This is a genomic window from Dorea longicatena, from assembly GCF_025150085.1.
Lineage (GTDB): Bacteria > Bacillota > Clostridia > Lachnospirales > Lachnospiraceae > Dorea_A > Dorea_A longicatena.
On sequence record NZ_CP102280.1, the window covers coordinates 1699385 to 1757055 of the forward strand.

A 57671-nucleotide genomic window follows, 5' to 3' on the forward strand; every position below is an offset into this window, starting at 1 on the left:
TACTCTTGGCACTTCCTCAAGTACATCGTAGAACTTGTCTTCAGCACCCTGCTCTTTTAACTGTGATGTCAGGTTAGAAAGCATTCCGCCTGGTACCTGATACAGAAGAGTCTTGATGTTAACACCAAGGTTCTTTGGATTTAAGAGTCCGCTGTCAAGAGCTTCGTCACGGATTGGACGGAAATAGTCAGCGATCTCTGCCAGAAGTTTCTGGTCTAATCCTGTATCATAAGGTGTTCCCTTGAATGTCTCAACCATAACTTCTGTTGCAGGCTGAGATGTTCCAAGTGCGAATGGTGAGATTGCGGTATCAATGACATCTACACCGGCCTCTACTGCTTTCATGTAAGTCATAGAAGCAACACCTGATGTGTAGTGTGTATGAAGCTGGATTGGAAGATCTACAGCTTCTTTCATTGCTCCGATCAGCTCTGTTGCCTTATACGGTGTCAGAAGACCAGCCATATCTTTGATACAGATAGAGTTTGCACCCATCTCTTCAATCTTCTTGGCAATGTCTACCCAGTAATCTAGTGTATAAGCATCACCCAAAGTGTAAGATAATGCGATCTGAGCTTCTACTTTTTCTTTGTTTGCAGCCTTAACTGCTGTCTTCAGGTTACGAAGATCATTTAAGCAGTCAAAGATACGGATGATGTCGATTCCATTGGCAGCAGATTTCTGTACGAAATATTCTACCACATCATCTGCGTATGGACGATATCCTAAGATGTTCTGTCCACGGAATAACATCTGAAGTTTTGTATTTTTGAATCCATCACGGAATTTACGAAGTCTTTCCCATGGATCTTCTTTTAAGAAACGAAGAGATGCATCGAATGTAGCTCCACCCCAGCACTCTACGGAATGATACCCAACCTTGTCCATTTTATCAACGATCGGGAGCATCTGCTCTGTTGTCATACGGGTTGCGATCAGAGACTGATGCGCATCACGCAGGATCGTTTCTGTAATCTCTACAGGTTTTTTTACTATATCTGCCATTTTCTTTCCTCCTAATTATATATCGCTTAAATTCCTACGCCAAAGATTGCCATGAATGTTCCGGCAGCTACGGCTGTACCAATAACACCCGCAACGTTTGGTCCCATAGCATGCATCAGAAGGAAGTTTGTCGGGTCTGCTTCAGCTCCGACCTTCTGTGATACTCTGGCTGCCATTGGAACTGCAGATACACCGGCAGAACCAATCAGTGGATTAACCTTACCATGTGTTGCAACACACATCAGTTTACCGAACAGTACACCTGCTGCTGTACCGAATGCGAATGCGATCAAACCAAGAATTACGATCTTGATCGTATCCATATTAAGGAATGCCTCAGCACTTGTTGTTGCTCCTACGGATGTTCCAAGCAGGATAACTACGATGTACATCATTGCATTGGAAGCTGTCTCTGTTAACTGTCTTACAACTCCAGACTCACGGAACAGGTTACCAAGCATTAACATACCAACCAGTGGTGCTGTTGTAGGAAGAATTACACACACAACGATCGTAACGATGATTGGGAATAAGATCTTCTCAAGCCTGGAAACAGGTCTTAACTGTTCCATCTTAATCTTACGTTCTTTTTCTGTTGTCAGAAGCTTCATGATCGGTGGCTGGATAATCGGTACCAGTGACATATAAGAATATGCTGCTACTGCGATTGGTCCAAGTAAAGCTGTCTGCTGTAACTTACCTGCAAGGAAGATAGAGGTAGGTCCATCAGCTCCACCAATGATTGAGATCGCTGCTGCCGCTTTGTCAGAGAATCCCATAGCCATCGCTCCAAGGTATGCTGCAAAGATACCGAACTGAGCAGAGGCACCAAGAAGGAAGCTCTTAGGGTTAGCGATCAGTGGTCCGAAGTCTGTCATCGCTCCTACACCCATGAAGATCAGGGAAGGGAGGATTGACCACTCATCCAGTTTATAGAAGTAGTAAAGCAGTCCGCCTGTTCCATTTGCCGCATCTTCTGCATGAAGCATGATGTCCGGATAAATGTTAACCAGTAACATACCGAATGCGATTGGAACAAGAAGCAGAGGCTCGAATCCGTGTCTGATTGCAAGATAAAGGAAAACACATGCAACCGCGATCATGACTACATTGCCCCATGTAAGACTGAAAAACGCCGTCTGATGCACGAGGTTTCCTAATGTTGTCGTTATATATTCCATTTTTTAACCTCCAGTCGTGTTAGATAAACACCATATAAATGATGTTAGTTCAATGTAGCAAGAACAGCGCCTGAATCAATTGCATCGCCTACTGCTACATCAATGCTTGCAACGGTTCCGTCTTCCGGTGCTACAACTGGGATTTCCATCTTCATAGCCTCGATGATGACAACTGCATCACCTTTCTTTACAGCCTGACCTACATTTGCTTCGATCTTGAATACTTTTCCGGCTGCTCCGGCTTTTACTTCGATGGATCCTGCTCCACCTGCAGGTGCTGCCTTTGGTGCTGCTGGTGCTGCCGCAGGAGCTGCCTTCGGTGCTGCTGCAGGTCTTGCAACTGGTGCTGCACCTGCTCCGTTTTCTTCTACTGTTACATCATATACATTGCCATTCACTGTGATTGTATAATTTTTCATTGAATTCATCCTCCTAATTAATTATGCGTGCCACTTATTTGATGGACGACGCTTGATGCTTCTTACTACGAAGCCGTCTGTGCTTCCACCAGCTTCTGCTTCATAAGCTGCGATCGCTGCGGAAATAACTGCTGCCAGTTCATCATCGTTAGATGCTTCTTCTACTACAGGTGCTGCAACTGCTGCCGGAGCCGGTGCCGCTTCCTGTGTGCTTTCTGCTTTTCCTTTGTTCTTGAATTTTGCTTCAAGAGCAGGGATATATTTGAACAGAGAGATCAGAATAGAGATAAAGATCAGGATTACGAATACAGTTCCCATACCAAGGATTGTATTAAGTCCTGCTTTTTCCATGATCTCGCCGATGCTGTAATGTGCATCGATCGTTGTACTGTCCAGATAAAGGTTCTCATCAAAAACAAATGTAATGTCTGCATCACGGTCTTTGAATTTTGCACTGGTCGTTACTTTCAGTTCATCAGAGGATGGCTCGAATTTGTAATCACCATGACTTACATATTCTCCACACTCTTTTGTTCCCTGCTGCCATGCATCCAGAGCTGCAAGGAAACTATCCTGCGTAAATGGAACTCCTGCCTGATTCAACTGAGACTCGATTTGGAAATCTGTCATCTTGTTCCACTGTTCGATAGTATCTGCATCTGCACTGTTGCAATACTCGATCAGAAAATCCGTTGCCTGTGTGATGGTTGATTTATCATACTGAAGATTTTCTTTCTTACTTCCGCAAGCGGTAAAGCAGAGCATTGCGACAAGCACACAAAGTAATACGCTTAATTTTTTCTTCACTTTGCCTCACCTCTCTAAACCGTACCGTGTTTCTTTACCGGACGATCCTCTCTTTTTGTGAATAACATCTCGAATGCGCCGATCACATATTTTCTTGTATCTGCTGCTTCGATGATTGTATCCACATATCCTCTTTTCGCTGCTGATAATGGGCTTGACTGCAGATTCTTATATTCTGCTGCTTTTTCTCTGATTGTTGCTGCATCAGCGTCTGCATACATGATCTTGGCTGCCTGGTTTGCGTCCATCATTCCAATCTCTGCTTCCGGCCATGCATATACCATATCTGCTCCGACTGCTTTGCTGTTCATTGTCACATAAGCACTTCCGAATGCTTTACCGATCACAACATTTACCTTCGGTACTGTTGCATCTGCAAATGCATAAGTAAGTTTTGCTGCTGATTTTGCAATACGTTTCTCATCGTATTCGCTTGCTGTAAATCCGCTTACATTTGTAAGTGTCAGTACAGGGATGTTGAATGCATCACAGAACTGTACGAATTCTGCAGCCTTTTCAGCTCCGTCAGCAGAAAGAGAGCCGTCAAATTCAGCCTCTACTTCAGCTTCTTCGTTATATACTTTTGAACGGTTTGCAACTGCACCTACAGTCATACCATTCAGTTTGATGAATCCTGCCACCATATCTTTTGCATATGCTTTCTTCACTTCGCAGAAGATGTTGTCATCAGAGATCATTGTAAGAGCAATCGCTGTGTCTTCTTTTGCATTAGCAAGGTCTGCACATACACGGTTCAGATCATCGTTACATTCTTCATAAGAAGAATCCTCTTCGTTGTTGCTTGGTAACATGCATACGAGAGAACGGATATCTGCAAGAATCTCTTCTTCAGATCCGATTCCGTCTACAAGACCGGTTGTCTCACTCTGGAATTTTGCGGAAGATGTATCACATTTAGAAATGTCATTTCCCGGAATTGCATTTGGAGTATTGGTAAATAATTTACCATTCTTTGTCTCCATGAATGTGAAATCTGTCAGAGCAGGTACGATAGAAAGTCCACCGCCACATGTTCCGAAGATTGCTGTGATCTGAGGGATCACTCCGGAAGCCATTGACTGTTTCTGATAAAGTTTTCCAAATGCCTCTAAAGCATCTGTAGCTTCCTGCAGTCTGAATCCGGCGCAGTCAACCAATCCGATGACCGGTGCTCCCATCTTCATTGCCATATCGTAGATATTAGAAATCTTCTTTGCATGCATCTCACCGATCGCACCATTTAAAACAGTAGCGTCCTGGCTGTATACGTATACCAGATTTCCATCGATCACTCCATATCCGGTGATAACACCGTCTGCTGGAGTTTCTTTTTCCTGCATGTTAAAATCAGTTGTTCTTGCTGTTACAGCTCCACCGATCTCAACAAAACTGCCTGCATCAAGTAAACTGTTGATTCTCTTACCTGCTGCATTGTCTGCTGCCATGTTGCCCATAGTCTAGCCCTCCATTTTCATTATTTTAAATTGGGTTTTTCCTGATTCTTGTATCAAAAGTAAAACCAAATTTTTTCCAATTATATTATACTGTTTTTGACACTTTAGTGCAATACCTTTATATTGTTTTTTGTTAAATACTTGACGAGTCGTTTCTTCCTATTAAAATGGCATTAAAATCTTACATTTCCGTGTCAAAAGTCAACCTTTTTGGCATCTATGGTTAACTTTTAAATATGCATTTTTCTGAAATAATATACTGTATTTCAGTATCTGCAGAACCTGCCACTGGCAGCTTCTTCCGAACGCCTGGCGATTGAAAAGGCCATGTGTATATCCGTACATCTATGTACACACATGACCTTTTTGTCTGTTTTATTTCTGTTCTATGTTCAAAAATCCGCTTTAAAACTTCTTTACTTTCTTCCGTTTCATATTCTTGCATCTCGTCAGAAGGAACTCCGCCAGCTCGTCTGTATTATTTCCTTCCAGCGCCGTCTTCGGAAATCCGATCATCGCTCTTGCCGAACCCATTGTCTCCGGATCTGCCTTTACAACTACACCAAACGCTTCTTTCGTCTCCAGAATCTTGGTTACATCCTCATATGAGAATGATCTTGTCTTCTTCGCAGTTACACTGTCAAAATGATCATCCAAGAAATGAATCTCAGAACTGACCGGTCCCCCATTCAGCTTGCATCGTCTGTCAAACTGATCTTTCGCATCTCCGACTGCCGTTGTTGCCAGTACCTTTCTCCAGATCGTTCTGTTCACCAGTATCGCAACAACGAACGCCAGTGCCCATCCGGCAATAAACTTAATAATGAAAAATGTCATCCCGCCCGGTGTGTTCCCGCCATGACTTCCATATTTCCACATATAATAGAACACCAACGGTCCCATCACTGTTACTACAAACTTAATCGTAATATCGCTGCTGTCCACACGGAAAAGTTCACATATCTGCTTCAACGTATTCTGTGACTCTTTATATGCCACACGGTAATAATTCGCCATATTGTTTTCCCCTTTACAAAATCTGAATCCTATTATATCCTTATATAGTTGATTATTCAAGAAAATCCGTTATAATTGTTTATAAATTATCCATAAACTTTTCTATATATCGTAAGATTTATTTTTGATTTCTATTATCATTTAGTTACTTTTACTCTTTTACTTTCCATTTGTTCTACCAATTTATTACATTTCCACATATGAATTTCTAAAAAAATAAGAAAAGCCTTAACTTTTTCTTAAACAATTGGTTGTACTTTGGTCTAGTTTGTGATAAGATTAACTGCGTTGAGAGTTTTAATCATAAGAGGGGATTTTCCTCGTATCGTTAAAACCAAAGAAAAATTTCATATTGGAGGGTGAATCTCATGGAGAACACTAAGAAAAAATTACCATTTGGTTTCTATGTGTGCTGTCTGACTTTCTCTTTTGAAAGACTTGCATACTATGCAGCTAAATGGGGGCTTTCGATCTTTATCGTAGCCACAGCAGCTCACGGTGGTCTTGGACTTGACAAATCCGTTGGTGCTGCAATGAGTTCTAACCTGGTAGCATTTACTTATATCACACCTATCATCGGTGGATATATCGCTGACCGTTGGATTAGTCCGCGTATCCTTGTTCCTGTTGGTGAGATCCTTATGGGTCTTGGTTATCTGTGTGCTTGGAGAGCAACAGAAGCCAATGGTATCGCAATGATGTGGGCAATGATTATCCTCGTTTCTATCGGTACTGGTTTCTTCAAAGGAAACGTATCCGGTATCAACGGACGTCTCTTCCCATTAGCTGACCAGGATGAACTTGATACTGTATTCAATTTACAGTACATGTTCGTTAACATCGGATCATTCTGTGGTACTACATTCCTTTCACTGATTGGTACAAACGCTGGATACCGTACAATGTTCCTTGTTTGCGGAATCTTCCTGTTTATCGACTGTGTATGGTGGTTCGTTGGAATGAAATCTTTCGGCGATGCCGGAAAGAAACCATTCCTTGTTGATAACCGTTCTGAGAATGTTGAAAAAGCAGACAAAGAAAAGGACAATGCACCACTTACGAAGCTTGAGAAAAACCGTGTTATCGCAATCCTGATCGTAACCGTATTCTCTGGTATCTTCTGGCTGATCTGGTACATGGCTTACATGCCTGTTTACTATGAATTCGGTCCAGTATCTCAGGGAGGATCTGGATGGGCTAACTGGAACATCGGTTCCTTCGAGATGCCTACTGCCTGGTTCGACTCAATGAACGGACTTCTTTGTATCATTCTTTGCCCTATCTTCGCAGGTATCTGGGCTAAGATGAGACAGCGTCCACAGGGTGACTGGGGAATGTTCACAAAGACTGCTATCGGAATTATCATCCTTGGTCTTTGTACAGGATCTATGGTTCTTGCCGCTGCACTTTCAGGACAGGGAACAAAAGATCCAGTTGGTATCTGGGTAATCATCCTGGCATCTGTATGTATGTCACTTGGAGAGGTTATCTTCTCACCACTTGGAAATGCTTTCATCAGCAAATATGCTCCAAAGAAACTTCTTGGAACAATGCTTGGTGTATGGCCACTGATCATCTTCTTCTCTGGTAAAGCTTACGGACCACTTTATAACTGGCTCGGAAACTTCGACTTCGTCAAAGCATATGGTGTTGTTACAATCATCATCGTTGCCTGCGGAGTTATCATGTTAGCATTTACTAAGAAGTTCGACAAGATGGTTGAAGGTAAATAATTCGTGAATTAAATACCGTACATAAAAAGAAGACTTGCTTATGCAGGTCTTCTTTTTTTATTATCTACATAACTCACATGCCAATGGTAACGAGGTTTCCTTTTTATGTTGTCTACATGAATTATGAACACACGACAACAAAAAAGGAAATCTGCTCCCACAGATTTCCCCTTACACGTTATATATTTCTTTTATTTTTTACGATACTTTTTATTCCCCGTACTGTAACTTCTTTTAATCTGATTATTATTCTTTGTCTTCTTTTTAGTGTTTTCTTTCTTATTCGCCTTGGCGCTGAACGAATCTCCGGATCCACGTGGTGTAATATTCTTCTTTGTTCCGATCTCTTTCTGGTCTTCAAATGCAGGCTTCAGAAGTAATTCCGCACCAATTACAAAGCAGGCAACTTCTACTGCAAGCTGAACCATCTCACCGTTATCCCCGATACTTTCAAAGAACGGATCCAGAACTCTTGCCCCGGAAAGGATCACCAGTGTCAGTCCGGCATAAGTAAACAACGAATAGAACATCATCGTCTTCCCCCTGCCTTCATTCTGCTGCATGAAGTAGTATCCTGCGATAAAAATCACACCGCCAAGGATCATCAATATGTACTTTAACATTTCTATCTCTTCCTCCCAATCATGTTTTCTGTAAAGTCTATTATTTATTATACATGAAATCCATCTCGATTCCTATCTTTTTATATGTATATTTTTATTTTTCCGTTTACGCACTTTTAAAAGGGATGCACTTTCCGGCACATCCCTCGCAACTTTTCACTACTTATTTTATTTCTGATTTCTAAACTGCATCGGAGTCATATCATAAGCTTTCTTGAACAATCTGTTGAAATGCTCAACATTCTGATATCCGACTGACATTGCAATGTTCTCGACTGTCATATTACTGCTTTTGAGCAGTGCTTTCGCTTTCTTCATGCGGATTTTCTTCACCAGATCCCCAAATGTCATTCCGGATTTTTCCTTAATGTATTTTGACAGATAAGGTTTGGACAGGAAGAATTTTTCTGCCAGGTCATCTAATGTAATGTCAATATAATTTGCCTGTACATAATTCATGATCTCGATCATTCTTGCATCCGTACATGCATCAGCACTCCCGAGTTCTTCAATCTTATTTACCGCAACGATCAAGGCTTCAATGGAAGCTCTGATAATATCCGGATCGATTCCTACACCCCAAAATGTCTTTCCGTTGCAGATAATTCCCACATAAGCAACAGCCTTAGAAGAAGATCCCTTTGTAAGCGAATGTTCTTCGTAGAAGGATAATTCATAGCTGATATTGAAATACTGCTTAATTGCATTACTTACTGCGTCCAGACGTCCATTTCCGTTCGAAGTGATCACTTTACTCTCTCCTGCATGATTGATCGTCACTTCTGCGGTAATTCCGTCTACCTGTTTAAAATGGCACTCATCAATATGGAAGATGGATTTGGTATTAATATAGTGATCAGAGAAGATCTGGTATACCCAGTCTGGTGTCAGCTCTTTGTGTGCTTTATCCGATACATCTTTTACCATATATCCTACTTCTTCACGCATCGCCTTTGGAAGATTGATTCCGTGGCTGTGCATTAAGATGTAGTTTACGCCTCCCTTACCAGACTGACTGTTGATACGGATAACGTCCGAATCATACTCTCTTCCGACATCTTTTGGATCGATCGGCAGATACGGAACTGTCCATTTATCACATTTCTTCTCATCTCTCCATGCCATACCCTTGGCAATCGCATCCTGATGTGATCCGGAAAATGCAGTAAATACCAGGTCTCCGGAATATGGCTGACGGTCATATACCTGCATTCTGGTCAGACGCTCATATGTCGCGCGGATCTTTCTCATATTAGAGAAATCCAGTCCCGGATCTACACCCTGGGAATACATATTCATTCCAAGTGTGATGATATCAACGTTACCGGTACGTTCTCCGTTTCCAAACAATGTACCCTCGATACGATCAGCTCCTGCAAGAATACCCAGTTCTGCAGTTGCCACTCCGCATCCTCTGTCATTATGTGGATGAAGTGAAAGTACCACATTCTCTCTGTGTTTCAAATGCTTATGTACATACTCTAACTGGCATGCAAATGTATGAGGCATTGCATTTTCTACAGTTGTAGGAATATTGATGATTGCTTTATTATCAGCTGTCGGCTGCCATACATCCAGAACAGCGTTACAAACTTCTACGGCATAGTCCACTTCTGTTCCGTGGAAACTTTCCGGACTGTATTCAAATGTGAAGTTACCATCTGTCTCATTAGCCAGCTTCAGAAGTAATTTTGCCCCGTCGATCGCAAGTTGTTTTACCTGTTCTTTATCTTTTCTGAACACCTGCTCTCTCTGTGCAACAGAGGTAGAATTGTATAAATGGATCACTGCGTGAGGTGCTCCTTTTACAGCTTCAAATGTTCTCTTGATGATGTGTTCTCTTGCCTGTGTCAGGACCTGAACGGTTACATCATCCGGAATCATATCTTTCTCAATCAAAGTTCTCATGAACTGATACTCTGTCTCGGAAGCAGCCGGGAATCCAACCTCAATCTCCTTAAATCCGATATCAACCAGCATCTGGAAGAACTCCAGCTTTTCATCCAGACTCATTGGTTCGATCAATGCCTGGTTACCATCTCTTAAGTCTACGCTACACCACTTCGGAGGCTGTTCTACCGCATCTTTTTTCGCCCAGTCATATGTAACCTCCGGCGGCATAAAATAACTTTTCTCATATTTCTGATAATTCTTCATAATTAAAAGCCTCTCCTTTTACTCAATATTTCAAATCTTATCATCTTGCAATAATAATCATCAATTTTGTTGTTCATTTTTAATACTTTTATATCCTAACATATCCCTACGCAAAAGGGAAGTGATAAATTTAATCACTTCCATTGATGTTTTTTAATATGTTCGATTTTTCAGATTATTTCGATTAATTCTGTTCCAGAGAACGTTTCTTGGTGATTGTAACCTTCTCATCATAGCAGGCAAATATCTCATCCACCCTGTCTTTCTTAAGTTTTGGTGTAAGTACACTCACTACCGGCACTACGATCAGTCCTGCTACCATCGCAATTGCTCCTGCATTAATCGGAGATGCAATAAAGTGGAAGAAGAGGTTCAAAACCGTAATTCCGACACCTGCCGCAAAACTTGCCCAGACCGCGGCTCTTGTCACACCTTTCCAGTACAATCCATACATGAACGGTGCAAGGAATGCTCCGGCCAGTGCACCCCAGGAAATTCCCATAAGCTGTGCAATGAATGTAGGTGGATCCATTGCAATCACTACTGATAATACAATGAAGAATACTACCATCACCTGCATGGTTCGTACCTGTTTCTTCTCACTCATATCTTTCATCACATTGTCTTTTAAGAAATCCAAAGTCAATGTCGAGCTGGATGTCAGTACCAGCGAAGCCAGGGTTGACATGGAAGCCGATAATACCAGCACTACTACGATACCGATCAGGATATCCGGAAGTGTTGATAACATATGTGGAATGATTCCGTCGAAGATCATATTGCCCGCCTCATCATGTAATTCCGGTGCATCAAACAATCTTCCGAATCCTCCGAGGAAGTAACATCCTCCGGAGATCACGCTCGCAAATAACGTAGAGATCACAGTTCCTGTATTAATTGATTTTTCATCTTTAATCGCATAGAACTTACCAACCATCTGTGGAAGTCCCCATGTTCCAAGAGAAGTTAAGATAACAACCCCCAGAAGATTTAACGGATCCGGCCCAAAGAATGAAGTAAATGCGCCCGGCTGTCCCATTGTCACCGGCACATCACTTGGAATCTCTGCCATTGTCTTAATTGCCTGAATAAATCCGCCCTGACCATTTAATACCGCCAGGATAACTGCCACGATACCACCCAGCATGATAATCCCCTGAATGAAGTCATTGATCGCCGTAGCCATGTATCCGCCAAGAATAACATAAATTCCCGTAAACACTGCCATTCCGATCACACAATATTTATAAGGAATATTAAATGCCATTCCGAATAACCTTGACAATCCGTTATATACAGAAGCCGTATACGGAACCAGGAATATAAATACGATTGCAGAAGCTGTAATCTTAAGCGCCTTGCTTTCGTATCTCTCACCAAAGAAATCCGGCATCGTCTTAGAATTCAAATGCTGTGTCATAACCTTGGTACGTCTTCCGAGCACAACCCATGCCAGCAAACTTCCGATAATCGCATTTCCAAGACCGATCCATGTAGATGCGAGACCATATTTCCATCCAAACTGTCCTGCATATCCTACGAATACAACTGCGGAGAAATATGACGTTCCATACGCAAATGCCGTAAGCCAGGGGCCTACCGATCTTCCTCCCAATACATAGCCGTCTACACTTGTCGCATGCTTTCTTGCATAGATGCCGACCGATACCATAATCGCAAAAAATATCACCAGCATCAATAATTTCATCGCCATAACTTTTCTCCTCTACTTTCCTCATTTCTTTTTACTTGTTTTCGCTAATTCACTTTAAAGTGTTGCGCTTTAAAGCATTAAAGTTTACGGTGTAAGAATAACACAGATGATACGGTATGTCAATCTTATTTTGCAGAAATATAAAAGGCAAAAAAACAGCTGCGATTCCTTTTTTTGCGGAATGCGCAGCTGCTCTTTAGCTTCTATTTCATCTTCTCCACTCTGTCCTGAATGGTCTTGTTAAAGTTCTCTACCTTTCTTTCATATGTAGAATTCATAAATTCAGACTTCAGCATGAAATCTGCTGTTGCAAGATTGTTAGCTGTAGGAATATCGTAAAGTACGGCAATACGGGATAATGCTCTTACATCCGGATCGTGCGGCTGTGCCTCTAACGGATCCCACAGGAAGATCATAAAGTCGATCTGTCCTTCTACGATCTTCGCTCCGACCTGCTGATCTCCTCCGAGCGGGCCGCTGTTATATCCCTTTACCGGAAGCCCGGTCTTCTCTGCGATCAGACGTGCGGTTGTACCTGTACCGCATAAGAAATGACCTTTTAAGATTTCCTTATTCTTGTCGCACCATTCGATCAGTTCTTTTTTCTTACCATCATGGGCAACGAGTGCGATATGCTTTGCTTTTCCAATTTCAAATGTTACAAAATTATCGTTTAACATCTGTTGAATTCTCCTTCCGTTTTAACTCTCTTCGTTATCTTTATATATCAAACTTATATTTATAATAAAATGTATTTTATTATCTGTCAACTTTAAACTGGAAATTAAATTGTATTTTAGTTACAACAATTTGCCCATCACTTTCAGAACGTCTCAACGATTTCCTGCATCTGATCAAACTGTTCTTCCATCTCTTTTACAAGCCTGAACTGTGTTCTTGCCCGAACAAGATTGTGTTCTGGATAAGTTGTTTTGAAATATACATCGCCCTGGAGGAAGTCAGCAAGAAAACGCATACCGCATTCCAGCGTCATAAGTCTCGCTCCCCACGGAAGACTGGCGTTCTCCGCCGGTGTCAGTACATCCTTCGCCATCTCCAGATACCCTTTCACGTAGATGCGGTAAAGCTCTATATCAAAGTGCACCTTGTTCAGATCCTTCTCATCTTCTTCCGCTGTCGATGCCCCGAACCGGATGGAATCACCAAAGTCATTTGCCGCAAGTCCCGGCATGATCGTGTCCAGATCGATGATGCACAGTCCCTCTCCTGTATTCTTATCAAACAAAATGTTATTCAGCTTGGTATCGTTGTGCGTCACACGGAGCGGAAGTATTCCTTCCTCAAGCTGCTTCATAAGGACACCGCAGTCATCCTCGCGTGCCAGTACAAACTCTATTTCTTCACGGCAAAGTCTTGCCCTGTTCTTCACATCTTTCCGCAGTGCATCTTTGAAATCACGGAAACGCTTCACCGTATCGTGGAACTTCGGAATCGTCTCATAGAGACTCTCGGCCGGATAATCCCCCAGCTGCTTCAGAAAATGGCCAAAGCTGAGTGCCGACTGATAGAACTGTTCCGGTCTCTCCACCATCTGATAGCACACAGAATCCGGTACATAATGCAGGCAGCGCCATGGCTGTCCGTCCGCATCTTCAAAATAGCTCTCTCCTGATTTTGTCTTAATATAAGACAATGCCTCTCTGTCCAGATCTCCGCCTTCCTCACGGATCATACTGCGCAGATACTCCGTAACGCCGAATATATTCGCCATTACCTGATCCGGGTTCTTGAATACATTAATATTGATGCGCTGCAAAACATAGAGCGGCGTATCCTTTCCATCTGCGCCCGGCATATAGACTGCATAAGTCTCATTGATGTGGCCTTCTCCGAACGGCTTCACATAACTGCACTGCTGCCCGAAACCAAATGCGTACACGGCATCTTCCAGACTCCGGCTGTCCACGCCCTCGATCTTCCTTCTGGTTGAGAAGATCACTTCTCCTGCCTCCACTTTACATCCGCTCTCGATCGTACAGTCTGACTTTACAACACTCCCCAGTCCGACATGCGCTCCGGCACATACTACTGAATTGTGATCTACGATCGCCCCGCTGTTCACCAGCACCGCACGTCCGATCCGGGTATTGGTATTTACCACCGCTCTCTGCATCACAAAGCAGCCCGGTTCCAGCACCGCACTCGGACTTACAACTGCAGACGGATGCACGATTGCCGGTACCTCATACCCCGCTTCCAGCAATTTGTCCGTCCAGTACAGACGCATCTTGTTATTTCCAAATGCTGCTACTGCCACCGGATACTCCTTATGTCTGATCTCATAATCACAGCACATTCCGATGACCGGTTCATCCTTCACCGCATCATCCAAAAATACAACCTTTTCATACCCCAGTGCCTGCGCAGTCTCCGCTACCATCCGGCCGAATCCGCCTGCACCGAGAATCAGCAAACTTTTCATTACGTATTTCCCCAAATTGTTTTTTTATTTTATTTTGAAATATTTTGTTTTAAAATATTATTTCTTACATTCATCAGTTATATCATATCATAGAAGTAGAACCGGAGATAGTTATTTTCATAAAAAGCTTCGGAGAATCACAGGTAACAGGATTCTCCGAAGCTTCTTTGTATTTATATTTATATTGGAAAGGGGTTCCCTTTTAGGGACATATTTTAAAGATAGTTCAATCTTTCAAGGGTATTCAATACCATATGGCGTCCGGCATCCGTTCCGTCAATGATACGTCTCGCACGTACAGAAGCCCTGTGCCGCCACGTGCACGCAGCTCATAATATTTGATATGTTCGTCGCTCAGTTCCCCATCATGTCCGGCGAAATCACTTCCCATAGGCATCATTACAACACGGTTTTTGAGTGTCATACCTCTGGCTGAATACGTGTGGAAGATAGATTTTGTCTATGAATTATCAATCTTATTTTTTCTGATTTTTTTCAGGTATTAATTTCCCGGCGATCAGACACAGGACGATCGTGATCACCATATCCGGCAATGTATTCCCCACCGGCATATCTACATTCATAAGAATTCTGTACACAACGAATCCAATCACCCAGATGATCATATTCGGCACATATACTGCCCGACTGCTCTTGTCTTGTTTTAACAGGAAAAAATCAGCAATCTGAATAGCGATCATCGGTGCAAATACAGAACCGATCAGATACAGGAAATCTGTTATATTATCCATCGGATATACAATTGCTGCGGCCGTTCCAATCACTGTCACAACGATAGCAACATGCTTTCCGTTCCATCTGCTTACAACCGTCTCGCTGGAGATTCCAGCAGAGTATGCATCCAGGAAAGTGGTTGTAACTGTTGAAAATACAATGATCAGAAGTCCCAGGATGCCAAGACCTGCCTTTAACATGATCTGTGCAATGTCATACTCTCCGGTAATGATAGCAGCTCCCATTCCGATCACATACATCCAGCAGCTTACGATTCCATATGTAACCGCACTGACTGCAGTTGCTTTCACCGGCTCCTTCGCCTCTCTTGTGTAATCACTGATCAGTGGCAGCCACGATAATGGCATCGCAACCGCAAGCTCTACTGCTGCTCCAAATGTCATACTGTCGTCAGACGGTGTTCCCGCCCCGCTTCCTGTAAATATCACCTTACACAGAATCAGTGTCAGGATAAATAATGCTGCCATCGCAACAGTATTGATCTTGCCCAGATTCGTAATTCCGATCACAATCCACAGAATGATCAACGCTCCGATCACCAGGCACCAGATCCATCTACCGGTATGCATCACACCGTCTGCTGCCAGTGCCCCGTCATAGATCATGATCGCAGTCCAGCCGACAAGCTGCAACACATTCAGGACCGCAAACAGAACACTTCCTTTCTGTCCAAAGCTCATCTTTACAGTCTCCATTGCACTCTTTCTGACTTTTCCACCGATCACTCCTGCCAGGAAAAGCATCAGACAGCCAATGATATGTCCTACTATGATTGCTGCCAGTCCTTTTCCCATGCCAAGCGGGGCCAGATATGTTCCGGTCAGGATCTCTGCGATCGAAACCCCTGCGCCGAACCAGATCAGACCATTTTCAAATAAGCCGGTACGCTTCTCTTCCATAATGTTTATTCCTCCTCGTCTTCCTTTGTAGTCTTATATAATAGTCTTTTTCAAAGCCTGTTCCAGCAGCTGCATCTCATCATCGCTTAATTTCCACTCAAATACCTTGCAGTTCTCCTCAATTTTATCGCGGCTCTGCGCTCCTATAATACAAGAAGAAATAAAAGGTCTCTGCAAGGTCCAGTTCAATGCAATCTGCGACAATGGAACATTTCGTTCCTCACTGATCTGATCCATTGTTCTTAAAAGAAGCATTACTTTTGAAAACAACGGTTCTTTAAAATATGGGTAAAACCGGTTTCGGTTATCATCCACACCATATTCCTTGAGTTCTCTGTATTTTCCGGTTAAAATGCCTCCTCCGAGCGTTCCATAAGTCATAACTCCCATTTTCTGAGCACAGGCCCACCGGATCAGCTGCTCCCATTTCCGATCTACCATAGAATACTGTGGCTGATATGCTTCTATAGCACAATATTTTTCTGCTTCTTCCATCTGTTCTTTTGTAAAATTCGATACTCCGATATGCAGAATCTTTCCTTGCTTTTTCAATGTATTAAGCGCATCCATTGTCTCTTCCATCGGAACATTCGGATCCGGCCAGTGGACCAGATATACATCGATATAATCTGTCTTCAGATTACGGAGTGATTCTTCGCATTCCCGCATGATCTTATCTGCCGACCCGCAGCGTACATATTTTCCATTAATAAATTCATTTCCACACTTGGTAGCCAGGATCACTTCTTTCCTGACGCCAAGTTTGTGCACAACTTCTCCGATATACTGTTCTGCCCTGCCTCCGTTGTAGGCAGGTGCCGTATCAATAAAATTGATTCCACAATCTACTGCTGCCTTGATCGCATCCATCCGGCTTTCGTCGGAATAAGAATCCCATCCGGCACCTCCGATTCCCCATGTACCAAGACACATCCTGGATACACGAAGTTGTGTCTTTCCAAATTCTGTATATTCCATTTTCTTCATCTCCGTTTCATTTTTCGCTCATTTTGTCAATCTATCATTTTTACATTTAGAATAATGATATCAGAAAACTTTTTATAACTCAAGAGCTGAATGCTTTCTTCCAAGCTTGCCCGTTCCCGTCTCCAACGACTGTCAATACCGCAGCGGAATCTCCGACTTTTTCACACGCACTTCCAGATTTCTGCTTCCAAAATAATGCCGCAATCCCTTAACCGCCAGATCACTTGTATTCTTCGTCCCAACGCAAACAGATTTTAAACAACTTATATCTCCAAGCTTCATTTTTATAAACGGAATAAATACTTCATCTTTTATCCGATATTCCACCGGAATGCTATTTTCCGGCACTTGATGCTCTCTTTTATGTACACAGAGGAACACCATGCGATATTCCTGCTCCTGTGCAAAACATTCCTTTTTGAAGAACATATTATACAACAGGCAGATCACTGAGATATGATCTACAAATAATTTGACATCCTCTTCTTCTGCGCTATCCAAATCATCCCAGCCATGAATGGTTTTATAATCTTCTCCATCCGATAACAGAAGCCGCTCTATGGTATCTTCCAGTAATTCTGTCTGTTCATCATGATCATATATCACTTTTCCGTCAAATAACGTGCTGTCATTCCCGCAATGTTCCTGAAATGTTTCCTTCAATTTTCCATATTCGACTTCCATGCAATATCCCATGAAATCCGAATACTCCGACCACATCAACAGGCTGTCACCACTTGTACAAAAGGAAATAACATAGCTGCCTTCTTCATCTTCGGCGGTCTGTGCTTTTTATCGTGTGCATCGGTTCCGACGCAGTATATCAGTTCTTCGTCCAGAAGTGCTCCTATGAATTTCTTAATCTTTCTTCCTGCGCCGCCAGTGATGCTGTCTGCGTTGACCTGTATGTACACGCCCATATCGTAGTATGTAGTCAATAAGCCTGTATTAGGTATCTCATATTCTGGTATCGCCTGCTGTAAGCCAATCCCTCTAACATTAGGAACATATCTCCATTCACATTCATCACAAAAACATTTTCTTGATTTTTCATTAGTATTTCTATTCACAAAATTCCTTTGATACGGCTTATAAAACATAAGTTCATGAAGTAAGTAGTCCTTTAGCATTATTTGTGTTTCTGTTTCTTCTTTATCATCTTCCTTAAGTATTCTTTGAAATGTATCTGATATATCCTTTCGTAAAGTAGAATTTTCATTTAGATAATGAACTGGTTGAATATCATTTTGCATTTGTATGATAATTAGGAAGTTAATTATCACACGTTTCCTTTTTTTTAATATCGTGGTTCAATACATTCAGATACTGTGGACTTTTGATTTTGCCCTGTAGCTTTGACTACTCTAAGGAGTGTATTGCCGCTACCTTTATCTGAATTGTTTATAGCTGGATGTTGCCGGAGTAATCCGAGTACTTATTTCCATCAAGTCTACGATGATAATCGCTGGTGGATATCACGGTATCAGACTTTAGAAAGAGAGGTACAACCTCATAATTTATGTAGACATTGACATTGCCAAACTCAATCACTTTGCCTCAGCCATATCTTCTGATGGTGAAGAATTAATCAAGCCGTTCAAATTTACAAATGACAATGATGGCTTCCAACTGCTGATTTCCAAGCTAGATTCTCTAGACAAGGACAGCCTCATCATTGGTCTTGAATCGACGACACACTACGGCGACAACCTTGTTCGATATCTTGTTGCTAAGAATTACAAAGTGTGTGTGTTGAACCCCATCAAGACTTCTACTATGCGTAAGAACAACATTCGCAAAACGAAGACTGACAAAGTCGACACATACATCATTTGCAAAACTCTCATGATGCAGGAATCTCTCAGATTTGTGACCTTCTATGATCTTGATCTGATGGACTAAGCCCTTGGACGATTCCGTCAGAAAACCATTAAGCAGCGAACCCTCCTAAAGATTCAACTGACTTCTTACGTGGATGAGATATTCCCTGAATTGCAGTATTTCTTCAAATCAGGTCTGCATCAAAAATCTGTCTATGCGCTTCTAAAAGAAGCACCAACACCGGAAGCTATTGCTTCTATGCATATGACTCATCTGGCTCATTTTCTCAAAGTGAACTCGCATGGACGCTTTGACAAAAAGATGGCTCAGCAGTTAAGAGTTCTCGCACAGAAGTCTATCGGTGCCAGCGACAGTTCTCTATCTATCCAGGTAACTCACACAATTCAACAAATAGAGTTACTCGATAGCCAATTAGAAAGAGTTGAAGCTGAAATGACGGAAATCATGAAATTCAATGATTCTGTCATTATGACCATTCCTGGTATCGGATATATCAATGGAGGAATGATACTTGGCGAAATCGGTGATATCCACCATTTCTCCAGCCTCAACAAGCTGCTTGCATATGCCGATTTGGACCCTTCTGTCTATCAGTCTGGAAACTTTCAGGCTAAGAAGACCAGAATGTCAAAACGTGGATCTAAAGTCCTCAGATATGCACTTGTTAATGCAGCTCACAATGTTGTTAAAAGCAATGCCGCCTTCAAGACTTACTATGACGCCAAGATGGCTGAAGGCCGGACTCACTATAATGCTCTTGGGCACTGTGCCGGCAAGCTCGTCAGAATCATCTGGAAAATGATGACTGACAACCTGGAATTTAACCTCGAATAAGAGGTCTGGATACCTACATCTTAGATTTGTTTAAAAGCACCCTCCAGGGAGCCTTATTAAGGTTACCCATTTTTACCACGAAAAGGATTTATTAATTTCCAGCTAATTTAAGCTTGACTTTTCATAGCTGGTCTTGTATGATATTCATATAATTCATTTGCTAGTCTTCTTTGAATAAGTTTTAATTCCTTATTTGGTGCATTAATTAAACGTTGTCCACCACTTTTTTCGGAATTTCAAACGATGTATACATATTCTCCAAATGTTTTATATATAAAAGATATGTTAATCTTTTATGAGAAATCCCCAAAAGATCTGCTAATTCATTTCTACTTTTAACTTCGTTTATCATTTTCAATTTATCCTTTTATAAAAATAACGTGTAGTTACTCATTATGCGATGCTTAAAGACTATTCTGCAATCATAGTTAAAAAAGTAAGAGAACGCATATCTCACTACCATTTTTACCAACACTTGCGAAACACAAGTACAAAATCTAACTACACGTTATTAATAGAATAAAACATTTTCTTATTCCTGACAACCTATTTACTTATTTTTATAAAAAGCAAGCAATGAAAAGTCACAAAACCTCTTCATCCACCTGCTTTTTCCGTATACTCTCACCACTTCCACAACATCTGGATGTTCAACCGCCCACATACCACAAAATACCACCTGTTTTTCGACCTCCGTCTACTAGGAGACAAAATATTCCACTGCTTTCCATTGCTGTGCCAACGTATTATTCATACTATAGAGTTGAATATTACTTACATTTGCTGCGATCGCTGCCTGAAGATCTACGCAATAATCTGCATCTAATGCAGATAAGAAAACGATTCGACCATTTGTCTGCTTTACCGCAATCCATTTCTGTGATTTTTCATCTTTATAGTCTCGTTGTTCTATATTGGCAGAATTCTTTGCCGAACCGCCATTTATACTCAATACTTTACCTGAATTCTTATTTTTCAAAATCACATAATTTTTATTATCACGACTTATCTTGTATTTTTCCAGTGCTATTTTAATGATTTGCAACACTGGATTAAAATCATCTTTATTATAATATATTTTTCTCTTTGGTTATTAAATATTTCCTTGAGTCATATTATATATTAACAGACCTATTAAATTAAATATAACATAAAATGAAGCCAAGCACTATTAAAATTTTTCAATTTTACACAAAATATTAATCCGAAAGGAATGTATTCTTATGCATAATTTTATTCTTCTTATAATTATTGTCTTTGCCATTGCATGCCTGATTGTTGTCTGCTGCTTATGTATTGCATCTACAAACTGGCGAGATGACAGACATGATTATGAATTAGATGATATCAGGGATAAATCAGATGAGAACAAGTAAATATGATAACACCTCAATGTTCATGATATTAATATTTTTCACATATCACCGTATTAAAGTATTCCTCTAAAATTAAAACTGACTATCCAACCAGTTCTAATCTCTATACTTTGACATACTATAAATCAGAAAATAGATCTTCCTTATACACTTCTGTTTTCAGCATCTCCTCAAAGCTCTCCTTCACTGTAACCACATCTTCCTTGTATGTCATACCATACCAGGTATCATTACTGCGTAATACTTTGACTGACATCTTATTTTCTGCTAATAATTCACCAATAAAAGTCCCCTTTTTCCGGTTTTTCCTCACACCACTCTAATTTCCCATCTACATCATAACACCAGCTCTGATCATATTCTCTATATGCGACCCAGCCCTTTACAATTTTTTCCTCCCTATGATTTATATTTTACCATAGAAGACCTTGCTGTTATTAGCTATTTACAGAAAAAGTTTCACACACTCTATTTTTCCATGTCTCACTTAGCAAGTAAAGAATATCAACCCCTCCTTTAGTATATTAAGACAAAATCTTCAAAAGCACTATTTTTTGAGCATGATGAAAATCGTTTGTTTTCCGTTTTCAAATAACCTCTTCAAGCTCGTTCCACAAATATTGTCTTCCGCTTCACATATCACTTCATAATTCAATGTTCTTGCATAATCTCCAATCATTTTTTCAAATTTTTGAGAAATAACAATAAAGAAAAGATCCTTATTCGCATGAATGTTCCCAAGTGTGTTCATATCATGAAGAAATTCCTCCTCCGTAACAACTCCTATATAGCGTCTTCTTTTTTGAGCTAAAGAAGCGCCAAGAACATTTGACAATGTTCCATCCTTACACCTAGACATTCCACCACTTATGCACTTACACATAAAATCTTTTTCCTTTGTCTGAAATCTCGGCGAAAAATAAAGATAATCTTTTTCCGAAACTGCTTCCATCAAAGCTTCTTGTAATTTCAAAGATTCTACTTCTGTATCTATAATTATTTCCTCTCCAAGCTCAATGTGTGCCGGAAGCTTATAATTCGCAAAGTTCAAAATTTCCTTTGCATCCTTTACCAGATAATGTCCCAATACAACATCTTTCAACTCCATTGTGTAATCCAGACTATTTCCCAAAGTGATCAGTATCACCGGCAGTTGTCGGTAGAACGCTTCTGTCATTCCAGAAAAAGCACTTCTAGACGCATTGCTCCCATCCACACATACAGCAACAATCTCTCCGCACTGAGCACTAATTCCAGTAGCGTAATATACAGCAGATCTTACATCCAGCGCCAAAATACATTTTATATTATCCTTTTTAAATTGTTGTACAACCATGCTTGGCTCTACTTCTTTTGTATAAATAAGATATTCTATCTTTTTCATTTTATTATCTCCTGAATAATCTCTTAGCAAATTTATACACTAAAGTTTTTCTTAACTCGGCTTTTATGCCAGTATTTTTCGCCAATGAATTCATCATTAATAATGCCTGGCTTTCTTCCTTATCATTTGTAAATACTTCTAATAGTACGGGACTCTTATGTTTACATAACCATTGTTCTTTTTGTCTGTTATATTCTTCTTTCGAAAAAGCACACATATACATAACTCCAAGATTGGCACATAACTTCTTCACAAGCTCTGAATTTCGAAATCCATTATGTCCTTTAGCAGCCATGAAAGGATCTGCATCCATCCCAAACATCGCTGCTCTGTTATCATAATTTTTAAATTCTGTTCCAACTCCATTATTTACTAAAAGAATATGCACATTACACGGTATAGCATTGCAAATTGAATTAAGATCATAAAAAAAGGCTAAATCTCCTATTATCAGATAATGTTCTTTTTTCGGATTGCTTATAGCTGCTCCAATACAAGAAGATAAACATCCATCAATCCCAAAGCCTCCCGTATTCGCATAACATAACACATCCTCTGGCGTTTCAAAAAAGTTCCAAGATCTCAAAGAATTTAAAATTCCAAAATGAATCACCGAATTTGCCGGAATTCTATCTGCGGTTTCTTTGGCAATCCAAATATTTGAAAACGGAACTTCCGGAACTAACCGATTTACCTTTTTCTGAGCCTGAATGCATATATCTATTAAAGTATTTTCCTGCTGTTTTTCTGAATAGTGCTTAAAAAAAGTCGTTTCCTCCATCTCAAAAACATAGGTCAGATTTCGGAAGCAGTCTCTAATTTCACCATCCGGATTCACTCGCCACAGCTGTTCTCCAACAAATCTCAGATATGTTCCATGCACAGAACCAATATATATTATCAGATCAAAAATTCTGGTTCCAAACTCTTTTTCCTGATTGTTCACCAGACTTGCCAGAAAACGGTATTTCCCACGATAATTGCTAATCTGATCGCAAATCACCACTGCATTATTTGCTTCACAAAATGCATCTATTGCTGCAGTCAACTCAGGACTGAATGCCTCATGTGCTCCAACATAAATTCCAATCTTACCAACTGGTATTTTCGGGAATTCATCGGTCATTATTCTATGTATAACTCTACATTTTGGAAGTTCTTCTGTTGTAAATTGAGCAGAATAAACTGTTGTCAAATTAAAATGAACCGGTCCTTTTTCCCTATGCACAAGTTCCAACAAGCCATCATTTACTGCAGTTATCGTATATTGCCTGTCCTCCTCCGAAAAGACAGACGGAAGTTGAATACTTTTTTTCACTACATCTGGAAATGTTACGCTTCTATCAATAACCTGTGCATAATAGTGTCCTATGCGCCCTGTATGCTGCGTCGATGTAATCGCCAAAACCGGTAGATGTCTATAATAAGCTTCTGTCAATCCTGGAATATAATTACGGGATGCTGTCGCACCAGTGCAGCTCAATACAACCGGTTCCTCACTTTCTTCTGCCAAACCACAGGCCATAAAAGCCGCTGCTCTCTCGTCTACAGCCGAATAGACTTCAAAAAAAGGATCACTTTGAACGGACCCGACAAAACTAATATTAGTTGTCCCCGGCGATGCAATAATTTTTCTAATACCGTGAGCTTTCAATAGTGATATTAAAATCAATATGTTCTCTTCATCTGTGTAACACATCTTCATCTTTTCAACTTCACTTTCCCTTCTCATTCTTTTATATAACAATCTATTATTTTTAAAAATAATAGATTTAATTTTTGTTTTTTAATCCAATTTTCATAAAAAAATCTACCGCCTTACGAATCGAATTTCCGATTCATTAATGCGGCAGATTTTTCTGAAAATTATTATATAGGGTAGGCATTATAGAAAATTTTTTCTTGCCTACAATACATTTTAACACATTTTCATCTAAAACAGTAATTTTTTTCATTATTTTGAAAAAAATTACTGTTTTAGATGAATTTACCTACCACCGGAATTCTTTTAACACATAATGTAATTATTAAAGAAATCAACGTAACTACTATACTATATATAATTCCCACTGTAATATTGGAAGTAAAAGAAGCTTGTATTGAAAACTTTTCTATCGTTCTAAGAACTAATACATGAACAAGATATATTCCCATCGTATTCTTTGATATCACTTCAATACACTTACAGAATCTATCCTTTAAAGTGATCTCCGACTGTTTTTGTAATCTATTATTTTTATTAAAATCCATAAAAAATAGAAATACATAAATCGCGTTAAGTAATACAAAAATTGTACTCCTACCTTCCCATACCGTGTCCCAAAATGTATTCGTTATTTTTGAATATAATATACCAATTATAAATAAACATATGTTATTTAGCAAAAAGCCCAGAACCATCAAAACTTTGCATTTCATAATATGCACTTTTTCCAATATATTTTTATATGTATATATTAATCCTCCAATACAGAAATATATAATATCACAAGGATTATTCCCTGTAAACGGATTGAACATATTGAAAAAATTAATACCACTTATATTCTTTGGATGACGTATTACAACTGTTGCCAACATCCCCATCTCATTGAGAAAAGTATTTCCAAATATCATTGCAATTCCGATAACTACAAAGTATATAAATATTTTTCTCTGATCACGATGAATGTAATATAATACCGGAAATAACAGGTAAATACACACAAGTTCTCCCAAAAACCACAAGTGACTTGTCCAGTTCGGCCTTGTCTGCCAAAACGTAAGCAAAAATTCTTTTGCACTCAAGTATTCTCCCCGAATAAACATTAAAAATATGATCGTAATTACGCCCCATATGATAGCAATGGCTGCAACCCGAATTGTCTTTCTTATATGTTTTTTCAGATTAAATCCTCTTCCAAATAACAGAAATCCATTAACCACAAAGAACAGCGGAACTGCTACCGCTACTAATGTCTGAATAAAATAATTAACATACCCTGTCATTTTCCCGCTCAAGATGTTTGCATTTCCAATCGCACCATGATAAAAAACTATACATATTATCGCAATCGTTTCCAACAAGTCAATATATCCAAATCTTATCTTCTTTTTCTTACTCTCTTCCATCCTGCTACTCCCTTTTTACAGATACTTTTTACGGATATAATCCCAGATCAAATACATGTGTAAATTCATACTTTTCATCATTAAAAAATATTGCGCCCAATGTTCCGCCACAATTTCCACCAACTAACGCATCACAACGTGACAATAATATAATAGATGAAAGATATTCCAACCCAGACCAGTAATTATCATTCTCCCTCTCAAAGTGAACATCCTTTATATAAGATATAGAAGAATCTTTATCATATATATCATCATAATACCGTCGTTTATTCTCTAATATCTTTCCCGGAAATTCTTTTTTAAAAAGGTCTCTTGTCTTTCTCTCTTCCGTTGCAAGATAAATTGCATCATACTTATTCTTCTCCATATACTTTTTACAATATGCAATTACATCCTTTATTTCCGGCTGAACAGGGTGCCCTGACGGTTTTAATGCCAGATAATCTGTACCACGGCAGATAACTCCCAGTACTTTTCTTTTTCCTTCAAATAGCTGCTTATATTCCGCTTCGATATATTCTCTGGTTTTTGAATTTAAGCGAATATATTTTTTATACCACTGACACCAGATGTGAACCTCTTTCTTGTTAAAAATATCATCAAACTTAGGCAGATATGCGTTCGTTTTCTTTTTACATTCTACAAAGGTAACATTTCGTTTAGATCGCAAACTGTCGTCTAACGGTTGAAAATACCATTCCCAATGGATATTTTCTTTTTTGTTCTCATTAACACAGATCTGTGGATACATTTTATGATATTTTGCATAAATAATCAAAGCCAACATATTATGCAAATAACAGAAGTTAAAATACTCGTATTCATATTCTCCTTCTTTTATCTGCATTATCTTAATCAAATCCCTGTTGAAACTTTCCGTATCTTCTGCATGTTTACCAGCATATATATGATATGGTATTCGTTCAAGCCGCTGTCCCGCAAAATACAAATTAGGATAAATCTTCTGATTATAAATATCTTTTAATGACATAATCCTCGCTCCCTTTAACTAACTTCTCATCTTCCACAATTTCGTCCATACAATATTAACAATGCACAAAACAATAATGGTTATTGCCCATAACATCGTTTCCGGCAGCGTCACATCTATCCTCCTTGCTATAGCTTCCAATACCAACGGATGTAATCCATAAATCAAAATTGATGAATCACGACAGAACTTTCCAGCCTTCGAAGCGCCTTCTGTAGTTAACGGGTTCTGTAATAACACTATAAATAATAATAAAATAACAAAAAGTACTCCAAAACTTCCTGCCGTCCCTTCTGATAAGCCCATATTACCTGCCAACCATATTTCAAAACAATTAAAAAGTATAGCTACTGTCAAACATATCTTCGCCGTTTTCCGGTTAATCATCTTTTCTTCATTCAGCCATTTATTCTCCACAGCAGAAATATAATTTCCAAGAAAAGTAAATGGTAATATTGCTGTAGTAAAACGATGAATATATGTAAAATCGAACCACTGCATTAAACGATCCAGCCCAGGTATAAAATGTTCGCCTATGCCATACCATGTATACGTACATGCTCCAAACACATAACAAAGTATGCCAATAATCCAGAATATCTTTTCACATTTCCATTTTATAGCAAAATGCAAAATTACAACTCCTAATATCATACAAGGGAAAAACCATAAATGATAATATGTTCCATACATCACAAAACGCTTCACGATCGTATATATCAAATCGCCAACAGACAATCCGGCAAACTCATGTTGCGTGAATCCCCATATAATATAAATCACACTAAACACAACATAATAGCTCAATAATGATTTAATATTTTTTATCCATCCCCTGCTATCTTTTTTCTCGTGTTTTGTAAGGAAATATCCTGTAACACATGCAAAAAAAGGAACTGCCATTCTTCCCAAAGCCGCATTTACTACTTTCGCAACAGTTGGTGATATGTCATTTAAAAAGTTAGCGTGTACACCTACAACCAAAAGTGCTGCAATAAATTTGACAATATCCAACGAATTATTTCTTGCTTTTGTTTTATTTTCTTGCATATTTTCCACCATTTTCGCATTCTGTTATCTTAAACTTAGTTTCTCTTAAACATTCTTCTGACATTTTCTTTTTCTTCCTGATTGAATCCCCATCTATAAAGGAGAATCCCATATACACAGATAAATATTGCACCCTGACTAATAAAATCAAACCACGAATCTACTGCAAAAAAGCTTTTTACCAACAATCCTTCCATATATGCTATTATCAACACAATTGTTGGACGGATCATGCTCTTAAAGAATGCCTTAATATTCAGCCCAATCTTGGTCTGATAATACCAGTTCATTAAAATTATATTTCCAACAACTGTTGCCAATGTTGTTCCAAAAGCGGCACCAATCGCACCATAATATTTTCCTAATGGTACACTTATTCCCAGATTTGCAAATGCGATTATAAAATACACAATCGACCGGAATTTGTGCATATTCTTTGCTTTCTGAATTTCTATTCCAATGTTCTGAATTAATGGTATAATTGCCGGAATCATAACCAATGCCCCAACATAATATGCCGCATCATACCCTTCTCCGGCCCATTTCATAATAAAGAATTTTCCGTATAGCAGATATCCTCCCAGGATAGCTGAAAGGACTACATACTGTACACGTCCAATTTTAATGAACAATGCAGTCAATGCATCATCTCCCTGTCTTTCCGCTACCATCTTATTGACACGGGGAATAAATACATTTGACACTGCAGTCGACATATTAATAAAATACTGATTAAACTGACTACCAACTGAATAAACAGCTACCACGCTTGCTCCCTGAACTGCACCTAAGATAACTTTGTCCACATTCCAATTTATCTGTGATGCAATCTCATTTAAAAATATGAATATCGAAAATGAGCCAACATTCTTTAACACTTTTAGCTGCATTCCATGAAATTGAAATTTCATTTCCAATTTTACAATACAATAATACACATTCATTACTGTTCTAAATACAGATATAAATAAGTTAACTGCTACTAATGCTGTGGATTTATATCCCATATACAATAAGGGTAATGTTAAAATCGGAAGTAATACTGTTGCGCCAATAAGGATAAGTCGCTGAAAAATATATTTTTCATGAGCCGTAATATAACAGTCAAAAATAATATTCGGAAATGTTAATGCTGTTGAAAGAACCAGTACAAACATCAAAATTCGTACCTGATGTACGTCCGCTGGTGAAAGGCTACTGTTAAAAATCAGATTCGCCGAAGCAATCATCACACCTCCTACGATACACGAAACGATTGCAAGGCAACAAAATACCAACAGGAAAATACTATTCAATCTACGGATTTTCTCTTCTTCCCCTTTTACCTTATATTCAAAATAGAACTTAACATATGAACTGTTAAATCCAAAACTCAGCAAACTAAGATACGATACAGCCGAGCTTCCTAATTGATATAATCCATATTCATTCTGACCTAAAAGTCTCAGCATTACCGGTGTATATATAATCGCACATAAGCTCTGGATCACAATTGACAGATAACTTAGTATCGCCCCCATCTTAAGCTGATTTACTTTCTTTTGCATTAATTATTTCTCCTTTAAATTCTGTCTAAAAAATTCTTAAATCTTTTTCTTTCCTGTTCAAGCACCATATCTGTATAATCAAAATTCACCTGAAAGACATCCTGTTCTTCCACACCTTCTGGTGTTCGTTCCAAACAGTTAAACAGCGTCAGCAAAGTACTTAAACGCGAACTCATCGTTTTAAAATTATCTCTACGCTCAAACACAACAAATGGCGTATGAAAAATAAGCGAAAAAACCGTTCCATGAAAAGAATCCGTACAAACACAAGCTGCATGATCTATCAGATACAGAAACTCATCCGGTGCAATACCAAAGTTTTCTTCATTCTGCAATTCAAAAATCTTCATATGATTCTTCTCTGCCAGATTCTCTATCCAGATCTTATATGAAGCTTCACAATCTCCCAGAAAATATGTAAGAATATACGGTGAATTTTTTAATCTGCTTTTGGGTTCTTTTTCAACGTTTCTCCATTTTTCTGCACTCAGATACATAGTCGGGTCACACAATACTTCTACATTCCTTCCAGTTAGCTCCCGGATCAGTTCTGCTCCTTTTTCTTCTCTGACCGATAATAATCTGAAATCCTTCAACCATTTTGCGAAATTTTCTTTATCTTTTTCCGGTATTTGTTCTATTGCAATACTCGGTGAAAGTGCAACCTTTTTCTCTCTTTCTGTAAAACTCAAAAAATTAGCTGCCGTACAATACTCCAGATATGGATTCCAGACCTGATCACTTCCTGCTATAAAATAATCATACGCAGAATCCAGACCTTCCGGAATCTGTTCGTCTATCATATAACTGCTTCTTTTAATATAGGTCTTATTAAATCTGTGAAAATTCAGGATTCTGTTCTCTTCTTTTGTTAAATGATAGTGTAAGAAACGTTTTATATACAGTTTGCGGATATATGCCGGGGCTTCTGTATCGAATACATTCGTTGTTTTCCATATTGTCTCGGCCTGAATTTTTCTGCTTTCCAATGCCTCCTGCACAGCATAATTTTGAAGACGATTCCCGTAATTATATCCATTTGTAATCGTCACTATTCCCGCTTTCATATGTTATGACTTCTCCTTTGCAATCACTCGTTTTAACAACGTATACACATAATGAACATAATAATATATAATATATTTGTTATGTTTCAGCAAAAAGTAATCTAAGCCATTAATATCCCGATATGCCATCTCTTTTTCCAGAAACTCCACAAATCTTTCATCCTTCATTATTTTCCGTATTTCTTTTATACGTTTCTTCAACGGTACATCTGTCCATACGTTCCAATATGCCGCAGCTGTATTAATTCCCTGAAAATAAAAATACCGATTTAATTTTCTTTTTGCACTTTCACTCAGATGGTATTTGTAATCGACCATATAGCATATCTCTTTATCTATATCCATCTGCATCTCAAAAGCATCCGCATAATAAGCACTTCCGGCTCCAGTACCTTGTCTGATATGATATACAAACACAGGGATATCGGATAACACATAATTATCCACATATTGGAAGTATTTCAGGTTAAAACGGATATCCTCACCATATACTACATTTTTCTGAAAATATAACTGATTTGTTTCTATGATATCCCGGCGAAACACTTTTCCACATTGAAGCATGAATAATTGCTCTTCTAATAATTCCGGAAATGCTTCTTTTCCTTGATATTTATCCATTTCACCCGCAGTGATTTTATTTTTAAATCTTTTTTCTGTACCCTCTATCTGTTTATAATAATTAAAAATGAGCCACTCACACTTTTCAGCCGTAAAGTCCAATATTCTTTTCACTGCCCCCGACACTAATTCATCATCTGAATCAAGAAAATATATCCATTCTCCGGTTGCCTTTTTCAAACCAGCGTTTCGCGCCATACTTACACCCTGATTTTTTTGATGAATGATGTCAATATAATTATACTTCTCTGCTTCTTCTTTCATAATTTCAAACGAATCGTCGGTAGACCCATCATCAATTAATATCACCTGGCAATCAGCGGGATCTTGTTTTGTAACAGAGTCTATACAACGCCGCAAATATTTTTCACTATTATAAACTGGTATAATAATACTTAACTTGCTCAATGTGTTTTCTCCTACTTATATTTTTTCAGTTTTGCATATCTTTTATGTAATCCATAATACAGATCTATCCATTTTCTTTTTAATAACCAGTAATCAATTTTATGGATTCTTTGTTCTTCCTTTTCCACCTGCAAAACTTTCATAAAATATGGATCACTTAAAATTCTGTTTTTATTCGTCTGATCTTTCTCAATAACCGTTCTCTCCAAAGAAGCAATACATTGTGAGAAATAGAAATGATTCATCTCTTTCAGTGTATTATCATCTATATATTGATTCACTGCCAGTTCTTTTTTTACTGTTTTACAAAGTTCTTTTTGTAATGACCACTCATCTTTCTGAGTGCTACATCCTAATCCGGTCCCCCATTGATAACAATAAAAATATACTGCTGTATTCAATACAACAAATCGATCTACATACGAAATATATTTTAAATTAAATAATAAATCCTCTCCGTATTCCCTTGATTCATCAAAACGAATCTGATGTGTCTTAATAACAGATTTCGCATACAGTTTTCCCCACACACAATGAAAATTCCTACTGGCACAAAATACCGGTAATTCATTTAATGTACCTGTATGTACCTTCTCATTAAAATACTGTCTGTTCAGAATCTTTTCTCCACTTTTTTCATTTTGAGATATAAAATTACCAATAATCCATTTTATATCTGTTTGTCTTGTCTGATCTGCCAGAACCTCAAGCGAACGTGGTAACATACAGTCGTCCGAATCCAGAAAACCTATCCAGTCTCCGTTTGCCACCTCCAATCCCAGATTACGTGCACTGCTTACACCCCTGTTTTCGGAGTCAATTATCTTGATTGTTGGATATAAATCTACTAATTCCTGACACACTTCTTTTGTTCCGTCTTTCGATCCATCATTAACAATTATGATTTCATACGATTTATACTCTTGTTCTACAATACTTTCTATACTCTTTTTTAAACTTTTTTCTGCATTATACGCAGGTACGATAATTGATATATAAGGGCTACTATATTTCATGATCTGTCATTTCCTTATTTCTTCATTAATAATTACTTTATTTAATATTTTCATTTAAAAATTCTTCTTATCTTTTCACCAAAGGGAAGAATTAATAGCAATGCTATTACATATTCTTTCCATTGGAATTTTTCCCATCTGATAAAATAATAAACCAGTCTTTTAAACTCTTTTCTATATAATTCATACTCAGACTTGTATAACTCAAAATTTTCAGAATCTAATATAGAATTCAACAAGCAAAAATAGTGAGTTCCCACAAAATGATATAAATATGGCATAACATCCGGATGCTTCCTTTTAACATCATTTTCCAGATAACTCATATGTTCTGTTACAACTTTAAACTTTTCAGAATATCCAGAATTTGTTATGCTTCCATATCTTTTTCTATATCCATAAAATTGTGCATCCATCACAACCGTCTTTTTTGAACCGACCAATAATTTATAAATAACATTCGTATCCTCGTTTATCTCTCCCTCTACAAATCTTAATTTTGACCATAATTCGCTCGAATATAAATTCGAGCAAACACTTTCCGGAATATTTCTTGTAAAAAATTCTTTTAATACATCTTCTGTATTATAAACTCTTATTTTATTTTTTACTTCTTTCAAATTAATAGAAATCTTTTCCAAATCCGATTGATTTTCAAAGCAAAAATATCTACTCATAACCATCTGTGCATTACACATTTTGGCCACCTCAATAAGATTTTTATACATTTCCGGCATAATATAATCATCACTGTCAACAAAGCCAATATATTTTCCAACCGCATTTTCTATTCCTGTATTTCTTGCTGAAGATAATCCACCATTTTTCTTATGAATAACCTGTATCTTCTCATGCTTTTTTGCATACTCATCACATATTCCACCACTTGAATCTGTTGATCCATCATCAACTAATATAATCTCATAAGCATCCAGTTTCTGCTCCAGTAAGCTGTTAATACATGTTTTCAAGTACTTTTCTACATTATAAACAGGAACAATAATCGAAAGTACTGTATCCTGTCTTTTGTTATTGTTCATCTGCATGTCCGACTCCTTTTTTTAACTCGCGTGCAGGGACTCCTCCAATTGTAATTCCCGGTTCTTTAAAAGATTTGTTAACGACAGCCCCCGCTCCAATTACGATATCATCTGCAATTTCAATATTTCCGATTATTTTGGCGCCAACTCCTATATCCACTCTGTTGCCTATTCTTGGTGCTGCTAAAGTAATCCCATTATTGCCGATACAATTATCACCATGTAGCTGACACATCTCACCAATCCTTGCAAATCCATTTACAACAATATTTCCAGTGTGATGTATAATAAGTCCCGGTGCGAATGAACCTTCCACCATTTCGATGCCCAGTCTCAGACCCAGACGGTTTCTTCTTCTTCTGTATAACGGATATAGAATTAATTTTTTTAATCCCTTTTGACAATAATAATATTCCGTATAACGCAATACTTTTTGATACTGCCATATACGAACACACGGATCTTTTACAACCCATTCTACCATCTGGTCATGACGGGATTTTCGTGTTATATAAAATTCTTTTTCTTTTTTCAGACAATCTTTCAACTTTTCTCTTGTATCAAGCATATGTAACCTTTCTTTTTTATCTTATACTTTTCCCATCATACCCTGTATTTTCTGGAACGTTTCGCTGGAAACCTTATATATTACCTGCTTTTGTGCAATAAATGGTAATGCACACATCAACGCAATTATATAGGCTGTCTCCATCTCCAATGCATTATTATATATAAGTCCGATAAGACATGTTGGCAAGAAAGAAAATACCATTAAATCATATATATTTCTATTCTGTTTTCTCTTTCCTATAATATATACGGCAATAGACACAAAGAAAGATATCAATAATATAAGACCAACACTTCCCTGTTCCAAATAAACCCACGAATGCGAAAACCACCTATAATGTAAATATTCATACTTTTTGTAAAAAGCACTCTGTAAAAACGAAAAATTCGAGTAATCACAACTTCCTAACCCAAAGCCAAACAAAGAATGTACTCTGTCTCCTCTGAAAAACATAGAATAAATTTTTTGCACTGCTGTCAATCGGTTCAAATCCCCCGAGTTTGTATAGCCATTACCAGATAAGTAGTACTCCATAGCATCATTATCCACAAAAATTTTTAAAATAGCCGGATTATAACGCTTGATAAAATTAAATCCGATTACCAGTATCAACCCTATTGCTATACAAATTCCGATTGTCTTTTTTGAAGGTTTTGTATATAAAAGCTGAATAACTACAATCAGAACAAATTCCAGAAAATATATTTTCAACTCGCACACAGTTGCTACGTACATACAAGCCACACAATATATGAATACCTTCCCGAGCGTCATTTCTGATGAATTAAATTCTGCCATTACGATCGCTGTTATAATACATAACGTTACACAAACATATGCATTACAGCCAGAGGCAACACCAAAAAATCCCCCCAAAAAATCATCCCTATATCCCTGTACAAAATACTGAAAACTTATCATAACAACATTCATAACAAAAAAGACTTTGAATATAGAGATGAATCGTTTTATATCTTTTTTTGATAATAGTGCAACACATAAAAAAAAGAAAACGAAAAATCGAATATTATTACGGAACCCCCATAAAAATAATATTGGATTTGCCAGATTAACTACCGCACCTAAAATCATGCAGAGAACAATTGCCCCAACTATATAGAGTTGGGGTTTCACCGGTGATAATTTAATTCCTTGTTTTATACTACGAAATTGCAATATAATAATTAAAACTACAATAATATCCGTTAAATAAACAATTACTGACGGAAGTCCTATAACATCCCTAAACCACAGCATCATATATACAAATATGATTTGTATAAAAATCCATATCTTCTTTTTTGATGGTACCTGTATAACCAAACTATCTTTCATTTATATTTTCCTTATATCTTCATAGAGTCTCAATGTCTTATCTGTAACAGTATCCCAGTCATACTTTTTACAAATAAAATCTGCAGCAATTTCCTGATATTCCGTAACAACCGCCGGATGATTACATAAATATTGTAATTTTTCTGCCAGTGCTTCCGTATTCGAATGCGGAAATACTACTGCCTTATCTTCTACCACCTCAGTAAGTTCCTTAATATCTGACACCAGGCAGCAATTTTCATAGCTCATCGCTTCTAACAAACTTAATGGCATTCCTTCAAGATCTGATGGAAGCGTATACACATAAGCATTGCTATATAATTCTTCCAGCAAATCTCCTTCTACGAATCCGGTAAATAGAATTCTTGAATCCTTCTCCGCTTTCATTCTTAATTCTTTCTCATACTCATCTGTATCGCTGCTTCCACCAGCAATCACAAGTTTTAAATCTGTATTCACTTTTGAAAATGCCTCAATCAAATACATAATTCCTTTTTCCGGTACAAGTCTTCCCAGGAACAAAATATACCCATTCTTTTCTAATCCATAAACAGATCGGATTCTATCTGCTTTTCTTATCGTCGGACGATTTACACCGTTGGGGATAAATCTTGTAATCCTGTTATATCTGGTCTTAAAATACTGTTCAACATTTTTACTAAGCACAATAATCTCATCCGCATACTTAACTGCATTTTCTTCACCTTTGCGGATGAATTTGGCGCCAAATCCACCTTTCCACTTTTCACGCTGCCAATCCAGTCCATGAACCGTCACAACAATCTTTTTGTGAAACAACTTTGGAATCCAGCTAAAAAAAGCTGGTCCCTCTGCATGAATATGTACAATATCATACTTTCCAAATGCCGCCATCACGGACGAAAAAAACGCCGCTGTAACTGCTGCCATCCCTTTTTTATCTATAGTTGGAACAGTCTTTACTTCAATCCCGTTAAAATTATATCTTTTCCCATACTTTTGGGAAACACAACCTTTTCCGTTTCTATTAAAGCATGTTACTTCATTTCCTGTTTTCACCATACGAGAAGCTAATTCTTCAACTACAATTTCCACTCCGCCCTCTCGTGAGGGAATTCTTTTATGCCCGAACATCGCAATCTTCATGTACTACACATCCATCCTACCTTGATTCTGGCTTTACATTGCTCCATCACCAGTAAAAACCTGTACAACTGTCTTCCAGAGAATCTTTATATCTAAAGTAATATCCCACTGTTCAATATAGGCCGCATCCAAAGCAACCACTTTATCAAAATCCGTAATACGACTTCTGCCACTTACCTGCCACATTCCTGTAATTCCAGGTTTCACAGCCAGGCGCTTTCTATGAACAAATTCATATTGTTCATATTCATCCACTGTCGGAGGTCTTGTCCCTACAAGACTCATATCTCCTTTTAACACATTCCAGAACTGTGGAAATTCATCTATACTTGTTTTTCTAAGAAAATGACCGATCGGAATAATTCTTGGATCATTTTCCATCTTAAACATCAACCCTTGCATCTGATTTTTTTCCATCAATTCTTTCTTACGTTCTTCTGCATCCGGATACATAGTACGAATCTTATAGATACGGAAAATTCTTCCATTTCTTCCCACCCGTCGTTGTGAAAATAAAATCGGCCCCGGAGATTCCAATTTTATAATAGGCCCAAAAATCACTATAAATATCCCACATACAATAAGTCCGATAATTCCACCCACAATATCCATGCATCTTTTAGCCAGAATCTGCCAGGGTTCTGCGAATTTCATACTCGTCGTCATCACAAGACATTTGCCAAATGACTGCACACGTCTTTCTTCCATCTTATAATTATATGACATCAGATTAACATGTACTGTAAGGCCCATGCTGATAAAAAAATCTGTTAATTGTTTTTCTTTCTCTGGATTTTCATTTATATCAAGAAAGATTTCATCAACAACACTTGCCTGTATATAATCCAACATACTTTCGTTATTTGCAACAACCGGTACGCCTTTTATCTTTCTTTGTCCTATCTTCGCATCATCACAAAATATAATTCCTGAAATCATATAATCCCGATATGGTTGTTGTAAATTATTCAACGTTGTGTTCACATTATCCCTTGTCGTAATTACAAGAAGTTTCCGGCATATCTTCCTGTTAATCAATTGTATTCTTATAATCCTCTTCCAGAACAATCTTCCCAGCCATATAAGGAAAATACTAGCCGGATACAAGAAAAATACAACCACTCGTGAATACGATTCCGATTCCTGAACAGTAAACATCCACACAATCATCCCTACCGTAACAAATGTGCAATGTTCAATTACCTTCTTAAGCTCAACAAGATAACCTCTGCGGATAATTCCTTTATAACTGCTCAAGAAAAAAACCGCACATATATGTATTACCAGAATAGCCCACATGGCATTTTGATAAAGTGGGGGCACTCCTCCAAAACCATGTCTGAGCCAATATGCAATTATAAGACTCACCTCTAACAGTCCAGCATCTAATAATAGAAAATCAAAATGCTTAAACCATCCAATGATAACCTCTTTATACATCTTTTTCGTAACTTTCCTTTTTCTTTTTCCTATTTTTCCAGTAATTTCTGAATTTTTAAGGCCGCATTCTCCACAGATGCTTCATCCGGTAACATTATATAAAGCAGTTCATTTCCAGACGAAAAACAAGTCTGTGTGTCTCCTGTACCACTCACTGCCTGAGATTCAATATTCCAACCTGATGGTTCTTCTATCTGCGCATTAATGAATTTTGCTATCTCTTCACTTGACATATTTGTCTGAACAGAATCACTTACGCCTGTAATTACCTCACCCGCATTTTTTAATATTGCCGGCGTACATGCCTTTTGGATAATTGCCGTCAGAACTTTTTCCTGATTCTTACCCCTTTGATTATCTCCATCTTCAAAACTATATCTTTCCCTTACAAAGCCAAGTGCCATTTTTCCATCCAGATGATTCATTCCCTTCTGAATATCGTACTCTCCGTGTGTTGTCTTGAATTCATAATCTGAATTCACATCAATGCCACCAAGTGCATCAACAATCTTCACAAGGGAAGTAAAATTGATTCTTGCATAATAATTAATATTTATTCCATATAATTGTTCCAGTGTATCCATCGATGCATCCACACCATATATGCCTGCATGCGTTAACTTATCTTTTTTCTCTCCTGATACATTCGGAATTGTAACATAATAATCCCGTGGTGTTGTTGTCAACAATATCTTCTTGTTCTGTGGGTTAACTGTCATGATCAGATTCACGTCACTTCTACTATTTGTAGAAATCGGGCCTGACACATCAATACCACTAATATAGATGTTAAACGGTTTATTCACATCAGCTACTGTATCGTTCTCCACTTTTGTCTTTATTCCATACTGATAAAGAATTTTAACCTGATCCGAAAATCCTTCTACGGAATCATCTATAATGCTAAGATAGCCCTCATTAAACACCGCCGCATCAATGTTTCCATTCAATAAAGCATTCGCCTCATCTATTAATGTACTATACTCTTCTGTCTTAATATTCCTTCCTACCGTTGACCTAATATCTTTTAGCATTTTCTCCGTATTATCTACATCTACTATCGTCTGATAACCAAAACGGTAATCCTGGGCATCCATAATATCTTTCGCTGTATCTTCTTTCTTTACTACCACGATCATATTATCTGTCTTATAACTGGCTCCACCTACTTTTTTAATGAAATCATCCGCTTTCATAAGCTCTACACTAATCCCAGCCAGTACAATAATTATCACAAGACTCGTCAGCATCCCAACATATCGCAATATTTTACTCTTTGGATACTGAAATACATGCGTCAGTACAAAAAGAAACCCCAGTCCCACAATAAATAACGTTAAATACTTTCTCGGGAAAAGCCCACTATTCTTCGCCACAACAATACATATTACCGACACTATTAACTGAAGCACAGTAATAATCTTCCCTGCAATATTTTTGTTTTTCTTTTTCATCTGTTCTTCCCACTTTCTATTTATTGTACAACCAAAGTAAATACTATCGGCTCTGATGTATTTCCATCACTGTCTGACACATAATAATTCAACTCATATCTTCCCGCCGTCGATACATCATATGTTCCGTCAATATAAAGATGCCGATATAATGTGTTTTTATCATCTTTATCATCAGATACATCCTCTACCATACTGGTCGGATCAAATTCACTACCCGTCTGAATATTTTTACTCTGGGTTGCCAATGTTAATATCGGACTTACTCCATCTGTATTTTTACTGGTCACCGGTGTCTCCGATGCTTCAACACCGGTTTCATCTGCCTCCTCAGTATCACTACTGTCAGCCTCAGAATAAGTGATTCTTCGTTTTGCAGTTCCTACATTATTGGCTTTATCCGTAACGCCATAATAAACAACTGCTTTTTTTTCATTTAAAGATATGATTCTATCTATAAAAATCTGATCTGTAAGATCTCCATCCCTGTTATCTTTTGCCGTAACTCCCTTAAAAAGCGCTTCATAGGAATCTCCATCTTTATAACTTACTTCTTCTTTTGTATCTACGACAATCTGCGGTGGTGTACGATCTTGTTTTAAATACATAAGACCACTGACAGCTGTTAACACGATACATCCACCTGCAAGGAAAGCAACAATCACTTGTTCTTTCATTCCTCTTCCTCCTAATACTTATACTCTCCGTAATAGCCGGTATATTTTCCATAATATTTTCCGTAATATCTACTATTACTTACACTTACCTTATTAAGTACAACTCCCAGAATCGGGCAATCAGCCTTTTCAAGCTGCTCTTTTACATCCTTGGCAAATTTGTGTCCCACCGTTTTCGATGCAACTACAAGCACGGAAGCATCACAATATTTAGCGATTACAGCTGCGTCAATAACACTGCCAAGGGGTGGTGCATCAATAATCACATAATCATACAACTTTCTCGCACTAGCCAGAAGCGCCTGAAATCTCCGACTGTTCAGAAGCTCTGCAGGATTCGGTGGAATTGCTCCTGCAAAAATCATATGTAGATTAGAATCCTGTGTCTTTTGTATTACATCCTTCGCATCTGATTGTCCTGAAAGAAAATGAGTCAATCCTTTTATCTTCCCTGTAACTTTATATCTTCCAACCAATACCGACTTACGCAAATCTGCATCTATGAATAAAACTCTTTTTTCACCTTCTGCAAGTGCTTCTGCAAGTCCCATCGTTACTGTGCTTTTTCCTTCATTCGGAATACAGCTTGTAAATACTATCACCTTTTTGTCTGCACCTGAAAATTCAATATTCGTACGAAGAGTTTTATACGCTTCACTGCTTCTATAATCTTTTATTACTTTTTTTAATACTATATCTGCCATATCTTCCATTTATCTCCTGTTCTTTACACCATTATTATCTTTTCTTTCTTTTCTTCACCTTTTTTTCTTCGGTCTGTATCGGAATAGACGTAAGAACATTTAATCCAAGATATCTTTCAATATCGGCCGGTGTCTTCAATGTATCGTCCGACAAGTATACGAACAGAACAATACCCACAGAAGCCAGTATTCCAAGTAATCCACCTATCAACATATTTTTCTTTGTACTTGGAGACGATGGATACATTGGAAGATTTGCTTCCTCTACTGTATTGACCGAATCTACATTCATAATCTGTTTAATCTGGACACTTACCGCATTTCTCACTGCATCTGCGATCTGTTTTGCCTGTTTTGGACTTGTACTCTGTACATAAATACTCATAATACGTGTCTCTGTAGGAGTCTCTGTTGTAATCATTTCTTCCAGATCTTCCGGTTCCATATCAAGATTCAATTCCGAAATTACTTTTTCAAGCACAGGTCTGCTCTTTACCATCTCCATATAATCCTTTGTCAACATAGATCCTGATTGAAGTTCTGTATAAGTTGCACTGGACGAATTCTCCCCATTTTTTGTCATTACATATAACTTTGTTACGGATGTATATACCGGTGTCATAAATAATTTTGTAGCCAAAAATGCTACCAGTGCCGTTAAAATTGCTGAAAGCACTATGATGTGAATTTTAGAACACAAAACGTGAATAAGTTCTGCTATATTTACACTTATTTCTTCCTCATCCGCTTCCTGGTTCAGTACAATAATATTATTATCTTGACTCATGTTGTTTTATTTCCGTATAATTCTACGAAATATCCTCCTTCTATTTTCCCTTCAAATCTGTTACCTAATTATCTCTTTTTCAAATTCTCTTTAATCTATCTTCCAAGCTCTGCCTCGAACACATTACCATATTCTGAATTTGCTGTATCTATCTTCTTATGTGTCAGTCCTTTATCTGCCCCTGTCGCCTTTAATCTCGATGCCATAACTGATTTTCTTAAATCTGCATCAATCAGCAGCACCCTTTTCTTTAACTCAACCAGCGAAGTAGCCAGCCGGATAGAGATCTTTGTCTTTCCTTCTCCCATTACGCAGCTTGTAACCGTAATTACTTTTTTATCATTTCCACAGAACAATATATTGGTTCTCAGTGTTTTCATCTCTTCTGTCATTGCATAGCTCATTGGTTCCAATTGTACTGTTGTTTTTCTCATATCTGGTCATCTTCTCCTTCTATGTTCAATATTTTTTCAGGATTTTTTACAAAAATTCTTCTTGCCGTATCCCAGCCCCATTTCTTCTCTACATAGACCGCACACTCTTTCAGTCTGGATGGCCGTTCCGTCAGATCATGCGCATCCGATCCGATAAAATGGACCTGTTCTCTTTTCATCAGATATTTGCAGAATTTATGACACTTTCTTCCATCCATACCAAGCATTGAATCTGCATTAATCTGAATAAGTGCTCCCAGTCCTATCAGATCCGCAACTACACCCGGATCTTCTACAATAGAAGGATACCTTTCTATATGAGCAATAATTGGAATAAATCCTCCTACGACCACCTCATACACAACACTTCGGATCTTCAAATAACTATCCATCGAAGAAAATTCAACCAGAACATACTGGCTTCCTGCCATTGTCGGCCGGCGATGTGCCTGCAGATTACCTACCATATTATCATCTCTGTGATATTCGCATCCGAGTTTCACCATCATGCCGTATTTTCCTATTGTCCTGGCATAATTCTTTACTTCCAGATAACTGCTTTGTATTGATCGGATGGATGGTTCAAACATTCCAACTCTGTAGTGTGGTGTAGCAATTATCCTTCGTACTCCTTCATCATACATCTTGTCCAACATATCCTTAGTCACCGTCATGTCTGGCGCCCCATCATCTACTCCAGGCAGGATATGGCAATGAATATCTGTTAATATCATACGTATACCTCACAAAATAATCTTCCAGACGCCAAAAACTCTTTCCTGCAAGACAACATCCATCGCTTCCTGATATTGCGTTGCACTACATACATATACATCCGGCGTTCCAATTCCACATTCGTTCCAATGACCTATTGCTGCATCAAGCAGAGCAGTCCAATTTTCCAGGTTATTATCTTCCTGCATACTTACGCTATATGCGTAATTCCATCCATTCACAACCAGATCATCAAATTCTTCCCTTGATATATCCTCCGGACGTTCTCCCGGTGCAATTCCATCTTTTAATATGAATGTTCCTCTGCTTTCTAATCCGGCTACTCCGGGATATACGGTAGTATAAAGACTTTTATCGATTCCATCTACCGTAATCAGGATATCCTGATTACCATTCGCCTTTGCTTTCAGCTCTTTTTGCTTTTCCTTATCCTGGTTCTCCAGTTCTTCCATCTCTATATACTCCAGACTTTGTGTCTTCTTTTCATCCTCAGCAGCTACCTGTTGAACCTTACGCTGTTCTGCCTTATTATCCAGAATCAGGAAAGCCAACACAACTATACCGGCTATGGTAATGATACCTGCTAATATCTTCATGATTCTTTTTTTATCCACTGCTTCTTTTTCTCCTTCGTATGTATATATCCACACTACATCTGCTTTTTCTTTATAATACACGGATTACCGATTACTAGACTGTTATCCGGGACATCCTGCATCACAACTGTTCCGGCACTAATCTGCACATTATTTCCTATGGTGATATCTCCAGCTACCACTGCATTGGTGTATATCGATACATTATTACCTATTGTCGGTGCTTTGGGACTTTTCGGATTCCTTCCAATCGTTACTCCCTGCCACACAGACAGATTCTCACCAATCCGATTCGCACTGATTACCGTCCCATGCCCATGGAAACACACGAATCCTCCACCAACATCACATCTTCCAATCTCCATATCCTTTTTTACAGGGAAGAGGACTCTTAAGATAACCGCACTTAGCATATGCCCTTTCTTCAACCGGAACTCCAGAACATTCCGAAAGCATTTATCGAATACGATTACTTCTGAAAATGTCAGATACTCTTTGTCATGCTTCTTACCTCCATATGCAAAACGGTTAAGATCCTGGAAAATCTCATCTATCTTAGTCCTGCGTGCCAATATATATGCTATCAGCGTTCTTGGAAGACTCAGTATCAATAATAATTTCTTCATATGTTTATTACCCATTTTTTATCTTAAATATTACTGCGAGTGCTGTCACTTGTCTGTGCCTTATCAAAAAATTAACCATTCTTTTTGTCTTCTGCTATTTCCTGTCATCGTATTCTTCCAGAATCTTCTGGACCAAGGGGTCATCACATATACCTTTTATATTCTTCCCGGCCGATTTCTTATCCGGATTCGCATTCACTTCCTGGGCAATGCAACGTCTGACTCTTCCTAAAAAGGCCTTATAAAGCCGCCCGGCATATTCATCCTTTTTAAATATCTGATTTAACTCCTGAACTTCTTTTTTTAGCAGAACTTTTTCCATTTGAAAACGGTCTGCTTTATAACTTTTCGTTAATGAAGCCCCATTATCGCAATAATGATAATTTGCTGTGCCTTCTATTACAATATGCTTTGCTTTAACGAGATACTGCATATGAAATATAATGTCCTCTGATATATATTCCCTTTCCGACGGAAACAGAATCCCATTGTCTCTGATTATATCCAAAGAATATAATCCTTTCCACACAGACATACCAATCTCCACGTCTCCTGCCTGCTCTGGAAGTGAACCTATCATACCTAACAGGACCTTCTTCGTCTCATCACCACAATACGACTGTTTCAGATATGTCTCTCTGGCTAACTCATCCTTTCCCTCTGAAGACGTATCATAGTATCTGCAGAAACAAGTATCTGCTCCTTCTTCTGTCAATCTATGATATAACCGTTCAATCATCCTGACATCTGTATAATCGTCAGAATCAATAAACATGACGTATTCACCTTCAGCAATCTCTAATCCTGAATTTCTTGCCCTCCCAAGACCTGCATTTTTCTTGTGGATAACCTTAATCCTTGGTTCTTCCGCAGCATACCTGTCACATTTTTTCCCACAATCATCCGGAGAGCCATCATCCACCATGATAATCTCGATATTCTTATAGGTCTGGTGCAATAAAGACTCCATGCAGCGTTCCAGATATCTGCTTACATTATATATCGGAACAATTACACTTATTAAACTCTTCTCCATCTACTTCTCCCTAAACTCTACATATCCTTTAATATACCGCCTATGGTCTTACCCATCGCATAATATGTATAATTCTTTTCAAATTCTTTTTGTCCATTTGCACTCAATCTATCATGCAGCTTATCATCATCAAAAATGATATCCAGTGCCTTCAACAGACTTTCCTTCGTCTTATCAATCACCAGTCCATTATAATGATCTGTTACATAGTCATCCGTCACACCATGCGAACGGGTAATGATCACCGGTACTCCCATGTTCATTGCATGCAATAGAACCAACTGACCGGAAGCAATTGTATCATCAGCCAGTGTAATCACAATCGCCCGTGCATTCCTCATATACCGAAGCATATCGTCGCCAAATACATTATCCAAAATCTGTATATTATCTCCAGACCTTGTCTTTAGCGTATCACAGGCAATCACCAACTGATATGATGTATTCTGAATGCAATCTATCAAAAAACCATAATCCCTGTTGCTTCTTCCTGTAGAAAATATATAATTCTTTTCCCTTAATTGTTCATCGTCATATATCTCCGGTTCATATGCAATCGCACCACATCTTGCGAAATCAAACAAATCATCTTCAACTCCAAAGATTTCCTGATACATAGGTTTTTCACTCTGTGTAGTCAGTATAATCTTATCTACATATCTGGAAGTAACTGCATATCTTACGAATCTATAAAAAAGCTTTCCGGCAAGTCCTCTCTTTTCCTTATATATGAAAGTCATGATTACAAGTTTGTATCTCTTTTTCATATGAAACATACGCTGAAAGAATGCAATTGCAATTCCATAAAACTGCTGCCAGCACAATACCGTCTTCCCTTCGTACTTTTTGCCTGACAGAACCGTCTGAAGTGCAACCGTAAAAAATCTGACATATCTTCGCCAGCCATATATCTTGTTATTCTCATGCAGAGCAACCTGCCATTCTTCTCCGGTTACTTCTCTGACACCTTTTATGAATCCATCTGCTTCCTCATAATCACTGTCTATAATCAAAACATTCTCTGACTTTGAACATTGTTTCATTATATCTGACTCCCTAATGTCTTATAATAATCCTCCAGAATTCCATGTGCATTCTGAATATTATAATTACTTCCCTGCACACTCCGGCTTTTCTCTGACCGTTTATTGCTTCCGTATTCTTGCCATATTCTCTGTGCCCAGGATTTCGCATCTGTCTTTAATGAAAGGAATTCACAATTCCCCGAGAAATCCACTTCTTGTGGGACACGGTCTGAAAACACACAGGTTAATCCAGAGAACTGTGCTTCTATCCCCGTCACAGGGATTCCCTCAAAGAAAGATGGCATCACGAACACATCCATCGCCTGATAGAGTTCATTCACGTCATTACGATTGCCAAGGAAGATCACTACATCCTCTAATCCCAACTTCTGTACTTTATTCCGAAGTTCCTGTTCCTTTTCTCCGATACCTACGAGTAATAATCTGGCACCCAAATATATTGTATATAACTGTGCAAAAATTTCAAGTAGAAATTCATGATTCTTCTGATAAGAAAGGCGTCCCACATGACCTACTACGAATTCATCAGTAAAGTGCAGCTCTTTTCTTACCCTCTTCCGGACCTCTTCCTTATATATAAACCGTTCCGTCTCTATTGCATTTGGAATAACTTTGAAATCACGATTGCCAAACAGGAACTTCCCGGCTTCTTCCCCGCATGCACAATACTCATTCGCTACTTTGGTAATCCGTGTCCGGAATAACTGCTTTAACGGATATTTCAGATCCCGGTCTATGGATGTATTATGACTGTGTGCAATTCTCACCGGTACATTCGCTCTCTTAGCCGCCAGGAGTGGCAGATAGCTCATGGAATCTATATGCGAGTGCATAATCTGGTACTCCAGATGTTCTTCAAAAAACTTATCCATCCATCTAAAATACTGTATGTAATTCTGTGGATAAAGCCTTGGTGCATAATACATCCTGCCTCCAAGAGACAGAATCTCATCGTCGTAATCACTCTTATATGGACGATGGGTCAGAAAATCAAATTGTATCTTCGTTCTATCTATATTCCTATAATAATTCATAAGCATCGTCTCTAAGCCGGCACGATGCATATCGTTTACTACTTGTAGTATTCTCATTATAAAAACTATTTGCTCCTCTCCTTCTACCCTCTATACCGGCTCAAAAAATGTATCCGGCTGTTCTGGATTAAATACTTCATTGCAGGTCATCACAGTAACAAGATTTTCCGTATCACTCAGATTAATAATATTATGCGTCCAGCCAGGAATCATATGAATTGCTTCAATCTTCCCTCCAGACACTTCAAATTCAACCATTTTTCCTGTATTAATATTACGTTCCTGGATCAATCCGTGTCCTGCAACTACAATGAATAATTCCCACTTGGAATTATGCCAGTGCTGTCCCTTGGTAATGCCCGGCTTGCTGATATTAATAGAAACCTGCCCACAGTCTTCTGTATGTACCAGCTCTGTAAATGAACCTCTATCATCTACATTCATCTTCAGCGCGTACTTAAATTTGTCCGTTGGAAGATTTGTCAGATACAGACTGTACAGTTTCTTAGCAAAAGAACCTTCCTGCATCTTCGGCATTGTCAGTGTTACCGGCTGTTCTTTAAACTGCTGTAATAAATCAACAATCTCTCCCAATGTCACTTTATGTGTAACCGGCACATAACAATAACGTCCAGCCTCATCTGCTACTGTCTCCACTCCGTCAAATTCACAATGCTGTTCTTTTCCTTCCAGAAGATCGAACATTCCTTCCACAAGATCATCAATATATAATAATTCCAGCTCTGTTGATGGATCATTCACAGTAAAGTCTGTACATCAATCATGGATGCCGTACCATTCTTCAATCTCTTGAAAATCTCTTTCTGGGCGTCCGTTACTTTTTCGCTGTTTTCCAGCCAGGCATGTGCGTCACAGAACTGTGCGATTGTAAATTTCAGCAGTTCGAAAGCATTCTCAAATGTGCGTCCGTCAACATCTTTGAATGACAGGAAGATAACAGGGCACTGGTTCATCCATTTTTCACACAGCATCTTATTATTTTTTGCGACCTTCAGCCCGTCAAACATTATCATGCTATCTTTTTCAATATCAAAAAAGATGCCAGCATACTCATAGCCATCGTTTTTCCAAATCTTCTTGGTCTGGTTATCAGCGTTACTTTTGTTGCTTCGTTTTTCAGAATATCTGTGATCAATCCTGATTTATCAATGTAGTAATAGCCTTTTTCCCGTATTTCTTCAAAATCCGATATTCCCACCGGTATCATCAGATTCTTCACACCGACACCTCTCCTTTCTTTGCAAATACACGATCCTGTGTTATTCTATAAATGCTTCTATCGTCTGTTGGTTTGCCACCCTACTCTTCCATCTCTTCTTCATAATACTTGATCAGTGCCTGTGTTCCGAGATTGCCGTATCCTTCTGCCTGCAGCATCTCATAATTAGCCAGTACCTGGCTTAATACATCCAGACTTATGTTGCTCATATTTGCTTCAGTCAGCGCAAGCTTCATATCTTTGATGAAATGCTTCATGAAGAATCCCGGTGCATAATCTCCTGCCAGGATCTTTGGTCCGAATGTGTCCAGCTGTTTACTTCCAGCTGCCCCGGTCGATACGGAGTTAAGTACCGTCTGCAGATCCAGCCCTTTCGCCTTTGCATAGGTCAGAGCTTCGCATACACCGGATAACGTTCCGGCGATCATGATCTGGTTCGCAAGCTTGGCATGCTGACCGCTTCCTGCTGCCCCCTGATAGTTAATATTCGTTCCCATTGCTTTGAATAACGGTATACATGCTTCGTAGTCTTCTCTGGAACCACCAACAAGAATGGATAAGGTTCCCGCTTTTGCCCCAGTATCTCCGCCTGTTACCGGTGCATCCAGTACATGGAAGCCTCTCTTGGTTCCCTCTTCTGCAATCTTCTGATCCAGCATCGGACTTGTGGTCGTCATATCGATCAGGTATGCACCTTCTTTTGCACTGTCCAGGATATTTCCTTTGTCGAAGTATACTTCTTCTACGTCAACAGGGAATCCTACGATCGTGATAACCGCATCGCAGTCTTTCACACAGTCTGCGATCGTCTCGTGGAAAATTGCTCCTTCACTGATCACATCTTCTACTTTGGATCTGGTTCTTGCATAAATGTGTAATTCAAATCCTGCTTTCATGAGGTTGCGGACCATGGATTTTCCCATGATGCCAACGCCGATGAATCCTATTTTTTTCATATGATTGTTCCTCCGTGTATCTGTTATGATAAACTTTTCATTACGTTGCATCTTTTTTTATAAAATGCGATGCCATACCGCAGCACTTCATTAATCCCTTCGTCCTTTAATTCTTCATCATAATGACTATTTTCGATCTGCCCAAGTGCTTTTTCACATGCTTTTTGCAAATTTTCATCTTCTGCATATTTTATCTCTATGATTTTTCTTACCATAATGCTTTTTCTTCTACCTTCTCCACAACTTCGCCCTGCTTCTTATAGATACTGTTGCCCGGTACGAATCCTCTGACGCTTGACAATGGGTAGATGTTGCTGTGGCTTCCGATCACGGTTCCCGGATTCAATACGCTGCCGCAGCCGACTTCTACTTCGTCTCCGAGCATGGCTCCGAATTTCTTAAGACCTGTCTCGATTCTTTCGTCTCCGGCTTTTACTACGACGAGCTTTTTGTCGGATTTGACATTGGATGTGATGGATCCGGCTCCCATGTGGGATTTGTAGCCGAGGATGGAATCTCCCACGTAGTTATAGTGCGGCACCTGTACTTTATTGAACAGGATGACGTTCTTAAGTTCTGTCGAGTTACCTACGACTGCGCCTTCGCCGACGATCGCATTTCCGCGGATGAATGCGCACTGACGGACTTCTGCGTTCTTTCCGATGATCGCCGGTCCGTGGATGTAGGCTGTCTGGAATACGGTTGCGGATTTGGCGATCCAAACGTCTTCGCCGACCTGATCGTATTCATCTGCCGGAAGGGTCTTTCCGAGTTCTTTGATGAAGCCGCTGATCTTTGGAAGGATTTCCCATGGGTAGGTGGCTCCTTCGAAGATGTCTTTTGCGATGGTTTCATCCATGTGGTTGTAGAGGTTTTTGATGGTTAATTGTTCTGACATATTGGTTCTCCTTTTTTATTTTTTAGTTTTTCCGGTCTTTCTCACCGGCTTCTTATAAAACTGCGCTGCCTTATCATAGCACGCCCGCATCTGATACTGATTGTTCAGACCTTTGACTGCAAGTGTGCGTCTTGATACAAAATCATCCAGCTTTTTCATATATTCATCTGATGTGATATCTCCGTCTGCCACATACGTCAGACCTTTTTCCCAGCTTGCCGTAAGTTCCGGGTTCAGGAGCGGCCGGATGGAATGGTCTACGACATCGTAGATCATTTCCCCTAACATCGTCGGCGTGACGATCTGGGTCTTTTTATTGAGCGCCAGATATTTATTATTGAATAATTTCTTCAATATCTCGCCTCTGGTGGCACTGGTGCCGATTCCGCTTCCTTTGATCTGGGCGCGGAGTTCTTCGTCTTCGATGAGCTGTCCTGCATTTTCCATGGCAAGGATCAGTGAACCGGAATTGTAGCGCTTCGGCGGCGAGGTCTTGCCTTCTTTGATATCCAGGGACTGTACCGGAAGGGTCATGCCTTTCTTGAGGCTCTGGATCCTGGCGAAGAAGGCTGCATCAGTGTCTTTGTCCTCGGTACTGTCTGCGCTGCTGTCTGTATTGTCGTTCTTCCTGCCCGGCACGCCTGTAACTTTCAGATAGCCTTCTTCTGCCAGTACTTTGAAGCTTGAGAAGAAGGATTCTTCTTTGATCTTCGTCACGATCGATACTTTCTGATAGACAGCCGGTGGATAGAAGATGCTTAAGAATCGTCTTACGATCACATCATACACCCTCTGTGACAGATTCGGAAGTCCTTTTAGTGCTCCCATACCCTGTCCTGTCGGGATGATCGCATAGTGGTCTGTGATCTGTTTGTCGTTGACGTATCTCGTCTTCTCCAGTCCTTTGTGGCTGCCGAATTTCACGATATCCTGAAGATATGGCTTTGCCGGTTCGTACTGCATCAGACCGTTTAAGTTCTTGTGGATCTCTTTTGCCACTGCTGTCGACAGGACACGGGCATCTGTTCTTGGGTAGGTGACGAGCTTTTTTTCATATAGTTCCTGGATGATCCGGAGTGTCTCATCTGGGCTGATCTTGAACCGCTTGGAACATTCATTCTGGATCTCGGCCAGGTTGAATAATAACGGCGGGTTCTTCTTTTCTTTCTTCTTTTCTATGGACACGATCTGGCAAGTCAGGGGCTGGCTGGCGTCTGACTCGCTGTTGCTTAGGAAGCGGATCAGTTCTTCTGCCTTTTCCTTTTCTTTGAATCCATTTTCCTTATAGAGATCGAAGGATTCGAACCATTTTGATCCTTTGACTGCCCGCCATTCGCCTTCGAATGTTGCCCCTTTCTCTCCGATGGTGCTTAGGACTCTGTAGAACGGAGTCTCTACGAATTCCCTGATCTCCCGTTCTCTGCGCACGACCATGCCGAGGACGCAGGTCATAACGCGGCCTACGGACACAACGGAATATTTCGTATTCAGATAATTGGAGATGCTGTTACCGTATTTCAATGTCAGAAGGCGGGAGAAGTTGATTCCCATCAGGTAGTCTTCTTTGGCTCTTAGGTAAGCCGATGCTGCCAGGTTGTCGTATTCTTTTAAGTCTTTTGCTTCTTTGATCCCGCGCAGGATCTCTTCTTCTGTCTGGGAGTCGATCCATACGCGGCGGCGGTTCTTGTCTTTTACGCCTGCCTGCTGTTCGACCAGACGGTAGATGTATTCTCCTTCCCGTCCCGAGTCGGTACAGACGTAGATGGTGTCTACGTCTGTGCGGTTCAGCAGTCCCGATACGATTCGGAACTGCTTTGACACTGCCGGAATGACTTCGTATTTGAATTCCTGCGGGATAAAAGGCAGAGTCTCAAGACTCCACCTTTTTAATGCCGAATCGTATTCTTCCGGATAGCTCATCGTGACCAGGTGTCCGACACACCAGGTTACGATTGCTTCTGCTGATTCGAGATATCCGTCTTTTCTCTGTGTATTGATATGCAATGCCTTAGCGAACTCCTGTGCTACACTGGGTTTCTCGGCAATGTATAATGATTTTCCCATGTTACTCCTTCCAGTAGGGTGAAACAGCGGCTTTTTCTTTTATCTTTTTCTGTGCCAGAGAGACCGGAAAAAGGTTATCACTCTTCCGCCGCCACAGTTCTCACGGGCACGCTGCTGACTTTTGTCGACTTCTTCTGCTGCTTTTAATGCTTCTTCCATGAAAGCTGCCTGAGAATCCACCGCTTTTATGCCGCCGGTCCGTTTCATATATGTGCCGTCTTTCTGCATGATCCTTGCTTTCACGTTATCACTTAACATAATCTTCAGATCATGGTTGATCTGACGTCTGATCTGCCCGTCTAACACCGGGCAGGCTACTTCTACTCTTTTTTCTGTATTTCTTGTCATCATGTCTGCGGAGCCGATATAGATCTTCTGCTCTTTGCCGATTCCGAAGCTGAAGATACGTGGATGTTCTAGATAGCGGCCAACCACACTCATCACTCTGACATTTTCCGTAAATCCAGGCACTCCCGGTAGTATACAGCAGATTCCGCGAACAATCAAGTCTACCCTTACTCCGGCGCAGGAGGCCTCGGATACTTTCTTTATGAAGTCCACATCTGTCACGGAGTTCATCTTCATAATGATGCGTCCTTCGCTTCCTTTTATGATCTCTTCGTCCATCATCTGTAAGATACGGCTCTTTAAGCTGACCGGTGATACGATCAGGTATTGATAGCTGCCCTGCAGATTGCCGATGGACATATTCTTGAAAAATTCTGCGGCGTCCTGTCCGATTCGCGGATCAGCAGTCATCAAGGACAGATCGGTATACATGGCAGCTGTCTTCTCGTTATAATTGCCGGTTCCGACCTGTGTGATATACTGGATGTCATTGCGGTTCCTGTATGTGATCAGACAAATCTTGGAATGCACTTTGTAACCGTCGAATCCATAGATCACACGGCATCCTGCTTCTTCCAGACGTTCCGACCAGTCGATGTTGTTCTGCTCGTCAAATCTTGCACGCAGCTCGATCAGCACGGTGACTTCTTTGCCATTTTCCGCAGCTGCGCACAGGTATTCTACCAGTCTTGCCTTCTTCGCCAGGCGGTAGATAGTGATCTTGATCGTCATAACGTTCGGATCTGCCGCGGCATCTTTGATCAGCTTCAGGAACGGATCCATGCTTTCGTATGGGTAGAACAACAGGATATCATTCTTTTTCACCTGTTTTAACATGTTTCCGTCCTGTACATGTGCTGATTTTTGCGGGGAGAATGGTTCGTAGACCAGTGCTTTCTTCATAGACTCCGGGAGATTTCCTGCGATGGAGAACATATAATCCAGTTTCATCGGCATCTTCGTGCGGAAGATCTGCTCCGGTGTGATCTTGAATTTCTTACAGAAGTATTCCTGCATTTCCGGTGTCAGTTTCTCCGCTGTTTCTAATCTTACTACCGCCATCCTGCGGCGTTTGTGCAGGGTACTCTGCATGAGTTTCCGGAAATCATCGGTAACCTCCAGTGCTTCATCGTCCGGAGATACGTCTGCATTTCTTGTCACGCAGATGTAGTTCGGGTCGGATACTTCGTACTGGTCAAATACCAGATCCAGGTATTCCATGATGACTTTCTCCATGCGGATATAACGGATGTCATGTCCCGGAAGCATCAGGATATCGGATACATAGGTCGGAACCGGTACGATTCCGAGGATCTGTTCTTTTTCTTTGTCGTCTTTATTCTTCCTGCTATTGATATGCTTCAGATTGGCTGTTACGTAGATATCTTTATTCATAAGATGCGGGAACGGGTGGCTGCTGTCTACGATCTGCGGTGACAGTACCGGCAGGATCTGCTCTTTGAAACATTTCTTAACATATTTCTTCTCGTCTGTCTCCAGTTCTTTAAAGTCCAGTCCGCAGACTCCGTATGGGGACAGTTCTTTCTTGATCCCGGCGTAGGTCTTGTCACGTTCTTTATATAACGGGGCAACTGCTGCGTAGATCGCATCCAGCTGCTCCTGCGGTGTCATTCCCGACCGGCTGTCTCTGTGTCTGTCGTCTGTCTGCACCATATCATAGAGGCTTCCGACACGGATCATGAAGAATTCATCTAAGTTACTGGTGAAGATGGCCACGAATTTCATACGTTCCAGCAATGGCACGCTCTTATCTCTTGCTTCTTCCAATACACGCTGATCGAATCTCAACCAGGAAAGTTCTCGGTTCTGTGTGTAATTTAATAGTTCTCGGTCCATAGGGTCTGCCTCCGTTTCTTGCCGGTGCCATTGGTGCCATTGGCACTTTGTAATCAGCGAATTTATTGTATACTTTATTATAGCAAAACCATCTTTTATTCTCAACACTGAGATGTATTGTGTTCAGATTTGTAATCTGATTTATAATCTGATTGGTATCGGCAGGCGAAGCCGGATATCGGTAAGCGGGGTCGAATTTGCTGGATGTATAATGCAAAAAAGGCGAGAACTACGCCTTTTCACATGTTGCAGTTCCCACCTTTTTATTATTATTTTATGCTCTCACCTTATGAACGATAAACAGGTGAGTATGAGTGTGCCACCAGGGACACTAAAAGAGCCTGTTTTCCCGTCCCCCTGGCTACTTTGCCTGAATATATCCCTTGGCAGTCAGTGCTTCGGCGCAAAGTACGGCTCCGCCTGCTGCACCGCGGACAGTGTTGTGTGACAGTCCGATGAATTTGTAATCATACATGCTGTCTTCTCTCAGACGTCCGATAGACACACCCATTCCGTTCTCATAATTTACATCCGCTTTTACCTGTGGTCTGTCATCTTCTGACAGATACTGGATGAACTGCTTTGGAGCACTTGGAAGTTCTGCTTCCTGTGGGAATCCCTTGAAGCTTTCCAGTTTCTCGATCAGCTGTTCTTTAGTTGGCTTCTTCTCGAAGTTGATGAATACAGCTGCTGTATGTCCGTTGAGTACAGGAACTCTTAAGCACTGGCATGTGATCTTTGGTTCTTCTGCAAGTTTGATTTCTCCGTTTTCCAGTGTTCCGAGTACACGAAGAGGTTCTTTTTCACTCTTTTCTTCTTCTCCGCCGATGTATGGAATGATATTCTCGATCATTTCCGGCCAGTCTTTGAATGTCTTTCCTGCTCCTGAGATTGCCTGGTATGTTGTTACAACAACTTCTTTTGGTCCAAATTCTTTCCATGCTGCAAGTGCAGGTGTATAGCTCTGGATTGAGCAGTTTGGTTTTACTGCGATAAATCCGCGTGTTGTTCCGAGACGCTCTTTCTGAGTCTTGATGAGGTCAAAGTGTGCTGCATTGATCTCCGGAACTACCATCGGCACGTCTTTTGTCCAGCGGTGAGCACTGTTATTAGATACTACAGGGGTCTCTGTCTTTGCATATTCTTCTTCGATCGCTCTGATCTCATCTTTTGTCATATCTACGGCACTGAATACAAAATCTACAGTAGAAGCAACTTCTTCTACTTCATTTACATTCTTTACGATTAAGTTCTTTACACCTTCCGGCATCGGTGTATCCATTTTCCAACGTCCGCCTACGGCTTCTTCATATGTTTTTCCTGCTGAACGTGGGCTTGCTGCTACAGTTACAACCTCGAACCAAGGGTGATTTTCAAGCAATGAGATAAAACGCTGTCCAACCATTCCTGTTGCTCCTAAAATACCTACTCTTAATTTCTTATCCATCTTTGTTCTCTCCCTTTCTTTTTATCATTCCTTAATACAGCCTTACGCTACCTTCATCCGTATGACATGTACTAGTATTTATAAATGTATATTTTAATATTCTTCCATATATTTCTGATAAGCCGCAATTGATTTTGCCATAGCATCTTTTCCTGGTGCTCCTATGGTGACACGCTTATTCACACATGTCTCAAGATCGATTGCTTTATAGATATCTTCTTCAAATACCGGCGAGGTCTTTCTGTACTCTTCCAGTGGAAGTTCATCTAACGGAATCTTCTTCTCAATGCATGTCAGTACCAGTTTTCCCACGATACCATGTGCATCTCTGAATGGTACACCGTGATTTACCAGATAATCTGCTGCATCTGTCGCATTGGTAAATCCGTGTTTTGCACTTTCTTCCATGCGGTCTTTATTAAACTGCATCGTCTTTAACATTCCGGCAAATAATGTGATACATCCTTTGGCTGTATCCATAGCATCAAATGCCCATTCTTTGTCTTCCTGCATATCTTTGTTGTATGCAAGCGGGATCCCTTTCATTGTGGTAAGGAGTGCATTGAGCGCACCATATACGCGTCCTGTCTTACCTCTTACGAGTTCTGCGATATCCGGGTTCTTCTTCTGCGGCATGATACTGCTTCCGGTGCTGTATGCGTCATCGATCTCCACAAACTGGTATTCATTCGAATTCCAAATGATGACTTCCTCACAGAATCTGCTCAGGTGCATCATGATGATGCTGAGTGCAGATAACAGTTCTAATAAGTAATCTCTGTCGGATACCCCGTCCATGCTGTTCAGTGTCGGTCCGTCGAATCCAAGTAATTCGGCTGTATACTCACGGTCCAGCGGATAGGTTGTCCCCGCAAGTGCTCCGGAACCGAGCGGACAGGTATTCATACGCTTTGCGATGTCCTGCAGTCTCTCGTGGTCTCTGCGGAACATTTCAAAATATGCTCCCATGTGGTGGGCCAGTGTGATCGGCTGCGCTTTCTGAAGATGTGTGAATCCAGGCATGTATGTCTCGACATTTTCCTCCATCACGTGAAGGATCACTTCCAGAAGTTCTTTTAACTGTGCGTCGATCTCGTGGATCTCGTCTCTGGTGAAAAGCTTCATATCTAATGCAACCTGGTCATTTCTGCTTCGTCCGGTGTGAAGTTTCTTTCCCGGATCGCCGATGCGGTCGATCAGTGTTGCTTCCACAAAGCTGTGGATGTCTTCATATTTATCTGATATTTCTAATTTTCCGGACTCTACATCTGCCAAAATGCCATTCAGTCCGTCTGTGATCTGTTCTTTTTCTTCTTCCGTTAAGATTCCCTGCTTTGCAAGCATTGCTACATGTGCAAGACTGCCTTTGATATCCTGCTTATAGAATCTTTTGTCAAATGTAATGGAAGCGTTGAAATTATATACTAACTGGTCTGTTTCTTTTGTGAAACGGCCTCCCCATAACTGTGCCATATGGATTTCTTCCTTTCATTTTTAAGTTTACTGTTTCCGATTTTAACACATTTCCGCGTAAAAGCAAATATTATTACAGAAATTTACATATTTATTCACTCTAAAACGTGATTTTTTTCTTAATCCATGCAATTTTCTGATTCCATTTATGCATTTTCACTGTTTTTTCGTGCCTGCTGTTCTTCCAGACGCTGGCGCATGGAGAACTCACAGCCACAGTAGTCCTGCCGGTAAAGTCCGTACTGTGCGGATAATTCTACGGACCGCTTATATCCGTTCTTCTTTTTGAAATCTGACGTCAGA

At 39.6% G+C, this 57671-nt stretch carries 57 protein-coding genes and 1 pseudogene (2 of these 58 running past the window's edge); 4 read left to right on the top strand and 54 right to left on the bottom strand.

Going from position 1 to position 57671, the window contains the following annotated elements; translation table 11 throughout:
• The 6 genes from NQ508_RS08050 to NQ508_RS08075 all read right to left on the bottom strand — a co-directional run.
• Positions 1 to 1005, bottom strand: the 5' portion of a protein-coding gene (locus NQ508_RS08050) for an oxaloacetate decarboxylase subunit alpha (protein ID WP_006427332.1). It extends 411 nt beyond the left edge of the window; 1005 of the gene's 1416 nt are visible here — the first part of the coding sequence; the start codon lies at positions 1003 to 1005; its stop codon lies off the left edge, out of view.
• Between the two features lie 26 nt (positions 1006 to 1031).
• Positions 1032 to 2186, bottom strand: a complete 1155-nt coding sequence (locus tag NQ508_RS08055) for a sodium ion-translocating decarboxylase subunit beta (protein WP_006427331.1) — start codon at positions 2184 to 2186, stop codon at positions 1032 to 1034.
• Between the two features lie 44 nt (positions 2187 to 2230).
• On the bottom strand, positions 2231 to 2605 hold the full coding sequence (locus tag NQ508_RS08060; protein WP_006427330.1) for a biotin/lipoyl-containing protein: 375 nt from the start codon (positions 2603 to 2605) through the stop codon (positions 2231 to 2233).
• A 21-nt stretch (positions 2606 to 2626) separates the two neighbouring features.
• Positions 2627 to 3412, bottom strand: a complete 786-nt coding sequence (locus NQ508_RS08065) for an OadG family transporter subunit (RefSeq protein ID WP_044919903.1) — start codon at positions 3410 to 3412, stop codon at positions 2627 to 2629.
• 14 nt (positions 3413 to 3426) lie between these two features.
• Positions 3427 to 4866 (bottom strand): acyl-CoA carboxylase subunit beta, encoded by a 1440-nt coding sequence (locus NQ508_RS08070; RefSeq protein WP_006427328.1) that lies wholly within the window; start codon positions 4864 to 4866, stop codon positions 3427 to 3429.
• 405 nt (positions 4867 to 5271) lie between these two features.
• The gene (locus NQ508_RS08075) at positions 5272 to 5883 is read right to left on the bottom strand and encodes a hypothetical protein (RefSeq protein WP_006427326.1); all 612 of its coding nucleotides are present in this window, start codon (positions 5881 to 5883) and stop codon (positions 5272 to 5274) included.
• Positions 5884 to 6251: 368 nt separating this feature from the next.
• Here NQ508_RS08075 and NQ508_RS08080 point away from each other — a divergent pair, with 368 nt between their 5' ends.
• Positions 6252 to 7616: a peptide MFS transporter gene (locus NQ508_RS08080; RefSeq protein ID WP_006427325.1), complete on the top strand. Its 1365-nt coding sequence runs from the start codon at positions 6252 to 6254 to the stop codon at positions 7614 to 7616.
• Positions 7617 to 7807: 191 nt separating this feature from the next.
• On the opposite strand, the gene NQ508_RS08085 is transcribed toward NQ508_RS08080, so the two are convergent.
• The 10 genes from NQ508_RS08085 to NQ508_RS08130 form a co-directional block, all read right to left on the bottom strand.
• Positions 7808 to 8239: a hypothetical protein gene (locus NQ508_RS08085; protein ID WP_006427324.1), complete on the bottom strand. Its 432-nt coding sequence runs from the start codon at positions 8237 to 8239 to the stop codon at positions 7808 to 7810.
• 168 nt (positions 8240 to 8407) lie between these two features.
• Entirely contained in the window at positions 8408 to 10396 is a 1989-nt protein-coding gene (locus NQ508_RS08090) for a 2-isopropylmalate synthase (protein WP_006427323.1), read from the bottom strand.
• A gap of 184 nt (positions 10397 to 10580) precedes the next feature.
• Positions 10581 to 12110, bottom strand: coding sequence for a sodium:solute symporter family protein (locus tag NQ508_RS08095; RefSeq protein WP_006427322.1), 1530 nt, complete (start codon positions 12108 to 12110; stop codon positions 10581 to 10583).
• 203 nt (positions 12111 to 12313) lie between these two features.
• Positions 12314 to 12790: a methylglyoxal synthase gene (locus tag NQ508_RS08100; RefSeq protein ID WP_006427320.1), complete on the bottom strand. Its 477-nt coding sequence runs from the start codon at positions 12788 to 12790 to the stop codon at positions 12314 to 12316.
• Between the two features lie 143 nt (positions 12791 to 12933).
• Positions 12934 to 14553, bottom strand: a complete 1620-nt coding sequence (locus NQ508_RS08105) for a phosphotransferase (protein WP_006427319.1) — start codon at positions 14551 to 14553, stop codon at positions 12934 to 12936.
• A 244-nt stretch (positions 14554 to 14797) separates the two neighbouring features.
• Positions 14798 to 14977 carry a hypothetical protein gene (locus NQ508_RS08110; RefSeq protein WP_006427318.1) on the bottom strand — a complete coding sequence of 60 codons (180 nt, stop codon included), beginning with the start codon at positions 14975 to 14977 and terminating at the stop codon, positions 14798 to 14800.
• A 52-nt stretch (positions 14978 to 15029) separates the two neighbouring features.
• Positions 15030 to 16208 (bottom strand): putative hydroxymethylpyrimidine transporter CytX, encoded by a 1179-nt coding sequence (cytX, locus tag NQ508_RS08115; RefSeq protein WP_006427317.1) that lies wholly within the window; start codon positions 16206 to 16208, stop codon positions 15030 to 15032.
• A 33-nt stretch (positions 16209 to 16241) separates the two neighbouring features.
• On the bottom strand, positions 16242 to 17186 hold the full coding sequence (locus NQ508_RS08120) for an aldo/keto reductase (RefSeq protein ID WP_044919900.1): 945 nt from the start codon (positions 17184 to 17186) through the stop codon (positions 16242 to 16244).
• A gap of 141 nt (positions 17187 to 17327) precedes the next feature.
• Positions 17328 to 17915, bottom strand: a complete 588-nt coding sequence (locus tag NQ508_RS08125; protein ID WP_006427315.1) for a DUF2971 domain-containing protein — start codon at positions 17913 to 17915, stop codon at positions 17328 to 17330.
• Positions 17915 to 18448: a CpsB/CapC family capsule biosynthesis tyrosine phosphatase gene (locus NQ508_RS08130; RefSeq protein ID WP_006427314.1), complete on the bottom strand. Its 534-nt coding sequence runs from the start codon at positions 18446 to 18448 to the stop codon at positions 17915 to 17917. The genes NQ508_RS08125 and NQ508_RS08130 overlap by 1 nt, the downstream gene beginning before the upstream one ends.
• A 280-nt stretch (positions 18449 to 18728) precedes the next feature.
• Between NQ508_RS08130 and NQ508_RS14270 the strand changes: the two genes are divergently transcribed.
• Together NQ508_RS14270 and NQ508_RS08140 are read left to right on the top strand one after the other, a co-directional pair.
• Complete coding sequence (locus tag NQ508_RS14270; protein WP_259829110.1) at positions 18729 to 19097, top strand: IS110 family transposase; 369 nt, start codon at positions 18729 to 18731, stop codon at positions 19095 to 19097.
• 69 nt (positions 19098 to 19166) lie between these two features.
• On the top strand, positions 19167 to 19871 hold the full coding sequence (locus tag NQ508_RS08140; protein ID WP_242654732.1) for a transposase: 705 nt from the start codon (positions 19167 to 19169) through the stop codon (positions 19869 to 19871).
• A 700-nt stretch (positions 19872 to 20571) separates the two neighbouring features.
• Here the strand turns inward: NQ508_RS08140 and NQ508_RS08145 are convergent.
• Positions 20572 to 20919: an RICIN domain-containing protein gene (locus NQ508_RS08145; RefSeq protein WP_006427312.1), complete on the bottom strand. Its 348-nt coding sequence runs from the start codon at positions 20917 to 20919 to the stop codon at positions 20572 to 20574.
• A 175-nt stretch (positions 20920 to 21094) separates the two neighbouring features.
• On the opposite strand from NQ508_RS08145, the gene NQ508_RS08150 reads away from it, so the two are divergent.
• Positions 21095 to 21247: a hypothetical protein gene (locus NQ508_RS08150; RefSeq protein WP_006427311.1), complete on the top strand. Its 153-nt coding sequence runs from the start codon at positions 21095 to 21097 to the stop codon at positions 21245 to 21247.
• 118 nt (positions 21248 to 21365) lie between these two features.
• Here the strand turns inward: NQ508_RS08150 and NQ508_RS08155 are convergent, their stop codons facing one another.
• From NQ508_RS08155 to NQ508_RS08335, 37 genes and pseudogenes are all read right to left on the bottom strand, one after another.
• Positions 21366 to 21503, bottom strand: a complete 138-nt coding sequence (locus tag NQ508_RS08155; protein ID WP_006427310.1) for a hypothetical protein — start codon at positions 21501 to 21503, stop codon at positions 21366 to 21368.
• 291 nt (positions 21504 to 21794) lie between these two features.
• Positions 21795 to 22631, bottom strand: coding sequence for a thiamine pyrophosphate-binding protein (locus tag NQ508_RS08160; RefSeq protein ID WP_006427309.1), 837 nt, complete (start codon positions 22629 to 22631; stop codon positions 21795 to 21797).
• Positions 22632 to 22635: 4 nt separating this feature from the next.
• Entirely contained in the window at positions 22636 to 24336 is a 1701-nt protein-coding gene (locus NQ508_RS08165) for a thiamine pyrophosphate-binding protein (RefSeq protein WP_044919924.1), read from the bottom strand.
• A 272-nt stretch (positions 24337 to 24608) separates the two neighbouring features.
• Positions 24609 to 25742, bottom strand: a complete 1134-nt coding sequence (locus NQ508_RS08170) for an acyltransferase (RefSeq protein ID WP_006427307.1) — start codon at positions 25740 to 25742, stop codon at positions 24609 to 24611.
• Between the two features lie 28 nt (positions 25743 to 25770).
• Complete coding sequence (locus NQ508_RS08175; RefSeq protein ID WP_006427306.1) at positions 25771 to 26736, bottom strand: O-fucosyltransferase family protein; 966 nt, start codon at positions 26734 to 26736, stop codon at positions 25771 to 25773.
• A gap of 18 nt (positions 26737 to 26754) precedes the next feature.
• Entirely contained in the window at positions 26755 to 27786 is a 1032-nt protein-coding gene (locus NQ508_RS08180) for an acyltransferase family protein (protein ID WP_161158811.1), read from the bottom strand.
• A 35-nt stretch (positions 27787 to 27821) separates the two neighbouring features.
• Positions 27822 to 29333, bottom strand: coding sequence for a lipopolysaccharide biosynthesis protein (locus tag NQ508_RS08185; RefSeq protein ID WP_006427304.1), 1512 nt, complete (start codon positions 29331 to 29333; stop codon positions 27822 to 27824).
• A gap of 14 nt (positions 29334 to 29347) precedes the next feature.
• Positions 29348 to 30400, bottom strand: a complete 1053-nt coding sequence (locus NQ508_RS08190) for a polysaccharide pyruvyl transferase family protein (RefSeq protein ID WP_006427303.1) — start codon at positions 30398 to 30400, stop codon at positions 29348 to 29350.
• Between the two features lie 3 nt (positions 30401 to 30403).
• The gene (locus tag NQ508_RS08195; RefSeq protein ID WP_080543134.1) at positions 30404 to 31429 is read right to left on the bottom strand and encodes a glycosyltransferase family 2 protein; all 1026 of its coding nucleotides are present in this window, start codon (positions 31427 to 31429) and stop codon (positions 30404 to 30406) included.
• Between the two features lie 11 nt (positions 31430 to 31440).
• Positions 31441 to 32445, bottom strand: coding sequence for a glycosyltransferase family 2 protein (locus NQ508_RS08200; RefSeq protein ID WP_006427301.1), 1005 nt, complete (start codon positions 32443 to 32445; stop codon positions 31441 to 31443).
• A 50-nt stretch (positions 32446 to 32495) separates the two neighbouring features.
• On the bottom strand, positions 32496 to 33491 hold the full coding sequence (locus NQ508_RS08205) for a glycosyltransferase (protein ID WP_006427300.1): 996 nt from the start codon (positions 33489 to 33491) through the stop codon (positions 32496 to 32498).
• On the bottom strand, positions 33475 to 34053 hold the full coding sequence (locus NQ508_RS08210) for an LbetaH domain-containing protein (protein ID WP_006427299.1): 579 nt from the start codon (positions 34051 to 34053) through the stop codon (positions 33475 to 33477). The genes NQ508_RS08205 and NQ508_RS08210 overlap by 17 nt, the downstream gene beginning before the upstream one ends.
• Positions 34054 to 34074: 21 nt before the next feature.
• The gene (locus NQ508_RS08215; protein ID WP_006427298.1) at positions 34075 to 35391 is read right to left on the bottom strand and encodes a hypothetical protein; all 1317 of its coding nucleotides are present in this window, start codon (positions 35389 to 35391) and stop codon (positions 34075 to 34077) included.
• Positions 35392 to 36516 carry a glycosyltransferase family 4 protein gene (locus NQ508_RS08220; RefSeq protein WP_006427297.1) on the bottom strand — a complete coding sequence of 375 codons (1125 nt, stop codon included), beginning with the start codon at positions 36514 to 36516 and terminating at the stop codon, positions 35392 to 35394.
• A gap of 33 nt (positions 36517 to 36549) precedes the next feature.
• Positions 36550 to 37956: a sugar transferase gene (locus tag NQ508_RS08225; RefSeq protein ID WP_006427296.1), complete on the bottom strand. Its 1407-nt coding sequence runs from the start codon at positions 37954 to 37956 to the stop codon at positions 36550 to 36552.
• Positions 37957 to 37985: 29 nt separating this feature from the next.
• Entirely contained in the window at positions 37986 to 39410 is a 1425-nt protein-coding gene (locus NQ508_RS08230; protein WP_006427295.1) for an LCP family protein, read from the bottom strand.
• Between the two features lie 20 nt (positions 39411 to 39430).
• Positions 39431 to 40087: an immunoglobulin-like domain-containing protein gene (locus NQ508_RS08235; RefSeq protein WP_006427294.1), complete on the bottom strand. Its 657-nt coding sequence runs from the start codon at positions 40085 to 40087 to the stop codon at positions 39431 to 39433.
• An 11-nt stretch (positions 40088 to 40098) separates the two neighbouring features.
• Complete coding sequence (locus tag NQ508_RS08240) at positions 40099 to 40791, bottom strand: CpsD/CapB family tyrosine-protein kinase (RefSeq protein ID WP_044919914.1); 693 nt, start codon at positions 40789 to 40791, stop codon at positions 40099 to 40101.
• A 34-nt stretch (positions 40792 to 40825) separates the two neighbouring features.
• On the bottom strand, positions 40826 to 41578 hold the full coding sequence (locus NQ508_RS08245; RefSeq protein WP_006427292.1) for a YveK family protein: 753 nt from the start codon (positions 41576 to 41578) through the stop codon (positions 40826 to 40828).
• A gap of 95 nt (positions 41579 to 41673) precedes the next feature.
• Positions 41674 to 42012, bottom strand: a complete 339-nt coding sequence (locus NQ508_RS08250) for a nucleotide-binding protein (protein ID WP_006427291.1) — start codon at positions 42010 to 42012, stop codon at positions 41674 to 41676.
• Positions 42009 to 42746, bottom strand: a complete 738-nt coding sequence (locus tag NQ508_RS08255) for a CpsB/CapC family capsule biosynthesis tyrosine phosphatase (protein ID WP_006427290.1) — start codon at positions 42744 to 42746, stop codon at positions 42009 to 42011. Before NQ508_RS08255 ends, NQ508_RS08250 begins: the two co-directional genes overlap by 4 nt.
• Before the next feature lie 9 nt (positions 42747 to 42755).
• A complete protein-coding gene (locus tag NQ508_RS08260; RefSeq protein ID WP_155115973.1) occupies positions 42756 to 43361 on the bottom strand; it encodes a hypothetical protein in 606 nt (201 codons plus the stop codon).
• A gap of 35 nt (positions 43362 to 43396) precedes the next feature.
• Positions 43397 to 43969 carry a serine acetyltransferase gene (locus NQ508_RS08265; RefSeq protein ID WP_167528847.1) on the bottom strand — a complete coding sequence of 191 codons (573 nt, stop codon included), beginning with the start codon at positions 43967 to 43969 and terminating at the stop codon, positions 43397 to 43399.
• A 94-nt stretch (positions 43970 to 44063) separates the two neighbouring features.
• A complete protein-coding gene (locus tag NQ508_RS08270; protein WP_049940513.1) occupies positions 44064 to 45005 on the bottom strand; it encodes a glycosyltransferase in 942 nt (313 codons plus the stop codon).
• 17 nt (positions 45006 to 45022) lie between these two features.
• On the bottom strand, positions 45023 to 46048 hold the full coding sequence (locus NQ508_RS08275) for a glycosyltransferase (protein WP_006427286.1): 1026 nt from the start codon (positions 46046 to 46048) through the stop codon (positions 45023 to 45025).
• Entirely contained in the window at positions 46048 to 47142 is a 1095-nt protein-coding gene (locus NQ508_RS08280) for a glycosyltransferase family 1 protein (protein WP_006427285.1), read from the bottom strand. The genes NQ508_RS08275 and NQ508_RS08280 overlap by 1 nt, the downstream gene beginning before the upstream one ends.
• Positions 47143 to 47175: 33 nt before the next feature.
• Positions 47176 to 47853: pseudogene (locus NQ508_RS08285) on the bottom strand (polysaccharide biosynthesis C-terminal domain-containing protein); the annotation flags it as partial.
• The gene (locus NQ508_RS08290) at positions 47844 to 48119 is read right to left on the bottom strand and encodes a hypothetical protein (protein WP_006427283.1); all 276 of its coding nucleotides are present in this window, start codon (positions 48117 to 48119) and stop codon (positions 47844 to 47846) included. The gene NQ508_RS08290 and the pseudogene NQ508_RS08285, both read right to left, overlap by 10 nt.
• On the bottom strand, positions 48116 to 48325 hold the full coding sequence (locus tag NQ508_RS08295) for an AAA family ATPase (RefSeq protein ID WP_242654725.1): 210 nt from the start codon (positions 48323 to 48325) through the stop codon (positions 48116 to 48118). Before NQ508_RS08295 ends, NQ508_RS08290 begins: the two co-directional genes overlap by 4 nt.
• Positions 48326 to 48405: 80 nt before the next feature.
• Complete coding sequence (locus NQ508_RS08300) at positions 48406 to 49332, bottom strand: NAD(P)-dependent oxidoreductase (RefSeq protein ID WP_330370996.1); 927 nt, start codon at positions 49330 to 49332, stop codon at positions 48406 to 48408.
• Positions 49305 to 49496, bottom strand: a complete 192-nt coding sequence (locus NQ508_RS08305) for a PD-(D/E)XK nuclease domain-containing protein (RefSeq protein ID WP_006427280.1) — start codon at positions 49494 to 49496, stop codon at positions 49305 to 49307. Before NQ508_RS08305 ends, NQ508_RS08300 begins: the two co-directional genes overlap by 28 nt.
• Positions 49490 to 50179 carry an acyltransferase gene (locus tag NQ508_RS08310; protein ID WP_006427279.1) on the bottom strand — a complete coding sequence of 230 codons (690 nt, stop codon included), beginning with the start codon at positions 50177 to 50179 and terminating at the stop codon, positions 49490 to 49492. The genes NQ508_RS08305 and NQ508_RS08310 overlap by 7 nt, the downstream gene beginning before the upstream one ends.
• Positions 50180 to 50194: 15 nt before the next feature.
• Positions 50195 to 52243, bottom strand: coding sequence for a DNA topoisomerase (locus NQ508_RS08315; RefSeq protein ID WP_006427278.1), 2049 nt, complete (start codon positions 52241 to 52243; stop codon positions 50195 to 50197).
• Between the two features lie 39 nt (positions 52244 to 52282).
• Positions 52283 to 54448, bottom strand: coding sequence for a polyphosphate kinase 1 (gene ppk1, locus NQ508_RS08320; RefSeq protein WP_006427277.1), 2166 nt, complete (start codon positions 54446 to 54448; stop codon positions 52283 to 52285).
• A 361-nt stretch (positions 54449 to 54809) separates the two neighbouring features.
• Positions 54810 to 55895 (bottom strand): aspartate-semialdehyde dehydrogenase, encoded by a 1086-nt coding sequence (gene asd / locus NQ508_RS08325; RefSeq protein ID WP_006427276.1) that lies wholly within the window; start codon positions 55893 to 55895, stop codon positions 54810 to 54812.
• A gap of 93 nt (positions 55896 to 55988) precedes the next feature.
• A complete protein-coding gene (gene argH, locus NQ508_RS08330; RefSeq protein ID WP_006427275.1) occupies positions 55989 to 57368 on the bottom strand; it encodes an argininosuccinate lyase in 1380 nt (459 codons plus the stop codon).
• Between the two features lie 146 nt (positions 57369 to 57514).
• Positions 57515 to 57671, bottom strand: partial view of an epoxyqueuosine reductase QueH gene (locus NQ508_RS08335; protein WP_006427274.1) — the final stretch only. It continues 500 nt past the right edge of the window; only the last 157 of its 657 coding nucleotides appear in the window; its start codon lies off the right edge, out of view; it ends in the stop codon at positions 57515 to 57517.

Coding starts and splice junctions, on each gene's coding strand:
- NQ508_RS08055 (WP_006427331.1), bottom strand. CDS start 2,186: ATGGAATATATAACGACAACATTAGGAAACCTCGTGCATCAGACGGCG.
- NQ508_RS08060 (WP_006427330.1), bottom strand. CDS start 2,605: ATGAAAAATTATACAATCACAGTGAATGGCAATGTATATGATGTAACA.
- NQ508_RS08070 (WP_006427328.1), bottom strand. CDS start 4,866: ATGGGCAACATGGCAGCAGACAATGCAGCAGGTAAGAGAATCAACAGT.
- NQ508_RS08075 (WP_006427326.1), bottom strand. CDS start 5,883: ATGGCGAATTATTACCGTGTGGCATATAAAGAGTCACAGAATACGTTG.
- NQ508_RS08080 (WP_006427325.1), top strand. CDS start 6,252: ATGGAGAACACTAAGAAAAAATTACCATTTGGTTTCTATGTGTGCTGT.
- NQ508_RS08085 (WP_006427324.1), bottom strand. CDS start 8,239: ATGTTAAAGTACATATTGATGATCCTTGGCGGTGTGATTTTTATCGCA.
- NQ508_RS08090 (WP_006427323.1), bottom strand. CDS start 10,396: ATGAAGAATTATCAGAAATATGAGAAAAGTTATTTTATGCCGCCGGAG.
- NQ508_RS08095 (WP_006427322.1), bottom strand. CDS start 12,110: ATGGCGATGAAATTATTGATGCTGGTGATATTTTTTGCGATTATGGTA.
- NQ508_RS08100 (WP_006427320.1), bottom strand. CDS start 12,790: ATGTTAAACGATAATTTTGTAACATTTGAAATTGGAAAAGCAAAGCAT.
- NQ508_RS08105 (WP_006427319.1), bottom strand. CDS start 14,553: ATGAAAAGTTTGCTGATTCTCGGTGCAGGCGGATTCGGCCGGATGGTA.
- NQ508_RS08110 (WP_006427318.1), bottom strand. CDS start 14,977: ATGACACTCAAAAACCGTGTTGTAATGATGCCTATGGGAAGTGATTTC.
- cytX (WP_006427317.1), bottom strand. CDS start 16,208: ATGGAAGAGAAGCGTACCGGCTTATTTGAAAATGGTCTGATCTGGTTC.
- NQ508_RS08120 (WP_044919900.1), bottom strand. CDS start 17,186: ATGGAATATACAGAATTTGGAAAGACACAACTTCGTGTATCCAGGATG.
- NQ508_RS08125 (WP_006427315.1), bottom strand. CDS start 17,915: ATGTGGTCGGAGTATTCGGATTTCATGGGATATTGCATGGAAGTCGAA.
- NQ508_RS08130 (WP_006427314.1), bottom strand. CDS start 18,448: ATGCAAAATGATATTCAACCAGTTCATTATCTAAATGAAAATTCTACT.
- NQ508_RS08150 (WP_006427311.1), top strand. CDS start 21,095: ATGCATAATTTTATTCTTCTTATAATTATTGTCTTTGCCATTGCATGC.
- NQ508_RS08155 (WP_006427310.1), bottom strand. CDS start 21,503: ATGTCAGTCAAAGTATTACGCAGTAATGATACCTGGTATGGTATGACA.
- NQ508_RS08160 (WP_006427309.1), bottom strand. CDS start 22,631: ATGAAAAAGATAGAATATCTTATTTATACAAAAGAAGTAGAGCCAAGC.
- NQ508_RS08165 (WP_044919924.1), bottom strand. CDS start 24,336: ATGAAGATGTGTTACACAGATGAAGAGAACATATTGATTTTAATATCA.
- NQ508_RS08170 (WP_006427307.1), bottom strand. CDS start 25,742: ATGGAAGAGAGTAAGAAAAAGAAGATAAGATTTGGATATATTGACTTG.
- NQ508_RS08175 (WP_006427306.1), bottom strand. CDS start 26,736: ATGTCATTAAAAGATATTTATAATCAGAAGATTTATCCTAATTTGTAT.
- NQ508_RS08180 (WP_161158811.1), bottom strand. CDS start 27,786: ATGCAAGAAAATAAAACAAAAGCAAGAAATAATTCGTTGGATATTGTC.
- NQ508_RS08185 (WP_006427304.1), bottom strand. CDS start 29,333: ATGCAAAAGAAAGTAAATCAGCTTAAGATGGGGGCGATACTAAGTTAT.
- NQ508_RS08190 (WP_006427303.1), bottom strand. CDS start 30,400: ATGAAAGCGGGAATAGTGACGATTACAAATGGATATAATTACGGGAAT.
- NQ508_RS08200 (WP_006427301.1), bottom strand. CDS start 32,445: ATGAAATATAGTAGCCCTTATATATCAATTATCGTACCTGCGTATAAT.
- NQ508_RS08205 (WP_006427300.1), bottom strand. CDS start 33,491: ATGCAGATGAACAATAACAAAAGACAGGATACAGTACTTTCGATTATT.
- NQ508_RS08210 (WP_006427299.1), bottom strand. CDS start 34,053: ATGCTTGATACAAGAGAAAAGTTGAAAGATTGTCTGAAAAAAGAAAAA.
- NQ508_RS08215 (WP_006427298.1), bottom strand. CDS start 35,391: ATGAAAGATAGTTTGGTTATACAGGTACCATCAAAAAAGAAGATATGG.
- NQ508_RS08220 (WP_006427297.1), bottom strand. CDS start 36,516: ATGAAGATTGCGATGTTCGGGCATAAAAGAATTCCCTCACGAGAGGGC.
- NQ508_RS08225 (WP_006427296.1), bottom strand. CDS start 37,956: ATGTATAAAGAGGTTATCATTGGATGGTTTAAGCATTTTGATTTTCTA.
- NQ508_RS08230 (WP_006427295.1), bottom strand. CDS start 39,410: ATGAAAAAGAAAAACAAAAATATTGCAGGGAAGATTATTACTGTGCTT.
- NQ508_RS08235 (WP_006427294.1), bottom strand. CDS start 40,087: ATGAAAGAACAAGTGATTGTTGCTTTCCTTGCAGGTGGATGTATCGTG.
- NQ508_RS08240 (WP_044919914.1), bottom strand. CDS start 40,791: ATGGCAGATATAGTATTAAAAAAAGTAATAAAAGATTATAGAAGCAGT.
- NQ508_RS08245 (WP_006427292.1), bottom strand. CDS start 41,578: ATGAGTCAAGATAATAATATTATTGTACTGAACCAGGAAGCGGATGAG.
- NQ508_RS08250 (WP_006427291.1), bottom strand. CDS start 42,012: ATGAGAAAAACAACAGTACAATTGGAACCAATGAGCTATGCAATGACA.
- NQ508_RS08255 (WP_006427290.1), bottom strand. CDS start 42,746: ATGATATTAACAGATATTCATTGCCATATCCTGCCTGGAGTAGATGAT.
- NQ508_RS08265 (WP_167528847.1), bottom strand. CDS start 43,969: ATGAAGAAATTATTATTGATACTGAGTCTTCCAAGAACGCTGATAGCA.
- NQ508_RS08270 (WP_049940513.1), bottom strand. CDS start 45,005: ATGGAGAAGAGTTTAATAAGTGTAATTGTTCCGATATATAATGTAAGC.
- NQ508_RS08275 (WP_006427286.1), bottom strand. CDS start 46,048: ATGAAACAATGTTCAAAGTCAGAGAATGTTTTGATTATAGACAGTGAT.
- NQ508_RS08280 (WP_006427285.1), bottom strand. CDS start 47,142: ATGAGAATACTACAAGTAGTAAACGATATGCATCGTGCCGGCTTAGAG.
- NQ508_RS08290 (WP_006427283.1), bottom strand. CDS start 48,119: ATGATAATGTTTGACGGGCTGAAGGTCGCAAAAAATAATAAGATGCTG.
- NQ508_RS08300 (WP_330370996.1), bottom strand. CDS start 49,332: ATGCAACGTAATGAAAAGTTTATCATAACAGATACACGGAGGAACAAT.
- NQ508_RS08305 (WP_006427280.1), bottom strand. CDS start 49,496: ATGGTAAGAAAAATCATAGAGATAAAATATGCAGAAGATGAAAATTTG.
- NQ508_RS08310 (WP_006427279.1), bottom strand. CDS start 50,179: ATGTCAGAACAATTAACCATCAAAAACCTCTACAACCACATGGATGAA.
- NQ508_RS08315 (WP_006427278.1), bottom strand. CDS start 52,243: ATGGGAAAATCATTATACATTGCCGAGAAACCCAGTGTAGCACAGGAG.
- ppk1 (WP_006427277.1), bottom strand. CDS start 54,448: ATGGACCGAGAACTATTAAATTACACACAGAACCGAGAACTTTCCTGG.
- asd (WP_006427276.1), bottom strand. CDS start 55,895: ATGGATAAGAAATTAAGAGTAGGTATTTTAGGAGCAACAGGAATGGTT.
- argH (WP_006427275.1), bottom strand. CDS start 57,368: ATGGCACAGTTATGGGGAGGCCGTTTCACAAAAGAAACAGACCAGTTA.